At 70.0% G+C, this 55,259-nt stretch carries 55 protein-coding genes, 3 tRNA genes and 1 pseudogene (1 of these 59 running past the window's edge); 24 read left to right on the top strand and 35 right to left on the bottom strand.

Features of this window, described 5'->3' with window-relative positions; translation table 11 throughout:
- A pseudogene (locus E1294_RS06015) lies at positions 1-117 on the top strand (IS5/IS1182 family transposase); the annotation flags it as partial.
- A gap of 239 nt (positions 118-356) precedes the next feature.
- Here E1294_RS06015 and E1294_RS06025 read toward each other — a convergent pair.
- From E1294_RS06025 to E1294_RS06035, 3 genes are all read right to left on the bottom strand, one after another.
- Positions 357-1,262: an HNH endonuclease gene (locus tag E1294_RS06025; RefSeq protein ID WP_165977118.1), complete on the bottom strand. Its 906-nt coding sequence runs from the start codon at positions 1,260-1,262 to the stop codon at positions 357-359.
- Positions 1,263-1,469: 207 nt separating this feature from the next.
- Positions 1,470-2,633 (bottom strand): hypothetical protein, encoded by a 1,164-nt coding sequence (locus E1294_RS06030; protein WP_132505438.1) that lies wholly within the window; start codon positions 2,631-2,633, stop codon positions 1,470-1,472.
- On the bottom strand, positions 2,630-3,910 hold the full coding sequence (locus tag E1294_RS06035; protein ID WP_132505441.1) for a hypothetical protein: 1,281 nt from the start codon (positions 3,908-3,910) through the stop codon (positions 2,630-2,632). The genes E1294_RS06030 and E1294_RS06035 overlap by 4 nt, the downstream gene beginning before the upstream one ends.
- Before the next feature lie 902 nt (positions 3,911-4,812).
- Here E1294_RS06035 and E1294_RS06040 point away from each other — a divergent pair.
- A complete protein-coding gene (locus tag E1294_RS06040) occupies positions 4,813-5,289 on the top strand; it encodes a tyrosine-type recombinase/integrase (protein ID WP_220447593.1) in 477 nt (158 codons plus the stop codon).
- A 209-nt stretch (positions 5,290-5,498) separates the two neighbouring features.
- On the opposite strand, the gene E1294_RS06045 is transcribed toward E1294_RS06040, so the two are convergent.
- Positions 5,499-5,572: transfer RNA gene (locus E1294_RS06045), tRNA-Arg, on the bottom strand.
- Between the two features lie 53 nt (positions 5,573-5,625).
- Complete coding sequence (locus E1294_RS06050; RefSeq protein WP_132505447.1) at positions 5,626-5,835, bottom strand: hypothetical protein; 210 nt, start codon at positions 5,833-5,835, stop codon at positions 5,626-5,628.
- 234 nt (positions 5,836-6,069) lie between these two features.
- Here E1294_RS06050 and E1294_RS06055 point away from each other — a divergent pair, with 234 nt between their 5' ends.
- Positions 6,070-6,807, top strand: coding sequence for a phosphotransferase (locus tag E1294_RS06055; RefSeq protein ID WP_246082842.1), 738 nt, complete (start codon positions 6,070-6,072; stop codon positions 6,805-6,807).
- Positions 6,791-7,729 carry a cobalamin biosynthesis protein gene (locus E1294_RS06060; protein WP_132505450.1) on the top strand — a complete coding sequence of 313 codons (939 nt, stop codon included), beginning with the start codon at positions 6,791-6,793 and terminating at the stop codon, positions 7,727-7,729. The genes E1294_RS06055 and E1294_RS06060 overlap by 17 nt, the downstream gene beginning before the upstream one ends.
- 224 nt (positions 7,730-7,953) lie before the next feature.
- Here E1294_RS06060 and E1294_RS06065 read toward each other — a convergent pair whose 3' ends face one another.
- The 3 genes from E1294_RS06065 to E1294_RS06075 all read right to left on the bottom strand — a co-directional run bounded on the left by E1294_RS06065 (position 7,954) and on the right by E1294_RS06075 (position 9,983).
- Positions 7,954-8,187, bottom strand: a complete 234-nt coding sequence (locus E1294_RS06065; RefSeq protein ID WP_132505453.1) for a hypothetical protein — start codon at positions 8,185-8,187, stop codon at positions 7,954-7,956.
- Positions 8,188-8,277: 90 nt separating this feature from the next.
- Positions 8,278-9,075 (bottom strand): exodeoxyribonuclease III, encoded by a 798-nt coding sequence (locus tag E1294_RS06070; protein WP_132505456.1) that lies wholly within the window; start codon positions 9,073-9,075, stop codon positions 8,278-8,280.
- Between the two features lie 143 nt (positions 9,076-9,218).
- Positions 9,219-9,983: a hypothetical protein gene (locus E1294_RS06075; protein ID WP_132505459.1), complete on the bottom strand. Its 765-nt coding sequence runs from the start codon at positions 9,981-9,983 to the stop codon at positions 9,219-9,221.
- A 120-nt stretch (positions 9,984-10,103) separates the two neighbouring features.
- On the opposite strand from E1294_RS06075, the gene E1294_RS06080 reads away from it, so the two are divergent.
- Positions 10,104-10,832: an AfsR/SARP family transcriptional regulator gene (locus E1294_RS06080; protein WP_132505462.1), complete on the top strand. Its 729-nt coding sequence runs from the start codon at positions 10,104-10,106 to the stop codon at positions 10,830-10,832.
- A gap of 9 nt (positions 10,833-10,841) precedes the next feature.
- Here the strand turns inward: E1294_RS06080 and E1294_RS06085 are convergent, their stop codons facing one another.
- Positions 10,842-13,844 carry an AfsR/SARP family transcriptional regulator gene (locus E1294_RS06085; RefSeq protein WP_132505465.1) on the bottom strand — a complete coding sequence of 1,001 codons (3,003 nt, stop codon included), beginning with the start codon at positions 13,842-13,844 and terminating at the stop codon, positions 10,842-10,844.
- Between the two features lie 137 nt (positions 13,845-13,981).
- Positions 13,982-14,602, bottom strand: a complete 621-nt coding sequence (locus E1294_RS06090) for a hypothetical protein (protein WP_220447596.1) — start codon at positions 14,600-14,602, stop codon at positions 13,982-13,984.
- Positions 14,603-14,622: 20 nt separating this feature from the next.
- Here E1294_RS06090 and E1294_RS06095 point away from each other — a divergent pair, with 20 nt between their 5' ends.
- Positions 14,623-14,805 carry a hypothetical protein gene (locus tag E1294_RS06095; protein WP_132505471.1) on the top strand — a complete coding sequence of 61 codons (183 nt, stop codon included), beginning with the start codon at positions 14,623-14,625 and terminating at the stop codon, positions 14,803-14,805.
- Here the strand turns inward: E1294_RS06095 and E1294_RS06100 are convergent.
- Positions 14,789-16,348 (bottom strand): ABC transporter substrate-binding protein, encoded by a 1,560-nt coding sequence (locus E1294_RS06100; protein WP_132505474.1) that lies wholly within the window; start codon positions 16,346-16,348, stop codon positions 14,789-14,791. The genes E1294_RS06095 and E1294_RS06100 overlap by 17 nt on opposite strands.
- Before the next feature lie 186 nt (positions 16,349-16,534).
- Here E1294_RS06100 and E1294_RS06105 point away from each other — a divergent pair, with 186 nt between their 5' ends.
- A complete protein-coding gene (locus E1294_RS06105) occupies positions 16,535-18,397 on the top strand; it encodes a sensor histidine kinase (protein WP_132505477.1) in 1,863 nt (620 codons plus the stop codon).
- Entirely contained in the window at positions 18,390-18,755 is a 366-nt protein-coding gene (locus E1294_RS06110) for a DUF742 domain-containing protein (protein ID WP_132505480.1), read from the top strand. The genes E1294_RS06105 and E1294_RS06110 overlap by 8 nt, the downstream gene beginning before the upstream one ends.
- On the opposite strand, the gene E1294_RS06115 is transcribed toward E1294_RS06110, so the two are convergent.
- Complete coding sequence (locus tag E1294_RS06115) at positions 18,733-20,139, bottom strand: MFS transporter (RefSeq protein WP_132505483.1); 1,407 nt, start codon at positions 20,137-20,139, stop codon at positions 18,733-18,735. The two genes, E1294_RS06110 and E1294_RS06115, sit on opposite strands and share 23 nt — an antisense overlap.
- Positions 20,140-20,214: 75 nt before the next feature.
- Between E1294_RS06115 and E1294_RS06120 the strand changes: the two genes are divergently transcribed.
- A complete protein-coding gene (locus E1294_RS06120) occupies positions 20,215-20,682 on the top strand; it encodes a MarR family winged helix-turn-helix transcriptional regulator (protein WP_132505486.1) in 468 nt (155 codons plus the stop codon).
- On the opposite strand, the gene E1294_RS06125 is transcribed toward E1294_RS06120, so the two are convergent.
- The 7 genes from E1294_RS06125 to E1294_RS06155 are packed head-to-tail and all read right to left on the bottom strand — an operon-like array spanning position 20,675 to position 28,660.
- Positions 20,675-21,553, bottom strand: a complete 879-nt coding sequence (locus tag E1294_RS06125) for an ABC transporter ATP-binding protein (RefSeq protein WP_246082852.1) — start codon at positions 21,551-21,553, stop codon at positions 20,675-20,677. The genes E1294_RS06120 and E1294_RS06125 overlap by 8 nt on opposite strands.
- A gap of 2 nt (positions 21,554-21,555) precedes the next feature.
- On the bottom strand, positions 21,556-22,314 hold the full coding sequence (locus E1294_RS06130) for an ATP-binding cassette domain-containing protein (protein WP_132505492.1): 759 nt from the start codon (positions 22,312-22,314) through the stop codon (positions 21,556-21,558).
- Positions 22,311-23,168, bottom strand: a complete 858-nt coding sequence (locus tag E1294_RS06135; RefSeq protein ID WP_132505495.1) for an ABC transporter permease — start codon at positions 23,166-23,168, stop codon at positions 22,311-22,313. The genes E1294_RS06130 and E1294_RS06135 overlap by 4 nt, the downstream gene beginning before the upstream one ends.
- The gene (locus tag E1294_RS06140) at positions 23,165-24,181 is read right to left on the bottom strand and encodes an ABC transporter permease (RefSeq protein ID WP_132505498.1); all 1,017 of its coding nucleotides are present in this window, start codon (positions 24,179-24,181) and stop codon (positions 23,165-23,167) included. Before E1294_RS06140 ends, E1294_RS06135 begins: the two co-directional genes overlap by 4 nt.
- A gap of 4 nt (positions 24,182-24,185) precedes the next feature.
- Positions 24,186-25,799 (bottom strand): ABC transporter substrate-binding protein, encoded by a 1,614-nt coding sequence (locus E1294_RS06145; protein ID WP_132505501.1) that lies wholly within the window; start codon positions 25,797-25,799, stop codon positions 24,186-24,188.
- 22 nt (positions 25,800-25,821) lie between these two features.
- Positions 25,822-27,573: a hydantoinase/oxoprolinase N-terminal domain-containing protein gene (locus E1294_RS06150; protein WP_132505504.1), complete on the bottom strand. Its 1,752-nt coding sequence runs from the start codon at positions 27,571-27,573 to the stop codon at positions 25,822-25,824.
- Positions 27,566-28,660, bottom strand: coding sequence for an S-methyl thiohydantoin desulfurase family protein (locus E1294_RS06155; RefSeq protein ID WP_132505507.1), 1,095 nt, complete (start codon positions 28,658-28,660; stop codon positions 27,566-27,568). The genes E1294_RS06150 and E1294_RS06155 overlap by 8 nt, the downstream gene beginning before the upstream one ends.
- Before the next feature lie 225 nt (positions 28,661-28,885).
- Between E1294_RS06155 and E1294_RS52470 the strand changes: the two genes are divergently transcribed.
- The 7 genes from E1294_RS52470 to E1294_RS06185 all read left to right on the top strand — a co-directional run bounded on the left by E1294_RS52470 (position 28,886) and on the right by E1294_RS06185 (position 34,825).
- A tRNA-Met gene (locus tag E1294_RS52470) sits at positions 28,886-28,958 on the top strand.
- A gap of 3 nt (positions 28,959-28,961) precedes the next feature.
- Positions 28,962-29,034: transfer RNA gene (locus tag E1294_RS06160), tRNA-Arg, on the top strand.
- A gap of 70 nt (positions 29,035-29,104) precedes the next feature.
- Positions 29,105-29,539 carry an RpiB/LacA/LacB family sugar-phosphate isomerase gene (locus tag E1294_RS06165; RefSeq protein ID WP_132505510.1) on the top strand — a complete coding sequence of 145 codons (435 nt, stop codon included), beginning with the start codon at positions 29,105-29,107 and terminating at the stop codon, positions 29,537-29,539.
- A gap of 15 nt (positions 29,540-29,554) precedes the next feature.
- On the top strand, positions 29,555-29,779 hold the full coding sequence (locus E1294_RS06170) for a PF20097 family protein (RefSeq protein WP_132505513.1): 225 nt from the start codon (positions 29,555-29,557) through the stop codon (positions 29,777-29,779).
- Between the two features lie 210 nt (positions 29,780-29,989).
- Complete coding sequence (locus tag E1294_RS06175) at positions 29,990-31,153, top strand: amidohydrolase (RefSeq protein ID WP_132505516.1); 1,164 nt, start codon at positions 29,990-29,992, stop codon at positions 31,151-31,153.
- 27 nt (positions 31,154-31,180) lie between these two features.
- Positions 31,181-33,664: a Tex family protein gene (locus E1294_RS06180; RefSeq protein WP_132505519.1), complete on the top strand. Its 2,484-nt coding sequence runs from the start codon at positions 31,181-31,183 to the stop codon at positions 33,662-33,664.
- 114 nt (positions 33,665-33,778) lie between these two features.
- Positions 33,779-34,825 (top strand): hypothetical protein, encoded by a 1,047-nt coding sequence (locus tag E1294_RS06185; RefSeq protein ID WP_132505522.1) that lies wholly within the window; start codon positions 33,779-33,781, stop codon positions 34,823-34,825.
- On the opposite strand, the gene E1294_RS54360 is transcribed toward E1294_RS06185, so the two are convergent.
- Genes E1294_RS54360 through E1294_RS06200 form a run of 4 tightly spaced genes read right to left on the bottom strand, consistent with a single transcriptional unit; the run spans position 34,767 to position 37,353 of the window.
- Entirely contained in the window at positions 34,767-35,636 is an 870-nt protein-coding gene (locus E1294_RS54360) for a spore photoproduct lyase family protein (protein WP_342775014.1), read from the bottom strand. The two genes, E1294_RS06185 and E1294_RS54360, sit on opposite strands and share 59 nt — an antisense overlap.
- A gap of 24 nt (positions 35,637-35,660) precedes the next feature.
- A complete protein-coding gene (locus tag E1294_RS54365) occupies positions 35,661-35,864 on the bottom strand; it encodes a hypothetical protein (protein WP_220447595.1) in 204 nt (67 codons plus the stop codon).
- 34 nt (positions 35,865-35,898) lie between these two features.
- Positions 35,899-36,645, bottom strand: a complete 747-nt coding sequence (locus E1294_RS06195) for a DNA-formamidopyrimidine glycosylase family protein (RefSeq protein WP_132505527.1) — start codon at positions 36,643-36,645, stop codon at positions 35,899-35,901.
- A 9-nt stretch (positions 36,646-36,654) separates the two neighbouring features.
- Positions 36,655-37,353: a TetR/AcrR family transcriptional regulator gene (locus E1294_RS06200; RefSeq protein ID WP_132505530.1), complete on the bottom strand. Its 699-nt coding sequence runs from the start codon at positions 37,351-37,353 to the stop codon at positions 36,655-36,657.
- Between the two features lie 96 nt (positions 37,354-37,449).
- On the opposite strand from E1294_RS06200, the gene E1294_RS06205 reads away from it, so the two are divergent.
- The 3 genes from E1294_RS06205 to E1294_RS52475 all read left to right on the top strand — a co-directional run bounded on the left by E1294_RS06205 (position 37,450) and on the right by E1294_RS52475 (position 40,583).
- Positions 37,450-38,670, top strand: coding sequence for a saccharopine dehydrogenase family protein (locus E1294_RS06205; protein WP_132505533.1), 1,221 nt, complete (start codon positions 37,450-37,452; stop codon positions 38,668-38,670).
- Between the two features lie 76 nt (positions 38,671-38,746).
- On the top strand, positions 38,747-40,396 hold the full coding sequence (gene ilvD / locus E1294_RS06210; protein ID WP_132505536.1) for a dihydroxy-acid dehydratase: 1,650 nt from the start codon (positions 38,747-38,749) through the stop codon (positions 40,394-40,396).
- A gap of 46 nt (positions 40,397-40,442) precedes the next feature.
- Positions 40,443-40,583: a hypothetical protein gene (locus E1294_RS52475; protein ID WP_165977119.1), complete on the top strand. Its 141-nt coding sequence runs from the start codon at positions 40,443-40,445 to the stop codon at positions 40,581-40,583.
- A gap of 42 nt (positions 40,584-40,625) precedes the next feature.
- Here the strand turns inward: E1294_RS52475 and E1294_RS06215 are convergent, their stop codons facing one another.
- The 9 genes from E1294_RS06215 to E1294_RS06255 form a co-directional block, all read right to left on the bottom strand.
- Positions 40,626-41,054, bottom strand: a complete 429-nt coding sequence (locus E1294_RS06215; RefSeq protein ID WP_132505539.1) for a hypothetical protein — start codon at positions 41,052-41,054, stop codon at positions 40,626-40,628.
- Between the two features lie 194 nt (positions 41,055-41,248).
- Positions 41,249-41,635, bottom strand: coding sequence for an STAS domain-containing protein (locus E1294_RS06220; protein ID WP_281284376.1), 387 nt, complete (start codon positions 41,633-41,635; stop codon positions 41,249-41,251).
- Between the two features lie 41 nt (positions 41,636-41,676).
- Positions 41,677-42,654, bottom strand: a complete 978-nt coding sequence (locus E1294_RS06225) for a phosphotriesterase family protein (RefSeq protein WP_132505545.1) — start codon at positions 42,652-42,654, stop codon at positions 41,677-41,679.
- Between the two features lie 90 nt (positions 42,655-42,744).
- Positions 42,745-44,214 (bottom strand): methionine--tRNA ligase, encoded by a 1,470-nt coding sequence (metG, locus tag E1294_RS06230; protein WP_132505549.1) that lies wholly within the window; start codon positions 44,212-44,214, stop codon positions 42,745-42,747.
- 134 nt (positions 44,215-44,348) lie between these two features.
- On the bottom strand, positions 44,349-44,852 hold the full coding sequence (locus E1294_RS06235; protein WP_132505553.1) for a TrmH family RNA methyltransferase: 504 nt from the start codon (positions 44,850-44,852) through the stop codon (positions 44,349-44,351).
- A gap of 130 nt (positions 44,853-44,982) precedes the next feature.
- Entirely contained in the window at positions 44,983-45,453 is a 471-nt protein-coding gene (locus tag E1294_RS06240) for a universal stress protein (protein ID WP_132505556.1), read from the bottom strand.
- A gap of 67 nt (positions 45,454-45,520) precedes the next feature.
- Positions 45,521-46,144 (bottom strand): DUF998 domain-containing protein, encoded by a 624-nt coding sequence (locus tag E1294_RS06245; RefSeq protein ID WP_132505559.1) that lies wholly within the window; start codon positions 46,142-46,144, stop codon positions 45,521-45,523.
- A 247-nt stretch (positions 46,145-46,391) separates the two neighbouring features.
- On the bottom strand, positions 46,392-46,622 hold the full coding sequence (locus E1294_RS06250; protein WP_132505562.1) for a hypothetical protein: 231 nt from the start codon (positions 46,620-46,622) through the stop codon (positions 46,392-46,394).
- A gap of 71 nt (positions 46,623-46,693) precedes the next feature.
- Positions 46,694-47,623: an anti-sigma factor RsbA family regulatory protein gene (locus tag E1294_RS06255; RefSeq protein WP_132505565.1), complete on the bottom strand. Its 930-nt coding sequence runs from the start codon at positions 47,621-47,623 to the stop codon at positions 46,694-46,696.
- A 180-nt stretch (positions 47,624-47,803) separates the two neighbouring features.
- On the opposite strand from E1294_RS06255, the gene E1294_RS06260 reads away from it, so the two are divergent.
- Complete coding sequence (locus tag E1294_RS06260; RefSeq protein ID WP_246082843.1) at positions 47,804-48,358, top strand: DUF1707 SHOCT-like domain-containing protein; 555 nt, start codon at positions 47,804-47,806, stop codon at positions 48,356-48,358.
- Here E1294_RS06260 and E1294_RS06265 read toward each other — a convergent pair.
- Positions 48,328-49,422 carry an aromatic ring-hydroxylating oxygenase subunit alpha gene (locus E1294_RS06265; RefSeq protein ID WP_342775015.1) on the bottom strand — a complete coding sequence of 365 codons (1,095 nt, stop codon included), beginning with the start codon at positions 49,420-49,422 and terminating at the stop codon, positions 48,328-48,330. The two genes, E1294_RS06260 and E1294_RS06265, sit on opposite strands and share 31 nt — an antisense overlap.
- An 81-nt stretch (positions 49,423-49,503) precedes the next feature.
- Complete coding sequence (locus E1294_RS06270) at positions 49,504-50,646, bottom strand: FAD-dependent oxidoreductase (RefSeq protein ID WP_132505571.1); 1,143 nt, start codon at positions 50,644-50,646, stop codon at positions 49,504-49,506.
- A gap of 50 nt (positions 50,647-50,696) precedes the next feature.
- Between E1294_RS06270 and E1294_RS06275 the strand changes: the two genes are divergently transcribed.
- From E1294_RS06275 to E1294_RS06285, 3 genes are all read left to right on the top strand, one after another.
- Positions 50,697-51,260: a TetR/AcrR family transcriptional regulator gene (locus tag E1294_RS06275; protein WP_132505574.1), complete on the top strand. Its 564-nt coding sequence runs from the start codon at positions 50,697-50,699 to the stop codon at positions 51,258-51,260.
- Between the two features lie 89 nt (positions 51,261-51,349).
- Complete coding sequence (locus E1294_RS06280; protein ID WP_132505577.1) at positions 51,350-51,724, top strand: hypothetical protein; 375 nt, start codon at positions 51,350-51,352, stop codon at positions 51,722-51,724.
- 91 nt (positions 51,725-51,815) lie between these two features.
- Positions 51,816-53,288: a DUF2079 domain-containing protein gene (locus tag E1294_RS06285; protein ID WP_246082844.1), complete on the top strand. Its 1,473-nt coding sequence runs from the start codon at positions 51,816-51,818 to the stop codon at positions 53,286-53,288.
- A gap of 9 nt (positions 53,289-53,297) precedes the next feature.
- Here the strand turns inward: E1294_RS06285 and E1294_RS06290 are convergent, their stop codons facing one another.
- Positions 53,298-54,488, bottom strand: a complete 1,191-nt coding sequence (locus E1294_RS06290) for a glycosyltransferase family 4 protein (RefSeq protein ID WP_165977121.1) — start codon at positions 54,486-54,488, stop codon at positions 53,298-53,300.
- Between the two features lie 23 nt (positions 54,489-54,511).
- On the opposite strand from E1294_RS06290, the gene E1294_RS06295 reads away from it, so the two are divergent.
- Positions 54,512-55,259, top strand: the 5' portion of a protein-coding gene (locus tag E1294_RS06295; protein WP_246082845.1) for a PIG-L deacetylase family protein. The gene runs 71 nt beyond the window's last position; the window shows 748 of its 819 coding nt (coding positions 1-748); it begins with the start codon at positions 54,512-54,514; its stop codon lies off the right edge, out of view.

Raw genomic sequence — 55,259 nt, forward strand, 5'->3', positions numbered from 1 at the left:
ACCTTGAAGACCTGGAAGATCCTGTCCCGGCTGCGCTGCTGCCCGCACCGCGCCACCACGATCGTGCAGGCCATCCTCATCCTGCAACTCATCGAAGAAGGCCGCTACGCAGGATGAAAAGGGCTCAGAGTGTCTGGGCTCTTCTGAAGCGGTCCTTGGCCAATCTGGTCAAGAAGACCTTGAACGGACTCGTCCGGCTGATCAGGACCCGGCTGAAGAAGATGCAGTACCGGCCTGCGCTGGTCAGCGCCTTCATCGCTGAGACCGGTCGACACCAAACTCCCGTAACTTCAGCCTCGAACTTTTCTAGGCCTGCCCGACGAGACAACTACCGCCAGGGATGAGCATTGTTGCGCTTACTTAAAAAACCATCGTCGATATCTCTTGCCAGGGATGATCGCACGATCGGATTTGGCAATATTACATTTCTGGCAAAGAAGTTGAATGTTGGTTATGTCGTTGAGTCCACCATCAGCTAATGGCACAACGTGATCAAACTGCTCCGAAGGTAATACATCCAGAAGATTGGACAAGTCCCTCCCACACATGGCGCATTTTCCATGTTCTCGGAAAAATACGGCTCTCTTTACCCATGTGGGTATGCGTACGCGCTTGAGGCGACCGTTTCGGGCGAAGAAACGTGCCATTTCCGGAGCCTCAACAAGGTCGTCCGGGTCCACCTGGGCAACCTGATCCGCAACAAACGAGTTCAGCCCTGCAAGGAGAACGCGGTTGTGAAAAACTACATGAAAAACCTCGTCGGCCATGCACGACAGGAGGTCGTCGTAGGCTTGCGAAAGAAAAGCTGTCTCCCAGAAATATTCGTAGCACGCATTTGCGACTTTATTTGATTCCCTCCAGGCCCACAGCCGCGGTCGAACTTCCACCTCTTCGCCATCGGGGGGTGGGACTTTGAAGGGCTCCCAGTCTATGCCGTATGCCCTCATGGCCAAATCCATGGGAAGATATCGCTTAGTATGGACTTTGAATGGCTCCTCGAGGTATTGACGTACGACGTATGGGCCGCTGGTATCTTCGCTGAACATATCATGAGCTATTCGACTGGCAAACCGGTGCAACAATGTCACTTTTTGCCAAGGGGGTACGAATTCGGACACGCCGAAATCAATAGTGAGATCCTCTAAATCATGTATGAACGCGTATGGCTGAGCGGCGACATGAGATAATTTTTCGGCGATATCGTAGGTCCGAAAGAATCTATGCGTTATCCATTCTTTATTTCTGTCGCTATTTCCAACCATGCACTCCCTCCCTGCTTCGATGGGTCCAGTTACTGCGCGGAGGGCTGGGACTCCTCGACGAGTTGCTCTAGCGACCGTCCCACGAGCACCGGCTCCACCATCTGCCGGCGAAACTCCGCCGGCTAGGGGTAGACACAGTGAACTCCTTCTTCTGGCAACCATGGTTCCTCATAGATCAGGTGTCCACCAAACTGGGGCGAGACCACGTCACGTGGGAATCGTGGTTTGCTCAGGAGCGCTCGGCACGGGTTCACCAAAAAGAAGCGACCGTACGCGCGCTCGGAAGCCGTCGTCTAGGCCGGTGGTGCTCACCAGGAACTGGACGACGTCGGCAGCTTGTTTCGCGGCCAAGGCCTCGTGGAGTGAACCGAGATCGGCTGGCTCAACACGCTGAGCCAGCGCGGTCACCGTGGTCAGAACTTCAAGCAGGCGCAGTGCTGATAGCACTCGGTCAGGCCGATGCATGACCCTGGTGATCAGCTCGCGGAGCTTGGGGTAATACATCGGTAGCGGGTCGACTCGGACCTCGGCAGGCAGCGCTCCACCTTCGCGAAGACTCGCAAGCAGCCCGGACAGCTGTTCCTTCTCACGCAGGCCGACGATGCCGCCGAACAGGTACTCCTGCAACCCGCGGTCGGGGTCGGACACGTGGGCGGAGCGTATGGCATGGATGGCGTGACAGAGGCTGACCAGGTAGAGCCACGTCAGATCAAGTACCAATGCAAGGTGGCGGGGATTGCGCGGGTCGAGTAGATCGGTACAGGCGCGGAGATGTTCGACTAGTTGCACCAGGTTGCGGTGCTCATCGTAGAGCCAGTAACCGAACTGGCGATAGTCGAGCAGCGGTTTGAGCCTCTTGTCCAAACCGGTGAAGGCGGCGAGGACAGTCGCCGCGCTGGACACCTCGAACAGATGAGATATAGGTGCACTGTCAAGCGGGATGTCGCATGGGTAAAGTTCTTCCAGGCGACTGAGGTCCGCACTGGTCAGTGTGGTGATACCCAGCCGGGTGGCGAGTTGTCGCGCAGCGTCGGTTACAACGGAATCGCGCACCATGTAGGCGTCGTCGGCGGCGAAGAAGTCGCCCACCCCCCGCACCCAGAAAGTACGGCCCGTGGAACCGCCTGCGGTGGTCTTACAATCCACGATCGTGCTGTGTAGCCGGGCCCCGCCAGTGAGGCTGAGGCCGAGCACATCGAGGTCGGTGAACGACTCCGGTTGCGAAGTACGTCTTCCTCGCTCCTTCGATGTGTCCGACCGTGCCGCGGGACCCCATGCGCCGCGAAGCTGCACGTCGAGGCGGGTGGTATAGCCCATTCTCCAAAGCAGCCGGCGCGAGGCCACCTTGAGGCCGAGGTCTTGTTCGCTCATCGAATCCGTCCCAGTCCCAAAGCCGCGTCCACTACGGTCTGCCACTGCTGAGGCGAAACCGTCGCCCTATTGCGAAGTCGGGCTGTTGTCTGCATGGGGGCAGAGAAGGGCTGGCCGAGCAACAAGGCAGCTCGGGCCTGCTCGTCGCCGACTCGACCTGCGACGGGTTCGCCGTGGGTGATCAAGTCGCGTGCGATGCGCAACGCTTCTCGATTGTCTTCGGTGTCGATGAACTGCGGCCGCACCCAACTTCCTCCGGGCATAGAGTCCGGGGCAAAAGCGATGATGCCGGCCGAGTGCATAAGCCCATACTGCCTGGCGTGGGATGAGTGGGGTTGGAGGATGCCTCGGTGCGGGTCCAAGAGCTTGTCGATCACGTCGACCAGCGCGTCGGCGGGCAGGCTGGTCGCCCCACCGAAATGCTGTCCGCATCGCAGACACGCCAGCACCGCAAGCGCCTTCTCCAGCACTGGCTTTCGGCCGCGCAGCAACTCCCGGTTGAGGGTATAGGGCAGAGCAGCGAACGGTTGCACTGTATGGTTCGGCAGCTCTACGGCCGGGGCAAGGAGAAGGCCGCGGGCGATGGCATCCTGCAAGACGGGCTGAACTGCTGTGACCGGCATACCCTGTTCACCGCGCAAGGCAGCGAAGGCGTCGGCCAGCTGAGCTGAGCCGTGTTCTCGGACAAGATCGCCGACGACTTCCGGATTCTCAAACCCGAAGAACGGCGAGTACACCACGTCCCCGTCCAGCAACGGAATTGTCTTGATCAGGTCCGCCCTGCCACCGACTTCAAGGAGCTGGGGCACGGCGGCGGTATCCAAGCCGATATGAGCGGCAAGCTCCTCGACCGGCACAGGGGTGTCCGCGAGGTGCTCGACCAGGACCACCATCTGCTGTTCGAGTTCGGTGGGTTGGCGAGCTCGCCAGGCGCAGCCAAGTTCGGCGTACAGGTCGTCATAATATGGGACATTCTCGGTAAACCTGACGATCCTGCCGCCTGAGGTCTGAACCCCCTGGACGAACTCGACGTCGGCGAGTGTCTTGACAACAGCGTCGAAGGCGAACTGGTTGACGTCCAGCTGCTCGGCGGCCACGGCGCGGAGCGCCTGCGCATCGTCGATGACGTCTTGGCCACGGATGAGGGCAGCGAGACTGGCTGCCATGCCGATCAGCTGAGTCTCAGCCAGTGGGGTCAACGTGCCGGAATTCGGGTCAACATTGCGCAGACCGGCATGAATATCCTGACAGCGGAGTCCTTCATCAAACGGGTCCATCTCGCCCCCTTGGAATCAGTCCCGGATACTCTAATCGACGCATTTGTCATAGCGGTTGGCGTTTCGGCCAGATCTGTCCGCAGCAATCGCATCGTGAGCTCGAGCTCTTCAAGTTGCCGGTCCAACCGTCCCGCCCAATGCGAAGTGGCGCACGAGCTCAACCGGCCGACCGGCGCAGCCTGTCGGCCGGTTGTGTGGTCAAGGGTCAGACTGCCCAACGACTGTGTCTCGGCACCCGTGCTGCCTGGCCGGAGGTCCGTGTCCGCTGCCGGGGCATTGGCTGGGTCAACGTCACGCGCGTTGGTGCTTTCCGCCTGCATCACGATCGCACTTGCTGCGTCGGCAGCACGCCTGCCGTGGCTGGGAGGGCGAGCCGAATGAGGTCGCTGCCGGGGCTACCGATAGTCCCCTCGGCTTGTCCAGGGAGATACGGGGGATGATCTTGCACGCTGCGGCGCCCACGAGGCTGTATGAGCAGCTCAAGGTGCCTGACTGGGCAGAAGAACGTCCGCTCTCCTAATGCGAGCCCTCTTGTTCCAGGTCAACGGCGCTGCAAGTCGGACGCTCAACACGACGTGGACCAGGGGTGGATCGGAGGTTGTGACTCGCCTCCAGGTGTCAGCGAGTCAGACGCGTAGTCTCGCGCTGTAGCGGAGCGCATGGGCAGCAGCCTGCCCCGGAAGCAGTACACCCGGGTTGCGGAGCGCGATCTTGCCTGGTCTTTGCCTGCCTTCATGTCCGAATTCGCGCCTGGAGGCAGGTATTTAGAAGGCGACAGGGACCAGGTGGCTCGGATGATCGGGCCACATCACCATGACAGGACCCAACCACAGCACCCTTCGACGTCCGCCATCCACCACGCCCATCAGGGTCGACAGCCTCAGCGGGAAGGGGCCCTGCAGTTGGCTTGGGCAGTTCATGAGGGCACCCCGAAGACCGACGCCTCGGTGCGGACCATCGCCTTGGACAGCGACACCGCACAACTGCTGCGTGCCCATCGGCAGCAGCAACTGCAGGAACGGCTGGCCATGGGTGAGGCGTGGACGGACACCGGGTTCGTCTTCACCCAGCCCGACGGCACCCGGCTCCATCCCCAGCACATCTCCGACCAGTTCCTCTGGCTCGCCTACCTCGCCGGCCTGCCGCCCATCCGCCTTCACGACCTCCGCCACGGGGCAGCCTCGCTGATGCTGGCGGCCGGGGTAGAGATGAAGGTCGTGCAAGAGACCCTGGGCCACACCTCCAGCGCCTTCACCGCCGACACCTACACCTCCGTCTACCCGCAGGTGGCCATGGCCGCGGCCGAGAAGACCGCCGCCCTGCTCTTCGGTGAGGAAGACCAGACCGAACCGGGCAAACTCATCTCGCTGAGGAGCTGAACAGTCGGATTAAGCATCCGGCCCCGCGTTCGCCGCCTGCTCGGGGCGAGGCGGGGCCGCTGCTCTTGCCGCAGCAGCCGAAGGTAGCGGATGGATCATGGTGTGTGCGGGGTTGGTGCAAGCGAGCACGCACGGAGCACGCAAACGCTAGACGAAAATTCTAGAATACATCCGATCCCGCATCGCCGCAGGTCAGAACATGATCAAAGCGCGCCCTGCAGGATTCGAACCTGCGACCGTCGGATTAGAAGTCCGGTGCTCTATCCAGCTGAGCTAAGGGCGCTCCCGCCTTATTGTGCATGATCCGACGACATGTCACGCACACGTTTTCCCGTGTCAGTCTGTCAATCCGATCACACTCCACATGAACAGGGTCCTCGCGACCGTAGCCGCCAGGGTCCAGCCGGTGGCCTGTCTGGTCGTGTGGGCCTCAGGGAGGATATCGGACGTGGCCAGGAAGAGGAGGAAGCCGGCGGTGAGGCCGACGCCGGTTCGGGTGTGGCGGCGGGTGGCGTAGTCGCCCTCGTGGGTGTCGTCGATGCTCATCGAGCGTTCGGTAACGAGCGTCCTTGGATGAGCGCGACCCCCTCGGATGTGTACGGCGCCTCGGACGAGCGCGACCCATCAGACCCGTCAGCGTCCGGCACGGATGAGGGCGGTCCGAGACCGAGCCTGCTGCGGGAACCGGTGAAAAGATCGGGCGGAAGCGGGGCGGAAAGTCTAAGCTCTCGTGGCATGGTCGCGACGCTCCTGTATGAGATTCCCTTGCAGGGCGGGGATGTGACTGACGGAGTGGTGCGCGTCGATGACACCGTGCGCAGACCGGCCAGTACGTCCACGCCCTCCGTGCACGCCCTGCTCATGCACCTTGAGGCGGCGGGGTTCGAGGGTGCGCCACGGGTGGTGGGGATGGACGAGTTCGGACGCCAGATCCTCACCTACGTGCCGGGCACGACCGGGCTCCGGCTGGAGAGCGCGAGCGATGAGGCGCTGGCCGGCCTCGCGGGGTTGGTGCGGGAGTTCCACGATGCGACGGCGGGGTTTCCGCTGACGCTGGACGGCTGGGAGGAGGGATCGAATGACGATAAAGTGCCGGAAGTCATCGGCCATTGTGACTTAACGATGGATAACGTGATTTTTCGGGCGGGGCGGCCGTACGCGTTGATCGACTTCGATCTGGCCCGGCCGACCACGCGGCTCTTCGACATCGTCACCGCCCTCCGCCACTGGGCCCCGATCGCCGACCCCGTCGACCGCCCTCCGCTCCTCCACGCCCTCGACGTGGGCGAGCGCCTGCGCCTGTTCTGCGACGCGTACGGCGTCCTGCCCCGTGACCGGCGCCGCCTCCTCGAGCTGGCCAGGCTCCGCTTCCACCGCTCCTACACCGTCATGCGCACCCGCGCCTCGGCCGGCGGCAACTGGGCGAAGATGTGGGCGAACGGCGCCGGCGAGCGCATCCGCCGTGCCGCCGCATGGCTGGACGTGCACGAAGATGAGCTCCATGCCCACCTGGTCTGACCCTCTCGGCCTCGCTCTCGGCGTGGCGCTCGACCGGCTCGTCGCCGACCCGCGGACTCCCGCCCATCCGGTGGCCCTTTTCGGGCGCGCCGCGGCGAGGCTGGAACGTTCGCTCTACAAGGACGCGCGATCACGTGGAGTCCTGCACGTCGCCGTGTGCGTCGGCGGCGTAACCGTGCTCGGCGTGCTGGCCCAGCGCATCCCCGGCCGGCCCGCGCGTACGATCGTGACCGCCGTCGCCACCTGGGCCGTGCTGGGGGGCACCACGCTGGCCCGCGAGGGCGCCTACATGGCCGCCGCCCTGGAACACGACGACCTCCAACGCGCCAGGGCCCGCCTCCCCCACCTGTGCGGGCGCGACCCTTCCCGGCTGGAGGCCAAGGAGCTGGCGCGGGCCACGGTCGAGTCGCTGGCCGAGAACACCTCCGACGCCGTCGTGGCACCGCTGTTCTGGGGTGCGGTGGCAGGCGTGCCGGGGCTGCTGACGTACCGCGCCATCAACACGCTGGACGCCATGGTCGGCCACCGCTCGCCGCGTTACGAGCGCTTCGGCTGGGCCGCGGCGAGGCTCGACGACGTGGCGAACCACGTGCCCGCGCGGCTGACCGGACTGCTCGCGGTCCTGACCGGGCCGGACCCGCGCGGCGCGCTGGCCGCGCTCAGGAGGGACGGCCACCGGCACCCCAGCCCGAACGCCGGCCGCTGCGAGGCCGCGTTCGCCGGCGCGCTGGGCGTCACGCTGGGCGGCACGAACGTCTACCAGGGCAGGGTCGAGCACCGTCCGACGATGGGTGACGGGCCGGAGCCTGACGTCAAGGACATCCGCCGGGCCGTCCGCCTGACCCGCGCCGTCACCCTGGCCGCCGCGGGCACGGCCGTGGTCACCGCCTGGGCCCTGCGTCTCCGCCGCCACCACCGCTGAAGCGATCCCCACCGGTACCACCGTGCGCGGGCCACCCGAGGCACGCCGTACACGGCGAACCCTGCCGCCGCACACAGCCCGAGCCGCCGTACACGGCCAATTCCGCCGCCGTTCACAACCCGAGCCGCCGTGCAAGAGGCTCGGGCGCGGCAGAAGAATTCTGGTGAGCCGCGCATTATTGCTCCATCCCGTGCAATTGCGCGGTAATCACCTCCAGGCCTTTTTCACATGACGCGATTCAGGTTGAGCACCAGCCAGACGACGAGTATCGCGAGCAGGGTGATGCCGATCATCGACTTCGCGGCGTTGTTCGCGACGGCCTTCCTGGCGCTGACCTGCCTGGCGCTCTGCTTCCACACCTGACGCATGATGACCATGGTCTGGAAGCGGCGGCCGAGGGCGAACACGGCGAGGGCGATGATGATGAACAGAATGACACGGCCGTCTGCAGGTTCCACGGAGCTCCCCCTGTGGGCCTTGAAGGTTCTTGACACCCCCGAAACATTCGAGAACACAGAATACTCGGACAGCCGCGATGGGGAATTAGTTCATGGCCGCAGTTCCACCACGATCGGCGCGTGGTCGGACGGTCCCCTCCCTTTGCGGGCCTCGCGGTCGACGTACGCCGACCGCACCCGCCCCGCGACATCCTCGCTCGCGTAGACCAGGTCGATGCGCATGCCCTTGTTCTGGTGGAACATCCCGGCCCGGTAGTCCCAGTACGTGAACGGGTGCGGCCCCTTCATCGGCGTCGGCACGACGTCGTGCAGTCCCAGGGCGCGAAGGTCGGCCAGCGCCTGACGTTCTGGCGGGGTGACGTGGGTGGAACCGACGAAGAGCGCGGGATCCCACACGTCGGCGTCGGACGGCGCCACGTTGAAGTCGCCACATGCCGCCACGGGCCCGGCGGCCAGCTCGGGTTCGAGTGCGTCGCGCAGCGCCGAGAACCAGTCCAGCTTGTACGCATAGTGCGGCGAGTCGACCGTGCGCCCGTTCGGCGCGTACAGGGACCACACCCGCATGCCGCCGCAGGTGGCGCCGATGGCCCGGGCCTCGGGGCGGGCGGCGCCGACCCCGTCGAGCTCGGCGAGTCCCGGCTCGCCTGGGAAGCTCAGGGTCACCTCGTCGAGCCCGACCGCGGACAGCAGCGCGACGCCGTTCCACCGCCCGTCGCCGTGGGCCGCGGCGGCGTAGCCGAGCGCGCCCACCTCCGCCGCGGGGAACGCATCCGCGGGGCACTTGGTCTCTTGCAGGCAGACGATGTCGGGTTTGACCCCGGCCAGCCAGTCGAGCAGGCGGGGCAGCCGTGCCTTGACCGAGTTCACGTTCCAGGTAGCCAGGCGCATGCTTCCAGCCTGCCACCGGCAGGGGCGGAAGGGTGCGAGCGCCCCCGCGCACCGGGCGCGCGCGCCGTCGCCGGGCAGGTCATGCCGCGCTCATGGCGCCGCCGCGAGCCCGCCCGGTCCACGTGATGGGTGCCGCGAGCCGGTCAGCGCATCTCGCTGGTCCAGAGCGGCTTGTTGGCGGCCGAGTAGATGATGACGCGGCCGTCGTTGCTGACCGACAGCCAGGCGCCCGGGTTACCCGCGGTCTTGGTCGTCCACAGGGGCTTGTCGTTGCGGTCGACGACGACCCAGTTGCCTTCCTTCTGCATGATCGAGCGCGCGCCCGGGTGCCCCGCCGTCGGCGTGGTGAACAGGCTGCGCTTCCCGTCGTACAGGACCGCGTTGCCCTCCTTCTGCTGGATCAGCTTGTAGCGGCCGTTGTGCGACTGGATGAACTGCCCGGGGCGCAGCACCTGGCCGGAGGGCAGCTTGCTGATGTAGGCGATGGAGGACCACAGCGGCTTGTTGTCCCTTGAGTAGATCACCAGGTTGCCGCTCTGCTTGGGCAGCTTCAGGTAGGCCCCGGGGTTGCCGGCGGTCTGCGTGGACCACAGCGGCTTGTTGTCGAGGCCGTAGACGACGAGGTTGCCCTCCTTCTGCATGGTCGTCCGGGCGCCCGGCTTGCCCGCGGTGGGCGAGCTCCACAGCGCCTTGGTGCCGTCGTAGAACACCAAGTTCCCCTGCGCCTGCTGGATGAGCTTGAACCGGCCGGAGGTCAGCGACTGTCCGGGCAGCAGCCAGTCGCCGGGACCGAGGCGGTCCTTCGCGATGACGGCGGCGTTGCTCGGCTGCGCCATGGCGACGGTGGCCATCGGCCCCGCGATGAGCGAGCCCGCCATGACAGCGATCGCGGCCTTCTTCGTGATCACTTTATTCTCTTCCTGTTTAGGCGAAGATCGTGAGTGGTAGACCCTGACAGAAGCTGTTGGCGTTCTGTTGGCGCCGCAGTGTTTAGCCACCTTTTAGCGTGTCCCGCCAGGCTGTCATGAATGGATCGCTTGGAGTTTCGCCTGCTCGGGTCCATTGACGCCTGTGTTGGGGGACGCCGCCTGGATACCGGGCCGCGTAAGCGTCGTTACGTCCTGGCCGCACTGCTGCTGGACCTGAACCGTCCGGTGCCGGTGGAGCGGCTGATCGACGCCGTGTGGGAGGGTGATCCCCCGGACAGCGCGCGGATGACCGTGCAGGGACACGTGTACCGGTTGCGCAGGACGCTGGTCGGCGCCCGGGTGGAGACCGACTCGTCGGGATACGTGCTGCTCGCCGGCCCCGAGTCGGTGGACGCGCTGCGTTTCCGCCGGCTGGTCGCCGAGGCGGCGCGGCGCGACGACGGGTCCGGCGCCGACCTGCTGGACGAGGCGCTCGCCCTGTGGCGCGGTCCTGCGCTCGGAGGGTCGGGAGGCGGCAGGTCGCTGGAGGTGGCGGCGGTCGAGCTGGAGGAGGCGCGGCTGGCCGCGGTCGAGGAGCTGGCCCGCAGGAGGCTCCGGCTGGGGGAACCGGAGCGGCTGGTCGCGCCGCTGCGCGCGACCGTGACGGCCAACCCGCACAGGGAGCGGCTGGTGTCGCTGCTCATGACGGCCTTCTACCAGGTGGGGCGGCAGGCGGAGGCGCTGGAGCTGTACGAGCGCACCCGCCGCCTGCTGGCCGATCAGCTCGGCGTGGACCCGGGCCGGGAGCTCCGCAACACCTTCGAGTCGTTGCTGTCCGCCCAGACCTGAGCGGGCGGCTCAGAGCTCGTCGAGCACGGTCTGCGCGGCGGCCTCGTCGAGCCGGTGCCCCCATTCCTTGTGCACCTCGGCGGCCCGCCTGGCGTGCTCGCGCGCGGCGTCGGGGTGCCCGTCGAGCAGGTCGGCCCGGGCGAGCAGGGTGAGCGCCAGCCCTTCGAGCCGCCGCAGGCCGTGCCGGGTGGCCGCGTCGAGCGCCTGCCCTGCCGCTTCGGCGGCCTCGGCGGGCCGGCCGCCGCGCAGGCAGACCTCGGCCAGCCAGACGCGCGCGCGGGTGTCGAGATAGGGATAGGTGCGGTAGCGGTAGGAGGCGATCACCTCCTTGAGCATGGAGATGCGCACGCCGATCTCGATGGAGTCGTCCACCAGGGCGAGCGTGCTGCGGGCCTCGTCGTACTCGCTCCGCAACCCGCTGGCCCGGGCCGTCTGCACGGCCCGCCGCGCCAGGTCGGCCGCCCTGGCGTCCTCGCCCTTGAGGTGGTGCGCCATGGCCGCGCTCGACAACGTTCCGGGCAGCTGGCCCGCATGGGCCGATTTCAGGCCGTCTTCGAACGCCTCCGCGGCCGCGTCGAGGTCGCCCATCGCCAGCCGGATGTCGCCGACGATGGAGCAGGCCCTGGCCCGCCAGGCGGGCGGCTCGCCGAGCGTCTCCCGCATACGGTTGGCGCGTAGTTGTTGTTCCAGGGCCTCGCGGACGCGCCCTGACCACAGCAGCACGATGGCATGGTTCTCCAGCGTGGCGGCGAGCTTCGTCGAGGGCTCCAGCGCCTCCCACAGCCGGACGATGCGCTCGTGCCTGGCCGCGCCCTCGTGGAAGTCGCCGAGGCTGGAGGTGGCCACGACGAAGTTGGTCAGCGTCAGGAGCGTTCCCGTGCCCCATCCGATCCGCTCGTAGAGCTCGGCGGCGAGCTCGTAGTGGCGCAGCGCCGCACGGGGTTCGTTCAGGACGAAGCGGGCGTTGGCCTGCGTGTGGTGCATGCTGGCCTGCCCGGCGAGGTCGCCGTCGCGTTCGGCGGCGGCCAGCCCTTTGCGCGCCAGGACCGCGATCACGTCGGGCTGGTACGTGCCGTACATGAAGGCCCGCAGGGTCTCGATCAGCCGCCAGAGCACGCGTCCCGAGGCGTGGTCCATCACCGCCAGCAGGTTGTGCTGCTCGGCGTCCAGCCAGGCGGTGGCCGCGTCGGCGTCGGCGAACTCCTCCGCGTCGTACGGCGGGTCCTCGGGCGTGAGCGGGAGCAGGTCGATGGAGGGCGCGAGGAGCGGCGCGGCCGCCCGCGCGGTGTGCAGGTAGTAGGCGTGCAGCCGGGCGGGGTCGTCGTCGCCCGCCGTGCAGTGCTCGCGGGCGTAGAGGGCGACCAGGTCGTGCAGCCGGTAACGGCCCGGCGTGTGCTCCTCCACGAGGTGGGCGGAGGCGAGCCTGGTCAGCAGCCGGGTGGCCGTGGCCGGGTCGGTGCCTGCCAGCCGGGCGGCGGAGTGGGCGGTGAAGTCGCAGCCGGGGACCAGCCCGAATCGCCTGAACAACATCCGCGCGTCGTCGGGGAGCGCGGCGTACGAGCTGGCGAACGCCGTGGCGACCGTGGCCTGCGCGTCTCCTTCGACGGCCAGCGTGCTCCACCGGTCGGCGTGCAGCTCCTTGATGTATTCGCGCAGGTCGGCCCGGCCGATGAGGTTGGCGCCCGCGATGGCCAGGGCGAGCGGCAGGTGCCCGCAGAGCTCGGCCAGCTCGGCGACGGCCTCGGGGTCGGTGTGGACGACGTCCTTGCCCACCAGGTCGGCGAGCAGGTCGCGGGCCTCGGCGGGCGTGAGCGTGGCCAGGCGTACGCTCTGCGCGCCCTGCAGGATGAGGCCGCGCAGCGTGTCACGGCTGGTGACGATCACCCCGCAGGAGCCGCCGGGCAGCAGCGGGCGCACCTGCTCGGCGTCGGCGGCGTTGTCGAGCAGGAGCAGCACCCGCCTGGTGGCCAGCGTCGAGCGGTAGAGGTCGAGTTGCTCGGCGGTGCTGCCCGGCGCCGGCACTCCGAGCGCTCCGAGCAGCCGGGGCAGCACCCGCTCGGGCGGCAGCGGCTCACCCTGCCCGTAGCCGTTGAGGTCGACGTGGAGCTGGCCGTCGGGGAACTCGGCGGCGACCTGGTGGCCGACGCGCACGGCCAGCGCCGACTTGCCGATGCCCGCCGCGCCGGTGACCACGGCGACGCGGCCCTCGCGCAGCAGCTCGCGCACGCGCTCGGTCTCGGCCCGCCTGCCGACGAAGCCGGCGGCGTCGCGCGGGAGCTGTCGCGGCACCACCGGCCGGTGGCCCTCGACGATGCGCTGGTGCAGATCGCGCAGCCGGGGCCCGGGATCGACGCCCAGCTCCCCCGCGAGCAGCCGCTGCACCCCGTGGAACAGCTCCAGAGCCTCCGCCGTCCGCCCGTCGTGCCACAGCGCCGTCATGGCCAGCGCGTGCGGCGTCTCCCTGAGCGGCTCTTCGTCCCTGAGCTCCTGCAGCAGCGCGGGCACCTCGCGGTGGCGGCCCAGCTCGATGAGGGCGGAGGCGTACTCCTCGACGAGGTCCCACCGCTCCCCGGTCAGCGGGCCGCGTACGCGCTGGTCGACCCAGGTGGTGCCGACCCCCTGCAGGGGTTGCCCGCGCCACAGGGAAAGCGCCCGCTCCCAGGCCGCTGCGGCCTCCTGCGGCCGGGTCGCCGCCCGCCCCTCGGCGGCCAGGCGGCGGAAGCGGCACACGTCGATCTCGTCGTCGAGCACGGCGAGCGAGTAGCCGGCCGTGGTGCTGGCGATGCGCCCGGCCAGCGTCTTGCGCAGTTGTGAGACCTTGAGCTGGACGATGGTCTTGGCGGTCTTGGGCGGGTCTTCCTCCCACAGTGCCTCGATCAGCCGGTCGACCGGCACGTAGGCGCCGTGGCAGGCTGCGAGGAGCCCGAGCACGCATTGTTGCTGGGCGCCCTCGATCGGGATTTCAGCACCGCTGTCGTACACTTCGACCGGGCCGAGCACGCGGATGTCCATCGTGTCCGAGCCTAATGCGTCAAATGTTCCTCATCTTCGCCATCTGCGCCGAGAGCACGCCCAGCGGCCGGATCACGGCCGCCTTCGGCGGGCAGGGCCACCCCGGACGCCCGCGACCTTTGCCCGCTTTTTACGTTTCAGCGCTGCGCGCGCTCGACGCCCACGGTGATCTCGTTGCCGAGCCGGTATCCCATGAGCAGCCCCAGGTCGTCACCGCTCCAGAACCTGCCGGGGTCGTACCAGTTGGGCCGGCGACCGGCGGGCAGCAGCCCCATCTCCTCGTAGGTGACCGCCACGACCTCGGCGCAGTAGGCGCTCTCCAGCGTCTGCTCCCGGCGGCGGCGCGGGATCCGGCCCCTGGCCCAGCGGGCGGCCAGCCGGGTGGTGGAGGGGAACGGGGTGCCGTCGAGCCGGGCGACCGTGCGCAGGGCGGCGTCCTCCATCTCGCGCGTCGCCTCAGGGTCCAGCTGGCGCAGCCAGGGCCGCTGGTCGTAGCGGTCGGCCCAGACCGTCACGGCGTCGCGCAGGTCGTGCAGCTGCACTCCGCGGTGGTGCGTGCCCGCCCACAGGTCGGGCAGCGACCGGCCCAGCTCGGCGTGCCACATCATGGGCGGCAGGTCCTCGATCACGATCGCCATGCCCACGTGGTTGACCGGGCTGTTGGTCATCGTCTGGATGGCGCGGTCGGGCACCGAGCGCCCGCGGAAGACCCACAGGTCACCGGTGCGCGTCACCTTGACGGCCTCGTCGAGAGTCAGCACACCGTTAGCCTAGGCACATGCGCTGGTGGAAGATGCTCGGTCTGGCCGGAATCATGGGAGTGGCGGCCACGGGGGTGGTGATCGCACGGGCGGAGCGGCGCCGCCGCGCCTACACGCCCGAGGAGATCAGGGCCCGCCTGCGCGAGCGGGTCGACACCGCACGCGGCGACACCTCTGAGGAGGTCACCCCGACGGCCTGAGGCTGTGGACGAAGACCACGTCGGGATAGGCCGGGTTGTCGTCATATCCCTCGACGCCGCCCAGGTAGGCGCGCTGCGAGTAGACCACCCACGGCAGCGCCGCGGCCACCCGCTGGTCGAGCACCCTGACCGTGGCCTGCTCGTAGGCCCGCTGCGCCGCCGCCTTGTCGGTCACGGTCAGCTCGGGCACCGGGTCGAGCAGCGCGTCCAGGGTGTGGTCGCGGAGGTAGGACAGGTTGAACTCCGGCTTGTCCGCGCTGTGGAAGACGTTGCCGAAGTAGGAGTAGCCGTCGGCGTAGTCGGGCCACCAGTACATGATGAAGATGTCCTGGCCGCGTTTCTTGCCCAGCTCCCACTGCGCGTTCCAGTGCATGGGCCGGGTGTCGAGGGTGACGTTGAGCGGGCGCAGCGCCGCCCGCAGCTTCGTGACGAGCAGCTGCTGGTCGGGCTGGCCCCGCCCGTACGTCACGCGCAGCCGCAGCGGCTCGCCGCCGGGCCCGTGGCCCGCCTTCCGCAGCAGCCGGGCGGCGCCCTCCAGGTCCTGCCGGGGCTCCCTGCCCGGCACGTGGCCCAGCAGCCCTTCTGGCACGACGCCGCTTGCCGGGCCCACGGCCCCCTGGAGCGCCCGCACCACGCCCTGGTAGTCGACGGCCTTCTGGATCGCGCGGCGCACCCGGATGTCCTTCATCGGGCCGCGCGCGGTGTTGAAGAGCATCATCGCCGTGGTGAACGAGCGCCGCTCCGACGTGCGGATGCCCGGCGTCTTCGAGGCCCTGGCGAACAACTGGGGTGAGAGCCGGTCGACGAAGGTCGCCTCGCCGTCCAGCAACATCCGGTACGCCCTGCCGGGGTCGGGCACGGCACGGAACTTGACCGTGTTGTAGTGCGGCCTGCGCCAGCCACCCCAGTAGCCGTCGTACGCGGTGAGCGTGAGCTCCTCCTCCGCACCCTTCTGCCACTGGGCCACCGTGTACGGTCCAGAACCCGCGTCCCTTCCCTGCGCGAACCACTTCGTCAGGTCCGGAGCCGCCTTCGTGTCGTAGATGTAGGCGGCGTACCCGGAGGAGGCCACCAGGTCGAGCGGGACGGGATAACGCAGCGTGAAGGTCACCGTCTCGGGGTCGTCGACCCTGATGGAGGAGACGGCGTTCCAGATGTAGGAGGCGCCGGTCTTGGCGTTCATGGTGCGCTCGATCGAGGCCTTGACGGCCGCCGCGTCCACCGGCCTGCCCGTGTGGAAGGTCACGCCTGATCGGATGGTGAACGTCCAGCTGCGGCCGTCGGCCGAGGCGTGCCACGACGTGGCCAGGCGGGGGGTGGCGAGTTTGGTGACCGGGTTCCAGTGGGTGAGGGTCTCGTAGATGTTCTGGAAGGCGATGATCTCGTTGGAGTAGGAGCGGCTCGGGTCCCACTCGGTGATCACGTCGGTGTTGTAGACGTGCACGAAGGGCGCCGTGCCTTCCGGCGCCTCGCGCACTTCCGTGGGAGGCGAGCACGCCGCGAGGAGCACCAGCGCCGCGGCCGCAACGAGACGACTGCGCAACGTGTCCCCCTCCGTCACCGATGTACCCGGGAAACCTACTGCATGATCATGAAAACATGTCCAAAACTCCCGAAAAATTGGGCAATCTGGTGATCGAATTGCTATCCTCAGGGCTTGTCCCGTCCGGGGTTGCCAGCAGGGGACCGACCGGAGTGAGGTGCCATGGGTCGTAGCCGAACGATCCGCATGAAGATCATCGGACTCCTACTGGTGCCTCTGACCTCCATGGTGGTGTTGTGGGGCGTCATCACCGCCGTCACCGCCACAGAAAGCTTGGAGCTACGCGAGTACAAGACACTCTGGACGAACCTCCGCCATCCAGCGTACAAACTGATCAACGAGCTCCAGCAAGAGCGTCTCGTCTCGGCCAAGCACCTGCGCCACATGGCGGCCCAGACCGCGGTGGAGGCGCAGCGTAGCCGTACCGACGCCGCCGAGGACACCTTCAGGCGGCTCTCGGACAACTCCAAGGACAGATCGGAAGAGATCCGCACGCAGGTGAACGCGGTGTACACGCAACTGAACAGGCTCGACGTGATCAGGGGAGAGATCGACACGAGCCTGAGTGACCGCCTGCACGCCGTGGAGTCCTACGACGCGATCGTGGACGAGCTGTTCGGCCTGCACCGCCGCGTCGCGCTCATCGACGACATCCCGATCTACGAGCAGTCGCGCGTCAACATCGACATGAGCTACGCCAAGGAGCTGCTCACCCGGGAGCAGGCCATCGCGCTCGGGCCGACCACGGCCGCGGAGCGCAGGATGTTCACGCAGATCGTCGGCAACCGGCGGTTCCTCGTCGACCAGGCGCTCGGCGAGCTCGACCCGCCACTGCGCGACCCCCAGGTCGCCCTGATCACCTCCGCCGCCTACCAGCGGATGCGGATGATGGAGGACCAGATCATCTCCGGCCGCTCGCCGCGTGACTGGCTGAGCGTCACGGAGGAGCTGGCCGAGACGTTCCAGGCGGCCCAGATGCGGGCCAGCACCAACCTGAACGAGCGCGCCGACCCGGTGGCCGACCAGGTGCTCTCGCGGGCGTTCATGCTGGCGGGGACGGCCCTGGTGCTGGTGATCGTGTCGATCGTGTTCTCGCTGCGGATGGGCAACCGGCTGTCCCGGGAGCTCGGCGCGCTCCGGCTGGCCGCGCTGGAGGTGGCGCAGGAGCGCCTGCCGCACGTGGTCGGCAAGCTGCGCAGGGGCGAGCGGGTCGAGCTGCCCGAGGTGTCGGTGGCGAGCACCACCGTCGAGATCGACGACGTCGGGCAGGCCTTCTCCACGGTTCAGCAGACCGCCGTCGAGGCCGCCATCGGGCAGGCGCGGCTCAACGAGGGCGTCGGCCACGTCTTCCGCAACCTGGCCAGGCGCAGCCAGACGTTGCTGCACCGCCAGCGCATCCAGCTGGAGGACATGCAGCACCGCGCGACCGACCCGGACGCCCTCGAGGACCTGTTCAAGCTCGACCACCTCACCACCCGCATGCGCCGTCACGCCGAGGGCCTGATCATCCTGTCGGGCGCCACGCCGGGCCGCGGCTGGAGCCGCCCGGTGCCGCTGCTCGACGTCGCTCGCGGGGCGGCCGCCGAGGTGGAGGACTACCCGCGGGTCACCGTCGAGCCGATGTCCGGCCAGCGCCTTGCGGGCCCCGTCGTCGGCGACGTGATCCACCTCGTCGCGGAGCTGATCGAGAACGCCACCGTCTACTCCCCCGTTCACACCCAGGTCATCGTGCGCGGCGAGGAGGCGGCCCGAGGGTTCGTCTTCGAGGTCGAGGACCGCGGGCTCGGGATGAGCGCTGAGGTGCTGGCCGAACTCAACGAGCGGCTGGCCAGCCCACCGGAGTTCGACCTGGCCGACAGCGACAGGCTCGGCCTTTTCGTCGTCTCCCGCCTGGCCGCCAGGCATGACATCCGCGTGACACTACGCGGTTCACCATATGGAGGGACCACCGCGATCGTGTTGATCCCGGCTGAGCACGTGGCCGATCCGGACCCGGAGCCCCACGTCAAGGAACCCGCTCGACCCATGCGGGTGGTGCGCAGTGAGTGACAGGCCAGAAGAGCGCTGGCTGGACGAGGACGCCGGTCCGATCGTCCCCGCCTACCTGCTGACGAGGGGCCGTACGGTGCCCGCGAGCGAGGCCATCGACCTCATCGCGGTGATCATCACGTCCGGCGGCCTGACGACGCCGCGAGGGCTCGACCCCGAACATCTGATCATCCTGCAGAAGTGCACTCAGCCGACCCGGCTCGTGGACGTGGCGGCCGAGCTCAACCTGCCCATCGGCGTGATCAGGGTGCTGGTCGGCGACCTGCACGCGCGCCGGCTCGTGCAGGTCGAACACCCGCCTCCCGCCCCCGACGCGAAGGTGTTGCTCGAGGTGATCAGCGGGCTGAAGGCGCTGTGACCGCCCGGCGGTTGAGCCATCCGTACGTGGCCGCGAACAGCGCGGCCACCGCTCCGGCCGCCGCGGCCACGCCGAAGACCCACTGGTAGCCGCGCACGCCGGGACTGGCGGCCAGGATGGCGGCGATCGCGGCGCCGGCGGTGCTGCCGCCCACGATGCGCACGAGCGCGTTCACGCCCGCGGCGACGGCCGTCATGCCCGGGTCGACGTGCTCGACGGCCATGGTGCCGAGCGCCGCGTATCCGATGCCGAAGCCGATCCCCATCAGCGAGGCCGCCATGTACAGGTCGGCGGGGCCTTCGTGCCTGGCCACCAGCCACAACGCCGCCAGCCCTGTCACCGCCGAGCCCGTGGCCACCAGGGACGAGGCGTGGAAGTGGCGCATCAACCGGCCCGCGAACAGGGAGATCACCAGCATGAACAGCGTGCTGGGCAGCAGGTAGAGCCCGACCTGCAGGGTGGAGGCGGCCAGGCCGTAGCCGGAATCGGCGGGCGCCTGGGCGAACCCGGAGATGCCGGTCAGGAGGGTGAAAAACGCGAGGCCGAGCAACATCGAGGCCACCGTCGCGCCGACCGTGCCCCGATGGACCAGCATCGACATCTGCACCAGCGGCTCGGGCACCCGGCGCTCGACCACGACCCACACGGCCGCCAGCACCGCCGCGGCCGCGAACAGCCCGAGCACGCCGGGCGAGGTCCATCCCCACGAGCCGCCCTCGCTGATGGCCAGCAGCAGCGCGACCAGCCAGGCGGTCAGCAGCCCCGCGCCGAGCAGGTCGGGGCGGCCCTTGACGGCCGGCGCGTGGTCGCGTACGAGGAAGGCCACGAAGACGGCGGCCACCAGGGAGATGGCGGCCGTGATCCAGAAGACCAGGTGCCAGTCTCCCGAAGCGAGCCCGGCCACAATCATCCCGCCACCGGCGCCGAATCCCATCGTCGCGCTGAGCACGCCGATGCCGGTCGCGAGCTGGCGTCCGGGCAGTGTGTCGCGCACCACGCCGATCGACAGCGGCACGAGCGCGGCCACGAACCCCTGCAGCACCCGCGCCACCATCAACCAGGTCAGTGAGGTCGCCAGCGCCGCCATCACGGAGCCGGCCACCAGCAGCGCCAGGGCGCCGAGGATCATGCGGCGCCTGCCGTACATGTCGCCGAAGCGCGACAACAGCGGCGTGGAGACCGCGGCGACCAGCAGGCTCAACGTCAACGTCCAGCTCACGGCGGCGAGCGAGGCGTCCAGCTCGCGTTGCAGCACGGGAAGCAACGGCACGACCGCGGTGTTCTGCAAGGCTGCGATGGACGCGGCGAAGGCCAGTGACACTACGGCCGGCCAGGGGTTGCGCGCCAAGGTGCCACGGCGCGCGGTTGCGACGGCTGTCGCCATGTTCCGCTCCCTTTAGATAACTTGGGTAAGTAGTCGAGGAACGATGATACATACCTAAGTTAGGTAAGCAAACCGATGGACGACGATCTCAACAGGATGGTCTCGGCTTACCGCCGGCTCACGGCCACGCTCCACCGCGCCAAGACGCACGAGCGGCTGACCGAGGCCGCGGGCGTTCGGCTCGACCGGCCCGACGTGCAGATCCTCGTCCACCTGCTGGACGCGGGCGAGCCGTGCAGGATCGGCGCGATCGCCGAAGGACTGCAGGTGGAGAGCCCACACGTGACCCGGCACGTCGCCGCGCTGGAGGCACGCAAGCTGGTCGAGCGGGTACGCGACCCCGATGACGGCCGGGCCTGGCGCATCGCGCTCACCGAAGACGGAGCCGAGGCCGCGAGCAGGTGCCGCCAGGTGACGGCCGAGTGGTTCGAGGGCGCCACGGCCGGCTGGCCCCCGGAGGAGCGCGCGGAGCTGGCCAAGCTGATGGACAAACTCGCCGAAGACTTCACCGCGCACCTCAAGGAGCGCTTCCCGGCTAGGTGACCAGCACGTCCTCCGCCCGGTGGCAGGCCACCTGACGGCCCCGCACGTCCCTGAGCGCGGGCGGCCGCTCGCATCCGGGCGCAGCCAGCGGGCAGCGCAGCCTGAACGGGCAGCCCGCCTCCGCCGGCACGGCCTCCGTCGGGCCCCCGGCCTCCGCTCTGCCTGAGCTCGGGGGCCCGCCGAGCTTCGGCACGGCGTCGCGCAGGGCCCGGGTGTAGGGGTGAGCCGGGTTCGCCAGGAGGTCGCGCGTGGGGCCCGACTCGACGACCCGGCCCGCGAACAATACGTGCGAGGTGCGGCAGAGCCGCTGCACCACGGCGAGGTTGTGGGTGATCAGCAGGCGCTCGGTGTCCAGAGAGGCGATCAGGTCGAGGATCCTGGCCTGGACGGTGACGTCGAGCGCGCTCGTGGGCTCGTCCAGGATGAGCAGGCGAGGGCCGGCCGCCAGGGCCCTGGCGATCACCACCCGCTGGCGCTGGCCTCCCGAGAGCTGGTGCGGCCTGCGGGCGACCAGTCCGGGGTCGAGGCCGACCTGTTCGAGCAGCTCCGGCACCCTGGCTCTGGCGGCGCGGGGCAGGGCCTCGGCCACGGAGGCGCCGATACGCATCCTGGGGTCGAGGGCCTCGGCCTGGAAGACGGGCTGGACGTCCTTGCGGAACTTCCGCATGTCCGCTTTTTTGAGGGTTTGGTCGCCGTACCAGATATTTCCGGCCATGGGGGTGAGGAGGCCCAGGAACGCGCGCGCCAGGGTCGTCTTGCCGGAGCCGCTCTCCCCGATCAGCCCGACGCCGCCCGCGGTGATGTCCAGGCTCACGTCGTGCACGACCGCGCGCCCGGCGTACCCGAGGGTCACCCGCTCGGCCCTGAGCATGGTCACGGTAGCGCCTCCAGCAGCTCGCGCGTGTAGGGGTGCGACGGCTCGGTCAGCACCCTCGCGGCGGGACCCGACTCCACCACCTCCCCCTCCTTCATGACGAGCACCCGGTCGGCGATCGTCGAGACCAGGGCCAGGTCATGGGAGACGAGCAGGAGCGCCAGCCCTCGTTCCTCCCTGAGCCGGCGGAGCACGCCGACCACCTCGGCCTGCACGGTCACGTCGAGGGCGCTGGTGGGCTCGTCGGCGAGGATCACCTCGGCGCCCAGGGCGATGGCCAGCGCGATGGCGAAGCGCTGGGCCTGGCCGCCGGAGATCTCGTGCGGGTAGCGGCGCAGGATCGCGCGGTCGAGCATGACCGCCGCCACGGACTCCGCCATGATCTCGTCAAGGCTCCCGCCCCGGTCCGCGCCGCTCCCGACGCCGTGAAGCTTGAGCGCGCGGCGCATCAGCACGCCGAGACGGGTGGCGGGGCTGAGCGCCGACTGGGGTGACTGCATCACGAGCGCCGCCCTGGCGCCCCGGATCTCGCGCAGCCCGCGCGGCGAGGCGGCGAGCACGTCGACCCCGCACACCCTGACGTGTCCCGAGATCTCGGCGTCCTGGGTGAGGCCCAGGAGCGAGAGCAGCGTCGTGGACTTGCCCGAGCCGCTCTCCCCCACGATCGCGACGCACTCGCCCGCGCCCACGTCCAGCTCGGGGACGTCGGCCACCAACCGCCCCGCGTAGCGCACCTGGAGGTCACGCACCTCGATCACTTGACCGTCCTCGCTCTGGGGTCGAGCGCGTTGCGCAGCCCTTCCCCCAGCATGTTGAACGCGAACGCCGTCACCAGGATCGCCAGCCCGGGAAATGTGCCGATCCACCAGTTCGTAGTGAGCAGCGTCTGTCCCTGCTGCACCATCAGCCCCCACTCCGCCGTCGGCTCCTGCGCGCCCAGCCCCAGGTACGACAGCGCCGCCGCGGTGAGGATCACGCCGCCCGCGTCCAGCGAGATCTGGACCAGGACGGGGGTGAGCGAGTTCGGCAGCACGTGCCTGAGGACGATCAGCGGCGCGGGCACGCCGAGGCATCGGGCGGCGTCCACGTAGGGGCGGGTGGCGATCGAGGCGGCCACGGACGCGGCCAGCCGGGTGTACCACGGCCACCAGGTCACCGCGATGGCCAGGATGACCGTGTTCACGCTCGGCGGCAACACGACCGCCAGCGCCAGCGAGAGCAGCAGCGCGGGGAAGGCCAGGAACACGTCCGTGACCCGCATGATCACGTCCCTGACCCAGCCTCCCGCGTACCCGGCCACCACGCCCAGCGTGACGCCGCCCAGCGCCGAGACCGCCAGCACGGACACGGCGATGGACAACGAGGTGCGACCGCCGTACAGGATCCTCGTGAGCACGTCGCGGCCGAGCTGGTCGGTGCCGAACCAGTGCGCGCCGCTCGGCGGCAGCGACCCCTCCAGCGGGCGCGGCTCGTCCGGGTACGGGGCGAGCCACGGCGCCATGATCGCGGCCAGCACGATGAGCACGATGAGCACCGCTCCGAAGGCGGCGAACCGGTCGGGGACCCGCGGCAGGGAGCGCCGCAGCGGCACCTCGGGGCCCGGGCTCGTCATCGGGTCCTCGCCCGGGGGTCGAGGAAACCCTGGAGCACGTCCACGACCAGGTTGGCCAGGACGTAGACCAGGGCGACCAGGAGGGTGACGCCCGCGATGGCCGGCGTGTCGCGCGAGCGGATCGACTCGGCGGCGTAGCGGCCCAGGCCCGGCCAGTTGAAGATCGCCTCGACGAGGAAGCCGTTGACGATGGAGTAGGCGAGGACCAGGGCGATCAGCGACAACACGGGGCTCAGCGCCGGTCTCAGGGCGAACTTGGTCAGGATGGACGTCTCGCCGAAACCGAGCGCGCGTGCCAGCCTGGCGTGGTCCTGGCCGGACTCCTCGATCAGGGTCGCCCTGGTCATCTGGGCGATGACGCCCGTGGGGTAGGCGGCCACGACCAGGGCGGGCAACACCAGGTGGTGGAGGGTGCTGGTGAAGATGGGCCAGTTGCCGGTGATGAGGGCGTCGACGACGGTGATGTTCGTCCACAGGGTGAGGGGGCTGGTGGTGTCGAGCGAGGAGTCGTACTCGCCGGCCACGGGGAACCAGTCGAGTTTGCCGGCGAAGATCAGTTGCAGGGCCAGGGCCAGCCAGAAGACGGGGACGGAGACAGCCAGCATGCTGCCGAACCGCACCCCGAGGTCCGGAAATTTCGTCTTGTAGCGGGCGGCTAGCACGCCGACCGGGATCCCCACCACGACCGCGATCAGCAGAGCCGCCCCGACCAGTTCGAGCGAGGCGGGGAACGCGAGATAGAGATCCTCGCGCACGGGTTGCCGGGTGCGCAGGCTGACGCCCCAGTCACCGGTGAACAGGTCGCGCACATAGGCGAGGAGCTGCGCCGGCAGCGGATCGTCCAGCCCGAACCTCTCGCGCGCCGCGGCGAGCTCCTCCGGCGTCGCCTTCGGCCCGGCGAACGCCACCGCCGGATCCCCCGGCACCAGCCGCATGACAGCGAACGTGAGCACGACCACGCCGGCCACGACCAGGAGGGCCTGGCCGAGCCGGCGGGCCAGATAGCGCAGCATGGGCTCAGCGTGCGCGTTCGAGGTCGTAGAAGAAGACGACGTTGGGATAGGCGGGGTTGTCCACATATCCCTTGACATCGGCGGTCAGCGCGCGCTGGTAGGTCTGCACGTACGGCACCGCCACCGCCGCCTGCTCCTCGATGATCTTCTTCTGCAGCTCCTCGAACGCGTCCTCCGCCTTGAGCGCGTCGGTCGCCATGAGCCCGGGCAGCTTCTCGATCGCCGCGTCGATCTCGCGGTCCTTCAGGTACGACAGGTTGAACCGCGGCTCGTCCTCGCTCTTGAACACGTTGAGGAACCACGAGTAGGCGTCCGGATAGTCCGGATACCAGTACATGACGAAGATGTCCTGCCCCTGCTTCTTGCCCAGGTCCCACTGGGCGCTCCACGTCATGGGCTTGGCCTGCAGCGTGATGTTGAGCTTCTTCAGCGCCGAGCTGAGCAGCGTGACCAGCATCTTCTGGTCCTCGTCGCCCTGCGCGTAGGTGAGGGAGAGCCTGAGCTCGGCGTTGTCGGGGCCGTACCCGGCTTCGGCGAGCAGTTCCTGGGCCCTGGCCGGGTCGTGCTCGGGCTCCATGCCGTTCACGTGGCCGAGCAGCCCCTCCGGCACCAGGCCGCTGCCCTTCAGCCCCGCGCCCTTCAGCGCCGCCGCCAGGCCGTCGTAGTCGATCGCGAGCTGGAGCGCCTGCCGGACCCTGACGTCCTTCGTCGGGCCCGCGGCCGTGTTGAACAACACCAGCAGGTTCTGGAACGACGGTGACCGCGCGGTCTGGACGTTGTCGGTCATGCCGGCCTGCTCGTACAGCTGCGGGTTCAGCCGCTGGACGAAGTTGACCTCGCCCTTCTGCAACAATTGCCACGCGGTGGTGGTCTCGGGGGTGACCCGGAAGGCGACCTTCTTGTACTGCTCCGGCGTCCAGCCGCCCCAGTAGTCCTCGAACGCCTTCAGCGTGAGCTCGGTCTCCTTGCCCTTCTGCCAGGAGTCGATCGTGTACGGGCCGGTGCCGGCGGTCGTCTTGCCGTCGGCGTCCACCGCGTCCACGTCGTAGATGTAGGCGGCGTACCCGGAGGAGGCGACCAGGTCGAGCGGCGTGGCGAGCTTGAGCGTGAACTTCAGCGTGGACGCGTCAACGGCCTCGATCGTGTCGACCGAGTCCCAGATGTAGGCCGCGCCGCCCTTCTTCTCGATCGTCCGCTCGATCGCCTTCTTGGCAGCCTCGGCGTCGAGCGTGGCGCCCGAGTGGAACTTCACGCCCTGGCGCAGCTTGAACGTCCACTCCTTGCCGCCCTCGGCCGACGTCCACTCGGTGGCCAGGCGCGGCTCGGCCTCGCGGGACTGGAAGTTGTAACGGGTCAGGCCCTCGTAGATGTTCGACAGGGCGACGATCTCGTTGGAGTAGGAGGTGGCCGGGTCCCAGTCGGTGACCACGTCGAGGTTCGGCACGTAGACGAACGTGCTGTCGTTGGCCTTCGCGGTCTGCGTGGCGGCCGGGCCGGAGCTCTTCGCCGGCTCAGGCGTGCCTCCTGCGCCGCGCACCTGGCCGCCCGCGCACGCGGCTGCGGTCAGGGCCAGGACGCCGGTGAGCCCGGCTACGAGCAAGCGCTTGTGCCAGCGCATGGTGGGGGGATCCTTTCGGTCTTCACCGGGCGAGGGGTCCGGCTGCTTTGACGTGTACGCGTACGGCGGGCTCGGAGAGATAGCTCAGCGGCACCTCGAGGAGATCGACGATCTCGACGCCGGAGGGATCCGCCCCCGCCGCCACGGCTCGCGCCACCGCCTCTTCCTTGGCCCTTTCGATCGCTTGTGGCCGACTATCTCCCGCAGGCAAGATCGTATCGACTCTGCCGCTCGCGAGGGCGATGGCGGCTCCCACGGCGTTGGCCACCTCGGCGTGCTCGGGACGGATCACCCGGCTCACGCCCGGAATGCGGCCGGGCAGGATGAACGCCCCGCCACCCACCGCGACCAGGGGCCGGTCGGTCCTGCCGAGCGCCATGCGGTCCACGGCGTCGATGACCATCTCGTCCGCGACGGCGATCGCCCGTGCCAGGATGTCGGCGATCGTGTCCGGCCCGTCACCCGCGACCCGCGTACCGTCCCGCCCGTCACCCGCGACCGGTCCTCCGCCCGTCCTGCCACCCGCGACCGGCGTTCCGCCCGTCCCGTCGCGCGCCGCTCCCCGCGCGTGCGCGCCGTTCCGTTGTGCGGCCGCGCGGGCCAGGAGGGCCGCGGGGAGACGCCCCCGCCATGCGGCGGCCCCCGGCGGGGTGCGGCCCGCCGCCACCGCCGCGTCGGTCATCGTCGCCGTCGTCCCGCCGAAGACCAGCGCCTCGCCGGCGATCCGGTAGCCGACGGAGTCGGGGCCGACGCCGCGTCCGCGCACCACGCTCCCGCCGCCGAGGGCGATGGCAAGGATGTCCGGCATCCGGAAGTTGGTGAGCACACCGCCGATCTCGACCGCCGCCGCCGACTCGCGGGGCATGCCGCCGGCCAGCACCCCGAGATCGGTGGACGTGCCGCCGACGTCCACCACCACCGCGTCCGCCACGCCCGACAGGAACGCGGCGCCGCGCAAGGAGTTGGCCGGGCCCGAGCCGATCGTCGCGACCGGCAGCCGCGCGGCGTGCTCCACCGTCATGAGCGTGCCGTCGTTCTGCGCCAGGTACGGGCGCGCATCCAGCCCACGCTCGGCCAGGACGGCGCTCAGCGCGTCGGTCACGTGGGCGGCGACGCCGTACAGGGCGGCGTTCAACACCGTGGCGTTCTCGCGTTCGAGCAGCCCCAGCGTGCCGATCTCGTGGCTCAACGAGACCGGCAGGCCGTACTCGGAGGTGACCAGCTCGGCGATGAGCCGCTCGTGTTCGTCGCTCGCCGGGCTGAAGACGCTGGTGACGGCGACCGCGTCGGCCTCCACGCCGTCCAGGAAGCGGCGGACGGCGCCGAGGTCGGGCGCGCTGATCTCGCGGCCGTCGACGTAGTGCCCGCCGGGGACGACGGCCTCCCCCGCCGACACGGCCTCGCGCAGGTCGTCCGGCCAGCCGGAGAGCGGGGGCACGGCGGTGGTGGCGGGCGCGCCGAGCCTGAGCACGGCGACCCGGCCGAGGTTCCTGCGCTCCAGGATCGCGTTGGTCGCGTGGGTGGTGCCCAGCATGACCCGGGCCACCCGGCTTCGCACGCCGCCGTCCTGCTCGTCCCGCGGGCGGGGAGCGCCGGGCGGGTCCGTTGCCCCTTCCAGCTCCGCGAGCACCGCGTCCATGGCCGCCCGCAACCCTCCGGTCACGTCCCGGGTGGTCGGCCGCTTGGCCTTGGCCACCACCCGGCCGCCGTCACCGAGCACGACCGCGTCGGTGTTCGTGCCGCCGACGTCGATCCCTATGCGCAGGTCAGCCATGCGCCGTCAGCTCCTCGACGGGTACGTAGTCGAGGTCGTAGCCGAACGCCCTGGGCCCGGCCGTCTCCAGACCCTTGGGCGTGCGCCAGAGCGGGTCGCACGGCCAGGCGAGCACGCTGACGCGCTGGCCGTACCTCAGGCTCTCGGTCTGGACGGCGGCGGCGGTCTCGGTGTCCACGATCGTGATGAGGTCGGGCACCATGGCACGCACACCGGCCCGCACACCGGCCCGCACGGCGCCGTCCTCGACGGCGACGAGGTTCTCGTTCTGCAGTTCCACGGTGAGGCGGCGGCCGCGCTCGTCGCCGGTGCCCTCGATCGTGGCCGTCCCCCGGACGAAGCCGCCGGTGGTGCGCCGGTCCACGTCGGTCAGCTTGCCGGTGATCAGGCGTACCGCGCCGAGCCGGTCCTGGAGCGCTCCGAGAGGGTCGGCCGCTCCCTCCGTGGCCCTGCCGATCCCCAGCGCGCGGGTGACCGTGCCCTCGATGACCGCGCCGCGGGCCCGGCCGGCGGTGAGGACGTAGTCGGCCATCAGCGCGTGCGAGCCGGCGGCCACGCACACGGCCCGCGCCAGGCGCTCGGACCAGAGCCCGTCGATCGGGCGGATGGTCACGACGTTTCCCACGATGTCAGACATGATCACCAGGTCGGCCGGGAGCCCGGCCACGTACATCGACACCATCTGGACCTCGGGGAACGCCCGGCCCATGCCGTCGGCGTCGAGCAGCGGCACCCCGAGGCGCGCGGCCCAGGCGACGGGCCCGACCCCGTTCGAGCCGCCGATCTCGGAGGACATGATCGCGCTCGGCGGCCGGCCGAAGAGCCGCTCGACCTCCTCGGCGACGCGCTTGGGCTCGTCCTCGCCATGGATCATCTCGTGGCCGACCGTCGGCGCCCCGATCCCGGACAGCGGCACGACCAGCGCGTCGCCGGGCAGGTCGGCCAGCTCGACCAGCGGCACCTCGCCGTACGCACGGATGGCCCTGACCGCGGCCAGCGACCCCGTACGCACGTCTCCCCCGCCGCCGGTGCCGAGGATCGCGCACCCCCGGGCGAGCGCCGGGATGTCACTCTCGTCAATGCTCATATGGCTGCACAACCAAGCACATACCGCCTCAATGCGCCAGTCTGACACGTGCGGGATAAAAAGCGTTGCGCCGTCGCGCGTACGACCGCCATGCTCGATACCGGCACCTGATCCAGCGAAAGGACCTCCCATGACCACCCGGCGAATGCGCATGCGGCGCCGCACGGGCGTGTCCCGGGCGCGTCGGGGCTGACCTCCGGCCCCGGCCCCGCCCGGACGTTCCCCGGCGGGTGGGGGCGCTGGTGTGCCCGGCGATTTCATACGTCGCTCCAGGCGGGTTCGATTCCCGCACCCGCCACGGGCCCTCGTGGCGCACCGGAGAGCGCGCCTGTTTCCGAAACAGGAGGTCGCTGGTTCGATTCCAGCCGGGGGCACACGACTGCGAAAATCCGTGAACACGGTGAACGGCGCTGGTACACCTGAGGTGAGCAGCCGGGAGGACACATGCGGATTTCGGTGGCCGCCGACAGCAGGGACGGCGTGGCCGAGCGGGTCGTGGCGGAACTGCGCGGGCGCGGGCACGAGGTGGTCGCCCACGGCGCGCTCGGCGACGGCGAGCGCGCCGACTGGGCGTGGGCCTGCGAGCTCGCCGCGCGAGACGTCAGCGAAGGGCGGGCCGACCAGGCGGTCGTCTGCTGCTGGACGGGCACGGGCGCGTCCATCGCGGCGAACAAGGTGCCCGGCGTGCGGGCCGCGCTCTGCGTCGACGCCTACACCGCCGACGGCGCCCGCACATGGAACGACGCCAACGTGCTCGCGCTCAGCCTCCGGCTGACGTCCGACGTGGTGCTCGGCGAGATCCTCGACGCCTGGTTCGAGGGGCGGCCCAGCACCGACGCCGCCGATATGGCAAATGTCTCCCATCTCGAGGAGATCTGACTACGCTCGGGCCGCATGTCCATTGTGCGGTGTACGCATTGCGGCGAAGAGGCGCTGGAGCCCGGGTTCATCATGGACTCCGGTCAGAGCTCCCAGGGATACGTCAGATGGGTGGAGGGTGCGCTCGAACGCGGCCTGTTCGGCGGAGCCAAGCTCTTCGGCCGGGCCAAGTGGGAGATCGAGGCCTATCGATGCCGCTCCTGCCACCATCTCGAACTCTTCGCCCGCAATCCCAGCTGACGCCGCTCACCCAGGCCGCCCCCCGATCGAGCCGCCGACCCCACGCACCGGTCAACCCGGGATGACCCCGCTCACCCAGCCGGTCTCCCGATCGATCCCGCCCGCCCCCGCACCCGTCAACCCGGCTGAGCCCGCGTCGCCCGCCGGCGGTCCGCAACCGTCACAGCGGCGACACGGAAATCGTCGGTCCGGCCGTTTAGGGTGCTGGGCATGACCGACGTGCTGCTCCGTGGCGGGCTTCCCTGGAGGCTCGGCGCGCCCGCCGACGTCCTCGTCCGCGACGGCCGGATCGCCCGTGTCGGCCAGGGCATCGACGCACCCGCCGCCCAGGTCGTCGACGTCGCGGGTCAGCTGGTGCTGCCCGGCCTCGTCGAGGCCCACTGCCACCTCGACAAGACACTTTATGGCGGGCCGTGGGTGCCCCACTCGGCCGACGACACGCTCGCCGGCCGCATCGGCAACGACCTCGCCCGCCGGGCCGAGCTGGGTGTGCCGAGCGTCGAGCGGATCGGCGCGCTGCTGGATCGTATGAGCGCGGCCGGCACCACCCATGTCCGCACCCACACCGACATCGATCCCGAGATCGGGCTGCGCGGCGTCGAGGCCGTGCGCGAGGCCGCCGCGCGCTCCCCCCTCGACGTGCGCCAGGTCGCCTTCCCGCAACACGGCGTGCTGACCAACCCCGGCACCGCCGAACTGCTCGAAGAGGCGCTGAAGAGCGGCGTCGAGGCGGTCGGCGGGCTCGACCCGGCGGGCATCGACCGCGACCCGGTGCGCCACCTCGACCTGATCTTCGGCCTGGCCGAGCGCTACGGCACGCATCTCGACATCCACCTGCACGACGGCGGCTCGCTGGGCGACTGGGAGCTCGAGCTCATCACCGAGCGCACCAAGGTGCTCGGGCTGGGCGGCCGGGTCACGGTCAGCCACGCCTACGCGCTCGGCCAGCTCGACGAGGCCTCCGTCGACCGGCTGGCGCAGGGCTTCGCCGAGGCGGGCGTGGCGCTGGCGACCGGGGCCGTCTACACCTACCCCGTGCCGCCGATCAAGAAGCTGCGGGCCGCGGGCGTCACGATCGCGTGCGGTCACGACGGCATCCGCGACCTGTGGGGCCCCTACGGCAGCGGCGACATGCTGGAGCGGGCGATGCACGTCGCCTACCGCAGCACGTTCCGCAGAGACGAGGACATCGAGCTGGCGCTGGAGGCCGCCACCTACGGCGGCGCCCGCGCGCTGGGGCTGACGGGCTACGGCCTGGCCGAGGGCGACCGGGCCGACCTGGTGGTCGTGCCCTCGGGAGGCCCGGCGGAGGCCGTGGTCGTTCACCCTGCGCGCACTCTGGTCATCAAAGACGGCGTCGTCCTGCACAATTGACCGGCGGGACCATCGAAAGGCAGGCAAGTGCTCTCTATTCACCAGCGGATCGCGGCAGAGCTCGGCGTACGCGACGGGCAGGTGCAGGCGGCCGTCGATCTGCTCGACGGCGGCGCGACCGTGCCGTTCATCGCGCGATACCGCAAAGAGGCCACCGGCGCCCTCGACGACGCGCAGTTGCGCACGCTCGAGGAGCGACTGCGCTACCTGCGCGAGCTGGAGGAGCGCAGGGCGGCCATCCTGGAGTCGATCGAGTCGCAGGGCAAGCTCGACGACGAGCTGCGCGAGCAGATCATGGCGGCGGAGACCAAGGCCAGGCTCGAAGACATCTACCTGCCTTACAAACCCAAGCGGCGCACCAAGGCGCAGATCGCCCGGGAGCTGGGGCTTGAGCCGCTGGCCGACCAGCTGCTCGCCGATCCCGCGCATGACCCGGCGGCCACCGCGGAGGGCTTCGTCACCGAGGGGGTGGCCGACGCGGCCGCGGCCCTCGAAGGCGCGAGGGCGATCCTGATCGAGCGCTTCGCCGAAGACGCCGACCTCATCGGCGCCCTGCGCGAGCAGCTGTGGAACCGCGGCCGGCTGGTGTCCAAGGTGCGCGAGGGCAAGGAGGAGGCGGGGGCCAAGTTCTCCGACTACTTCGACTTCGGCGAGCCGTTCACGAAGTTGCCCTCCCACCGCATCCTGGCCATGTTCAGGGGTGAGAAGGAAGAGATCCTCTCCGTCACGCTCGAGCCCGACGACAGCCCCGACTACGAGATGCGCGTCGCCTCCCGGTTCGGCGTCTCCGACCAGGGCCGACCGGCCGACAAGTGGCTGGCCGAAACCGTGCGCTGGGCCTGGCGCACACGCATCCTGGTGCATCTGGGCATCGACCTGCGCATGCGGCTGTGGCAGGCCGCCGAGGACGAAGCGGTGCGGGTGTTCGCTGCCAACCTGCGCGATCTGCTGCTCGCCGCTCCGGCCGGCGCGCGGCCGACGATGGGGCTCGACCCCGGTCTGCGTACGGGCGTGAAGGTCGCCGTGGTCGACGCCACGGGCAAGGTCGTCGAAACGGCGACGATCTACCCCCACGAGCCCAAGCGGCAGTGGGCCGAGTCGCTCGCCGTGCTGGGCGCGCTGGCGCAGCGGCACGGCGTCGAGCTGATCGCCATCGGCAACGGCACAGCGTCGCGCGAGACCGACAAGCTGGCCGGCGAGCTGGTCCAGCACATGCCGTCGGTGACGAAGATCGTGGTCTCCGAGGCCGGGGCCTCTGTCTACTCCGCCTCTCCCTACGCCTCGCAGGAGCTGCCCGAGCTCGACGTGTCGCTGCGCGGGGCGGTCTCCATCGCCCGCAGGCTGCAAGATCCGCTGGCCGAGCTGGTCAAGATCGACCCCAAGTCGATCGGCGTGGGCCAATACCAGCACGACCTCGCCGAATCCAAGCTCTCCCGCTCACTCGACGCGGTGGTCGAAGACTGCGTCAACGCCGTGGGGGTCGACGTCAACACCGCGTCGGCGCCGCTGCTCACACGCGTGTCCGGCATCGGCTCGACGCTGGCCGAGAGCATCGTCCGCCACCGCGACGCCAACGGTCCCTTCCGCGCGCGGTCGGCGCTGAAGAGCGTGCCCAGGCTCGGGCCCAAGGCGTTCGAGCAGTGCGCCGGCTTCCTGCGCATCCGCGGCGGCAACGACCCGCTCGACGTGTCCAGCGTGCACCCGGAGGCCTATCCCGTGGTGCGGCGCATCCTCGGCGCCGTCAAGAGCGACCTCAAGACTCTGATCGGCAACACCGCGGCACTGCGCTCGCTCAGGCCCGACGACTTCACCGACGACACGTTCGGCCTGCCCACGGTCACCGACATCCTGCGCGAGCTGGAAAAGCCGGGCCGTGACCCGAGACCCGCGTTCAAGACGGCCACCTTCAAGGAAGGCGTCGAGAAACTCTCCGACCTGACGCCGGGCATGATCCTGGAGGGCGTCGTCACCAACGTGGCCGCGTTCGGCGCCTTCGTGGACGTCGGCGTGCACCAGGACGGCCTCGTCCACGTGTCAGCCATGTCCCGCAACTACGTCAAAGACCCCCGCGACGTGGTCAAGCCCGGAGACATCGTGCGCGTCAAGGTCCTCGACGTCGACATCCCCCGCAAGCGCATCTCCCTGACGTTGCGCCTGGAAGACGAGATCGGCACCCAGTCCCCGGCTGACGGCCCCCGCCGCGGCGCCGGTCGCCAGGGCACCCGCGGCGCCGACGACGGTCGCGACAGCGGCCGAGGCAGCGGCGGCCGTGGCGACGGCCAGCGCGGACGCGGCCAGGGCGCTCGTGGCGACGGCGGCCAGGGCGGGCAGGGGGCTCGTGACGACGGCGGCCAGGGCGGGCGCGACGACCGTCGCGGCGACGGTGGCAGAGGCAACGGACAACGCGGCAACGGCGACGGCCAGCGCGGGCGGGGCGGCCAGCGCCGCCCCGCACCCACGGGCGCCATGGCCGAAGCGCTGCGAAAAGCCGGCCTCACCGGCGACAACTGACCTCGTCGCGGCATCACCCCGCCGTTGCCCCGGCGATCGTGCCCGCTCGGCAAGGTCCGCCGGACGGGCAAGGGGGTCGGCGGCGGGGCCAGGCCGGGACGGTACGGTCGGAGGGTGAGCACAGAGGCGTTTTCCACGGCTGTCGTCCAGGCGCGTGACCTGCTCAGGTGGCGTTCGCCGTTGCGGACCGAGCTCTGGGCGGCCAGGATCACGGCCGCGTTGGAGCCGGCGCAGGTGCGACCGTTCCTGGGCGAGCTGGCGGCGGACGGCGGTCCGGAGGCGCGGCTCACGCTGGTCGCTCTCGCGGCGGTCGACGCGGGCCGTTCGTCGCCTCTCCGCGACGCTCCGGGTTCGCCGGACGTGGCCGCCGCGATGGTGGGTGACGTCGAGGCGGCGACGGTGGCGGGAGCGGAGGTGTACGCCGAGGCCGCCCGCGGGCTGGCCGGGACGCTTGCCGGATGGGTGCGCCGGATGGGGCGGGTGACGTGCGAGGGCGCCTGGTACGGCAAGGCCGACCCGTACGGCGAGCAGGTGCTGGCCGTGCTCTCCTTCCGCTACGAGAACGGCAGGGAGCCTCACATCCTGGTCGTCGGCATCGACCAGCCCCATGGCGGGCTGGCGGTCGACGCGCTGGTCGAGGAGGTGAAGTTCCTTGACGATCTGGGGCTGGCGGCGGCCGAGCCCGGGACGGTGGCCGGGCGCATCCTGGACGCGTTCGAGCTGGGTGATCGGATCATGGGGGTGGAGGTCGCGGACACGCTGGCGGGCGTGCGACCGCTGGCGATCACCCGCGCCCAGAGCGTCCCGGGGCTGGTGCGTGGCGCGTCCGACGACACCTTGGCCCGGTTCCGAGAGCTGCCGGAGGTGCCAGGAGCCCGGGAGGCATTCGAGAAGCTGGCCGAGTTCGTCGGGGATCGGCCGCTGTGGTGGAGCCCGCAGCGGGTCTCGGCGTTCCTGACGTCGTGGTTGCCCCGGGAGGCGATCCTTTCGCAGGCCGCGATCGCGGCGATGACGGAGGTGGTCAGGGCGTGGAGTCGTTTCAGCGGCGATCATCCCGCGGTGCTGCGCCAGATCGACGAGGACGCGCCGCGCCTGCCCGCGCTCATGGCCGACGATTCTCTGGCCGGACTGGGCAAACGCATCGCCCAGAACCGCCTCTGAGCCGACCTGGTTCTCCGGGATGCGCAGCTTTGCTCACCAGCAGTTCCTGGTTCGAATGGCGACGGATTTGCGTCTTCTTCGTGAAAGTCCGCACAGCATTGACGTGAACTCCATCGGTCTTCGGCGCCAGGCGATGTACGGGATGTCCACCCCGTTGTGCACCGGAACTCGGAAGGCGTACCGGATGTTGCAGTAAGGCAGCTTGGCGTTGATCAGGTCGGTCAGGGCGGCCACGTAGCGGCCCTTGAGGCCGGGTGCGGTAGCGGACGTTGTAGCCGCCCGCCTGCGACCGTTTGGCGTGCTGCACGTCCGGCCGCCACAGCATCTCCTCCGCCTGGGGATGCCAGCCCAGGTTGACCTCGTGGAGGCGTTCGTTGTGGGTGAGGAACACCATCTCGGCCGCGAGTTGCTGGCGGGCTTCGGCGTTGAGAGCGTCGTCGAGCTGCTCCAGAAGTTCGGCCCAGCTCTCCAGCCAGCCGTCGCGGATTACGACGGGGCTGAGGTTGACGTGCTCTTCGTATCCGGCGGCGACGAAGTCGTTGATCGCCGCGATCCTCTCGGTGACGGGCGAGGTGCGGATGTCGAGCTTGGCGTCGGCGGCGGGCATGAGGCTGAAGCGGATCCTGGTGCCCGACCGAGGTTCCCAGTCGAGCAGGTCGCGGTTGACGTACTTGGCGGCGAATCTTGTCAATGTTGGCGAAGACGGTGATCGGGTTGCTGTAGCCCTTGCGGCGCGGCACGTAGCAGTAGGCGCAGGCCATCGCGCAGCCGTTGGCCGTGGAGGGGGCGATGAAGTCGGCGGAGCGGCCATTGGGGCGGGCCGTCAGCGACTTCTTCACCCGAGCACCCGCGCCTCGGTCTTGATGCGCACCCATCGGGCGACGTTGCGCTCGTCGCCGTAGAGCTCGGGGATGCGGTGGTGGCCGGCGATCTCGACGAGGTCGGCGTGGGGATAGCGGGCGGGGGTCTCCTGGCCGCGGGGCAGCTCGGCGGCCGCGGGCTCGAAGGCAGATGCGCCGGATGTCCAGCAGGTGGCCACGTGTGGTGATGCTCATGTCACTCCTGCTGCCAGGCTACCCGGGCTGGTCCACTGGACAGGCATACGCGGTCCTGGAGGCGAGCTGCCAGGTCCGTACGGCGGCTCCGCACCGGCGGCAACGTTCACGCTTGTACACCCAGCGCTCGTCCGGGGCGTCCGGGTCGCTGACGATCTGCCCGGCGTCCCTGCCGAGCGGCATGTACGCGGTCGCCGCCTCCCACAGGCGGGCGGCGGCGTCGAGGCCGATGCCCCCCGCCCCCGGGTGCAGACCCGTCAGGAACAGCAGTTCCGCCCGCCACGCGTTGCCGATGCCCGCCCACACGCCCTGGTCGAGCACGGCGGCGCCGACGGGGCCGCGGAAGGCGGTGAGCCGTTCGACCGCTTCTGAGCGCGTGGCGTCCCCGCGCAGCGGGTCGGGGCCGAGCGAGGCACGCAGGGCGGCGAGGGCCTGCGGGCCGAGCGGCTCGCACTGGAGGGGGGCGATGAGGTCGTACGCCACCTCGTCCGTGGCCAGCCGGAGCCGGGTGCCGGGTTTCGGGACGGCCGACGGATCGGCGTGGCGCAGGAAGAGGCCGCGCATCCCCAGGTGCACGTGGATGGCGGGGGCGCCGTCGACGTGGTAGAGGAGGTGCTTGCCCACGGCCTCCACCTCCGTGACGGGCCGCCCGTCGTAGGGGCGGGCGTCGAAGCGGCCCTGGGGGCTCGTGGCGCGCACCACGCGGCCGGACAGCGCCGCATGCTGCTCGTCGGCGTGGCGATGGACGAGGTGGCCTTCGGGCATATCTCCGATCTACCCGTTGAGCTGGGCCGAAGCGCTGGACAGCAGCAGGTCCAGCGCTGTCGGGTAGGCGCTGTCGTTCATGCGGGCGACCAGGAGCGGCGCGGTGGCGGCGATGTTGGGGTGGGTGGTGGCGGGCAGCCGCGCGTACGTGTCGCGCCACACCTCCGTGTCGGCCTCCCGCGCCGCCCTGGGGAGGGCCAGGGTGGCGGCGTCGAGGATGGCGAAGGCCAGGCTCTGGTCGATGAACGCGTGGTAGATCCGGACCGCGTCGTCGTCGGGGAAGCCGGCGCCGCGCAGGACGCCGAGGATCGTCTCGTCGCCCGCCACCTCGTTCGGCCGGCCGGTGACGCGGCTGGCGGTCAGCACGGCGGCCTGCGGGTGGGCGAGGTAGGCGTGGTGGATGCGCAGGCCGAGGTCGCGCAGGTCGGCCCGCCAGTCGCCGGTGGCCGCCCAGCCGGCCATGGCGTGGCCGTACAGCTCGTCCGCGATCGCGAGGACCAGGTCGTCCATGCCGCGGAAGTAGCGGTAGACGGCACTGGCGTCCGCTCCGAGCGCGAGGCCGAGCCGGCGGGCGGTGAGCCCCGCTGCGCCGTGCTCGCGCAACATCCGCAGCGCGGTCTCGACGATGAGCCGGTGGGTCAGGACCTGCCCCTGCTTGGTGGGGCGCCGCCGCCTGCGCGACGCCTCGTCGACCATCCGTTCGGCCATGGCACGCCCCTTATGTCAACGGCATTGACGTTGATGAGCCTACCGGCTTTGGATATACGACAACCCGTCAAATCCGCCAAAAGGGGATCTATCGTCATGCGCATCCTTCTCGTGGGATCCGGCGGCGTGGGCACCGCCATCACCAGGATCGCGGCGCGCCGCCCGTTCTTCGAGCACATGGTCGTCGCCGACCACGACCTCCCCCGCGCCGAGGCGGCCGTCGCCGCGCTGGGCGAGCGGGCGGGCAGGTTCACCCCGGCCCGGGCCGACGCCGGCGACACCGCCGCCGTGACCGCGCTGCTCGCGGAGCACCGCTGCGACGTCCTGCTGAACGCCACCGACCCCCGTTTCGTGTTGCCGCTGTTCGAGGCGGCGCTCGGGGCCGGAGCGGACTATCTCGACATGGCGATGTCGATGTCGCGGCCGCACCCCGACCGCCCGTACGAGGAGGTGGGGGTGAAGCTGGGCGACGAGCAGTTCGCCCGCGCGGACGCGTGGTCCGCGTCCGGGCGGCTCGCCCTGGTCGGCATGGGCGTGGAGCCGGGCCTCGCCGACGTCTTCGCCAGGTACGCCGCCGACGAGCTCTTCGACGAGATCGAGGAGATCGGCGTCAGGGACGGCGGCGACCTGACCGTCGAGGGCTACGCGTTCGCGCCGTCGTTCTCCATCTGGACCACCATCGAGGAATGCCTCAACCCGCCCGTCGTCTACGAGAAGAGCCGCGGCTGGCACACCACGGAGCCGTTCAGCGAGCCGGAGGTCTTCGACTTCCCCGAGGGCATCGGCTCGGTCGAGTGCGTGAACGTCGAGCACGAGGAGGTCGTGCTGATCCCCCGCTGGGTGGACGTCGGCCGGGTCACCTTCAAGTACGGCCTCGGCCAGGACTTCATCGACAAGCTCAAGACCCTGCACACGCTCGGCCTGGCCGGCACCGACCCGGTCGAGGTCAGGTCCGGCCAGGGCACCGCCCTGGTGGCTCCGCGCGACGTGGTCGCCGCCGTGCTGCCCGACCCGGCCGGGCTCGGCGACCGCATGCGCGGCAAGACCTGCGCCGGCACCTGGGTGAAGGGCGTCAACGAGGGGCGGCCGCGCGAGGTGTACCTGTATCACGTGGTGGACAACGCGTGGTCGATGCGCGAGTACGGCTCCCAGGCCGTGGTCTGGCAGACCGCCGTCAATCCCGTCGTCGCCCTCGAACTGCTGGCCGGCGGGGTCTGGAAGGGCACGGGCGTGCTGGGGCCCGAGGCGTTCGAGCCGCGTCCGTTCCTGGACCTGCTGGTGGCGTACGGCTCACCGTGGGGCCTGCGCGAGCAGTGAGGGGGCCGGAGGGGGCCGCCGGGAGCGGGCACAGGATCATTGAGGTGCGACGACCCGTACACCGGAGGTTGACCCCTTGAGCATCGCCGACGATCCCGACCGCGCGCCCGCCCGCTCCCACCTGTACGCCATGGGCCTGTCGGACGAGGACATGCGCCGCCCCGTGGTGGGCATCGCCTCCACCTGGACCGGCACCATGCCGTGCAACCTGACCCACCGCGAACTGGCCACGCACGTGGCCGACGGCGTACGCGCGGCGGGCGGCCTGCCGATGGAGTTCAACACCATCGCCGTCTCCGACAACCTCACCATGCACACCCCCGGCATGCGCACCTCACTGATCAGCCGCGAAGTGATCGCCGACTCGATCGAGCTCATGGGCCGCGCCCACTCCTTCGACGCCCTGGTGGCCATCGTCGGCTGCGACAAGACCGTCCCGGCCGCCATCATGGCCCTGACCCGGCTGGACGTGCCCGCGCTCATCCTCTACAGCGGCAGCATGCTGCCCGGCCGCTGGCGCGGACACGACGTCACCATCCAGGACATGTGGGAAGCCCTCGGCGAACGCGCCGTCGGCCGCCTCGACCAGACCGAACTCGACGACCTGGCCCGCCACGCCTGCCCCGGCGCCGGCACCTGCGCCGCCCAGTACACCGCCAACACCATGGGCAGCGTCGCCGACTTCCTCGGCCTGGCCCCCTTCGGCACCGGCGACATCCCCGCCGTGGCCCCCGGCAAGAACACCGCCGCCCGCCACGCCGGCCAGATCGCCATGCACGCCCTGGCCCGCGACGCCCGCCCCTCCCGCATCCTGACCGAAGACGCCCTGCACAACGCGATCGTCTCGGTCGCCGCCATGGGCGGCTCCACCAACGCCGTCCTGCACCTGCTCGCCATCGCCCGCGAAGCCGGACTCCCCCTGGCCATCGACACCATCGGCGACATCTGCCGCCAAGTCCCGATCATCACCGGACTCAAACCGAGCGGCGGCCCCCACACCGCCGCCGACCTGTGGCGGGCCGGCGGCACCTCCCTCGTCGTCCGCCGCCTGCTCGAAGCCGGCCTGCTCCGCGACAACGTCACCCTGATCGACGGCCGCACCCTCGCCGACGTCGCCGCACAAGCCCAGGAAACACCAGGCCAGAACGTCGTGGCCAGCGCACGCCGGCCGTTCAGAGCACGCGGCGCCCTGGCCATCCTGCGCGGCTCACTCGCCCCCGACGGATGCGTGCTCAAACTCGGCGGCAAAGACGACTTCCGCCACGAAGGCCCGGCCAAGGTCTTCGACTCCGAAGACGCGTGCATCGCCGCCATCGAGGCGGACCTCATCGTGCCCGGCGACGTCATCGTGGTCCGCTACGAGGGCCCGGCGGGCGGGCCCGGCATGCGCGAGATGCTCTCGATCACCGGCCCGCTGGTCGGCCGGGGCCTGGGCACCTCGGTGGCCCTGGTGACCGACGGCCGCTTCAGCGGCGTCTCGCACGGACGGGTGATCGGGCACGTGGCCCCCGAGGCGTACCACGGCGGGCCGATCGCGCTGGTACGCGACGGCGACCCGATCCTCATCGACAGCGCCGCCGCGACCCTCGACCTGCTGGTGCCCGAAACCGAACTAGAACACCGCCGCGCCTCCTGGCAGCGGCCCGAACGCGAGGTCGAACGCGGCGTGCTGACCAAATATGTGGCCACCGTCCGCTCCGCCTCCGACGGCGCGGTCACCGCCTGAGCCCCGGCGAGAGCCTCCGGGGCCTCCGCATGGACAGCGGGCGGCTATGCTGCCAGTGACGTCAGGCCGCCGGCCGCCCTCAGAGAAGGAGACTTGCGAGATGTACAAGGAGTTCGCTGTCGAGGCCGTGATGTGGCTCGTCCCGGTCGTGGTGCTGATCGGGCTGGCGCTCCTCGTCACCGCGTAGGCCTGTGGGCCGGCCGCGACACGGCCGGCCCTTGGCGACCGCCTAGCGGTAATACCTGTAGTAGGTCGTGGTGAAGACGTGGCGGTTGAAGTCGCTCCTGCCGGCGAGATACCGGCCGTAGGCGCGGGAGAGGCTCCTGGACCGCACGGTGCACGACGCCCAGCGAGTCTTACGGGCCCTGATGGTTCCGACGTGGTCGTGGCACGTGCCCACGTGCCTGCCGTTGATCTTGAGCCGGGCCTTGAGCCTGACGTTGACGACGTTCGTGCGCGAGACGTTCCTGATCCTGACCTTGACCTGGCAGGTGTGCCCGCACCGGCCGAAGTAGATCTTGCCACGAATCAGATGGGGCTTGGCGGTGACTGCGACCGCGGCCGCGCCGGCCGAGGACGACGTCGCATCGGCGGGCGCGGCCATGAGCGAGGTGGCTGCGGCGGCGGCTAAGAACGTTCCAATCAGATTTCTGACCACGATTCCCCCAGTGATGCAGTCGCTTCCCCCTGTGGCGGCGACTGGTTCCGTCGATTACATCAAAGATCCGGAAGCACCGACATTTCACAACAGTTATTCTTTTATGTCGGGCTTATACAGGGATGCCTAGAACGCCGCGCCGCTGAGCGGCGACAGCACGGCAGACGGGCCCTCGGCGGGGAACCTTGCGGACGTCAGTCGGTGAACGGCGGCTGGTCGCCGGCTTCGTTGAGCTCGGCGATGGCCAGCTCGGCCGTGCTGCGGATGTCGAAGAACTTGTCGAGCGCGGTGATCGCGAACAGGTGCTTGCAACGACCGTTCAGCCCCGACAACAGCAGCCGGCCCCCTGAGGCGGTGACGGCCTTGTGCAGGTAGACCAGCACGGACAGACCGGAGGAGTCGCAGACGCTGACCGCCTGCATGTCGATGACGAGCAGCGGAGGCTGGGTCAGGTCGAGAGCCTTGGTGACGCGGTCGCGAACCTCCGCGGCGGAGCCGAAGTCGAAATCCCCCGTCAACCGCGCGATGACGCAGGGTCCCTGGAGTCCGAGGCTTATCGACAAGGCCTGCTCCGAAGTCACCCAGCTCCACCTACCTGCGTTGCTTGCCCGATCCAACCACTCTACGAGAAGTAGCGCTTCGGGTTGAACACCAGCATCTGCTCAATCTGGCCATCGGTCACACCCGAGTCGAGCAGTGCGGCCAACACGTCGTCGTGAATGTGATCGTAGCGCCAGTTGGGCGCGAGCGTGCCGCGGGCATCATCCCAAGCACCGCCGAAGTAGTCCATGAAACAGGCGGTGTCATGGCTGAGGACCATACGATCAGCGTATCCGCGCTGACAGAGCTCCGCGATCGTGGCCACGCGCTGCGCGGTCGGGTTGTACACATCCAGCCCGAATCGGTCCATTCCGAGCGTCGCGCCGGTGTCGGCCATGCGCATGAGGTAGTCGAGGTCGTTGCTGTCGCCCGCGTGCCCGACGATCACCTTCGCCAGGTCGGCTCCCTCCTCGGCGAACAGGTCGAGCGCGAGGAGCCCGCTCTGGGTGAACGCGTTGGTGTGGACGGTGATCGGCGCGCCGGTGCGGGCGTGCGCCCGCGCGACGGCCCGGCAGATGCGCTCGACGCCGGGCGTCAGGCCCTTGGCCTCGACCACGCACTTCAGGAACGCCGCCCTGACCCCGGTGTCGGCGATGCCGTCGGTGAGGTCGCGGACGAAGTCGTCGATCATCGGGTCGGGCTGGTCGAGGAACAGGCCCGGGCCCCGGTGCTCGTACTGGTGCGGCAGCTCCTCGAAGGCGTAGAGGCCGGTGGCGACGATGATGTTCAGGCCTGGCACCTGCTCGGCGACCCGCTGGATGCGCGGGATGTAGCGGCCCAGCCCCCACACCGTCGGGTCGACGAGCGTCCGCACGCCCTTCGCCGCCACCGCGTTGAGCTGCCGGACCGCGTCCGCCACCCGGAACTCCTCGTCCCACCACGCACCCCTGCCGTAGTTGTCCAGATGTTCCGCGGCCACGACGAAGATGTGCTCGTGCATGAGGGTCTGCCCGAGATCGTCAACGTCCACGGGGCCACACAGGGTATCGACGGTGGGCATGCGGCGCCTCCATACCGGCGGATCTGGTGCGCGCCAACCTAGGATGGCGACCGGCCACCGTCAACACCGGCTCGCAGGCCGTCACAGGGCTCAGCGGATCGATACGGCCAGCCGCCGGAACAACGGCTCCGGCCGGGGCAGCCGCTCGCCTCCCGCCCCCCTGTCCACGGCACTGCCCGCAGCACCGCCCATTGCTGCGGCCACACGCGCCGCCGCCGTGGGCAGGAACGGCTCCAGCTGTACGGCCAGCATCCGGCATGCGTGCACCAGCGTGGCCAGGGCCACCTCCTGACCGGCCCGCGACCGCGCCCACGGCCGTGTCCGCTCGACGTACCTGTTGGCCTCCTCGACGAGCGTCTGCACGGCCGTCGCGGCCCGCCGGAAGTCGAACGCCTCCAGCGCCTCGTGCACCGCCCCTGACACCTCGAACGTTGACACCTCGAACGCTCCCTCCTCGGGATCGGCCGCGGGGACCCGGCCGTCCAGGAAGCGGTGCACCATGGTGACGACCCGGTTGACCAGGTTGCCCAGCCCGTTGGCGAGGTCCTCGTCGGCGCGGGCGACCAGCCGTTCCTCGGTGAAGTCGGCGTCGCCCACGCGCGGCACCTCGCGCAGCAGCCACCACCGCACGGCGTCGACCCCGTACTCGTCCACCAGCGCCACCGGATCGGCTGCGCCACCGGACGACTTGCTGATCTTGCGGCCGCCCGCCGTGAGGTAGTCGTGCACGAAGATCCCCGTGGGCAGCGGCTTTCCCGCGGACAGGAGCATCGCGGGCCAGTAGACGGCGTGGAAGCGGATCACGCCCTTGCCCATGAGATGCACCTTGCTCGGCTCGGCCACCCACCAGCGGTCGTAGTCGCCGCCTTCGAGCGCGGTGACGTAGTTGGCCAGCGCGTCCCACCACACGTAGACGACCTGGCCGGGATCGCCGGGAACCGGGATGCCCCATCCCCTGGCGCGGGCGGCGGACCGCGAGACGCTGATGTCGTCCAGTCCCGACGCGATGAACGCCAGCACCTCGTTGCGCCGGGCCGCCGGCTCGATCCTGAGCCGCCCGCCGCGGATGAGGTCGAGCAGGGCGTCCTGATAGCGGGAGAGCCGGAAGAACCAGTTCTGCTCGGAGACGAGCTGCAGCGGCGCCTCGTGGCCCTCCGGGCAAGGCCCTTCCGGGTAGAACTGCTCGCAGCCCACGCAGTAGAGCCCCTCGTAGTGCCGCTGGTAGAGGTCGTGCCGGGTGGCCTCCCAGATCCGCTCGACGCCGGCGCGATGCCCCGGATGGCTGCTCGTCCGGATGAACGCGTCGAAGGACAGGTCCAGCGGCCCTCGCAGCGCCTCGAACGCGGCGGCGTTCCTGCCCACCAGCTCCCGCACCGGCACGCCCTCCGCCTCGGCCGCCAGCACGTTCTTCAAGGAGTTGTCGTCGGTGCCCGTCTGGAACCGCACGGGCTCGCCGCGCCGCCGGTGGTGCCGGGCCAGCACGTCGGCCTGGACGAGCTCCAGGGCGTGCCCGAGATGCGGGCGAGCGTTGACGTAGGGGATGGTCGTCGTGATGTACATCGGATGCCTCCAAGGGGCCCCGGACACGACGAGAGGCCCCGCTCGCAGGGCCTCAACAAGACGTCGCCGATGAAAGCCCCTAGGGGCTCATCATCACCAGGCACGTCGTCATGCCTTCATGCTACACGGCGGGCTCAGGAGAATCCGGCCAGTTTGTACAGCACGAGCGACCCGGCCACCGCCACGTTGAGGCTCGCCCCCGTGCCGATCATGGGGATCTCGACCACGGCGTCGAGCAGGTCGAGCGCCTCGCCGGGGATGCCGGTTGACTCGTGGCCCAGCACGACCACGGTCGGCTCCCTGGCCATCGGCAGGTCGGCCAGCCGGATGGCCTCCTCGGCCAGCTCGACGCCGAGCACCCGCTCCTCCCTGCGAGCCAGCCAGTCCAGCGGGCGCACCCAGTGCACGCAGGCCCCCTTGCGCAGGGTGTTGCCCTTGGCCAGCGCCTCGGGCACCCACGGCAGGCGGGGCACGGCCAGGCACGCGCCGACCGCGTCACATGTGCGCAGGAGGGTGCCGAGGTTGGCGTTGTGCATCGGCCAGAGCGGCGCGACGGTGAGGTGACCGAGGCAGCGGGGTGGTCGCCGCCGCCGCTGGGAGCGGAGATCTTTCCTGGTGCGCACCCGGATCCCGCTCATGCGCGCGGGAGGGTGGTCCTCTCGGTGGTGTGCATGTGTGGGGCGCTTTCAGCGGCACGCCCGAGCCATCGACGTTGCGGTGGCTCCATCGTACGCGTGCCGCGCGTGAACGCACGAGCCCGTCGCACGGTCAGTCGTTCTGCTCAGCGCCGGCCACCGGGGCGGGCACCACCAGCACCGGCCGGCCCGCGTGGTGCAGCACCCGGTCCGACGTGCTGCCGAGCAGCAGCGAGCGCACCCCGCCGAGCCCCCGCGTGCCGGTCACGATGAGCTTGGCGTCGATCTCGTCGGCGACGTCCACGATCGTCGACCAGACGGCCACGGAGTCCACATCGCACCGGGGGACGGCGTTCAGCCCGCCCTCCTTCGCCATTTCCGCGCCGCGCCCTGCCAGCTCGCGCATCGCCTTGGCGACCGCCTCGTCCTCGATGCCGGACTGGTCCATGGCCATCATCAGCCCGGCGGAGGCCCTGGCCGAGGTCATCGCCAGCCGCTCCCACACCGTCAGCACGACCGCGTCCGCGCCGCGGAACATCTCGGCCGCGAACACGATCGCGGCCTTGGCATCGTCGGAACCGTCGTACGCGATCAGAATCGTCATGCCGGCCACTCCTCAGGGTGAGTTCGGAACCCTCCCCTTTCCCGGGAGGCGGCTTTCACTCCTGGGGCTACGCCATGATCGGCGAGACGCCGGGGCGCCGGGCCGAGGGCTTGAGCATCGACAGGCCGGCCAGCGCCAGCACACCCAGCTCCGTGATGACCACGACCCGCTGGGTCAGGCCGGCCGGGATGTCCTCGTTGGCCAGCGGGATGCCGAACATGCGGACCACGTACGGGATCACGACCAGCAGCAGCGCGCCCAGCGCCACCCCGCTGAGGGCCCGGACCGCCCTGGCGAATCGCACGTTCGCCCGGGCGAGCAACAATCCTGCCGCGGGCATCACCAGGAAGGCGGCGAAGGCGGCATGACGGTGGATGCCTCCCGACAGAGAGAGCGGCACCCCCGGCCGGTCCGTGGGGAAGGCGCCGACCAGGAACATGCTCGCTCCCCACACCAGCAGCAGCGCGACGACCCAGCGGTTCGCCCCTGACCGGCGCAGAGCCTCGGCGATCAGCGCGGAGCCTGCCGCGAACAACGTCAGCGAGGCCGGCAACAGCCATCCCGCGGACTGCCACGCGTACTCGCTGATCACGCTGTGCAGCGGGTCCAGGTCGGACCCCGCGTGCAGGGTGAGCATGGCGCCGCTTCCGGTGCCGATGGCGGCGAATCCTGTGGCAAGCAATCCCTTCATGCCTCCAAGCTCGTGGAACACGGGCTTGGCGACTATCGGAGATGGGCCCGAACCGGCCCTGAAGGGTCCCCTAATACCTTGGTCGCACCAGATCCTGGCCGACCCCGGTGACCTGCCCGAACGCGACCCTGGGTAGGGCTTGCCCCCTCAGGGTGGGTGGAGCCGGCCGTACCCCTCCGCAGGAGTGCCGCCCTCCCCGCCCGGAAGCGGGGGTTTCCTCGAAAGTAGCGATGGACTAAACCGCGCATCAGTAGATGCGGTACTTCTTGCCGCAGTTGTCGAACTTGCCGGCCCAGCAGGTGAAGGTGTACACCTTCTTGATACCCCGGCCGTTCCAGGCGCCTGCGACCTTGCCGTCCCACGCCTTGTTGAACGTGTACGCCCCGCCGTCGCCGGAGAAGAACTTCCCCCAGCTCGTCGTGGAGTGCGTGCTCGCCTGGGCGGCGGCCGGGGTCAGGGCCAGACCGGTGACGGCCATCGAAGCCCGCCGCCGCGGTGCGCGGCACGCGCTGTCCCCGCATGCCGGAGGTCGAGCTCTGACGCCGCCGCTCAGCGGTGCCGGGGGGCGACGAAATAGGCCCGGATCGTGGTGCCCTCCGGCGTCGAGTGCACGCGTACGAGGTCGCTGAGCAGGTTGACGATGAGCAGCCCGCGCGAGCCCGCCTGGCGGGGATCGACCGGGCTGCGCCCGGCCAGCGGGTCGGTGATGTGGCCGGCGTCGCTGACCTCGCACACCAGCCGCCCCTCCGCGGCCCACACCTTGATCGTGCCGGAGCCGCCGCCGTGGTCGAGGCTGTTGGCGCCCAGCTCGGCCACGGCCAGCCGCACGTCGTCGAGCCGGTCGCCGTCGAAGCCCAGCGCGGCGGCCTCGCGCGCGGCCAGCGCCCGCGCCGCCGACAGGTTGCCGCTGTCGAACCGCAGCGAGGCGCACTCCGGGGGCTCGTCCAGCGGCCGGTTGTGCGCGTCGATCACCAGCTCGGGCGCGTAGGCGGGGCTGCGCCGTTCGCCGGAGGCGTCCCGCAGCACGGGATGCGTGCGAGCCGCCTCCTCGATCACTGCCGGGGCCAGGGCCGCGACGTCGTAGGGGCACAGGATCGTGACGCGCCGGCCCGCGAACGACAGGTTGATCAGCGCCTCGTGCTGGGCGCACGCGGGATATTCCGTCGTGGTGCGGCCGGGCCAGACGGGCTCGCCGATGATGCGCACGTGGTCGTCGGCATGCCGGTCGGCGAAGTCGCGCAGCACGGCCGGGATGATGTGGCCGGGGTTGCGCCCGGCCTCGCCCATGTCGAGCAGGCGGACCGCCTTGGCCTGCGGCCCCAGCGCGGCCTCGATGAGGGCCAGATTGCGGGCGGGGACGGCGACGGCGACGGGCTCGCCGGCCGCCAGGCCCTCGCGGATGAAGGTGGTCGTGGCAGCGACGTATTCCAGCTCACCTCGGTAGAGGAGAGCCGGATGCATGAACGGTTCTGCCAACATCAGCCCTCACGCTACCCAAGGATCGCGACTTCACGGCGATCCGCTGGGTACCCAATAGATGTGAAGAGAATACAGGTCAGCCACCGCCCCAGGCCTGTGCGCCCGTCGCCGCCCCTCGATTTGCGCACCCCTTCCGGCCGACGTCTCCCGTTCTGAGCGCGGCGAACCTATGCTCAAGACATGTCGGAAATGCAGATGCGGGTCTCCGACGAAGATCGGGAACGCACCACCCAGCAGCTTCAGCGTGCGTTCACCGAGGGTCGTCTCACCCAGATGGAGCTCGAAGACCGGCTCGAAATCGCCTTGAGCGCGAAGACCTACGGCGATTTGCTCAGCCTGATCGACGATCTCCCAGCCGAGCAGCCCCGTGTCGGCGACGTGGTCGAGCTGGAGTCGAAGAGCGGCAATCTCAAGCGCTCAGGCGACTGGGCCGTCCCCCGGCGGCTGCGCGTGTCCTCGAAATACGGCAGCGTCGACCTCGACCTCTCCCAGGCCGTCATCACGCACCCGGTCGTCGACGTCGAGTTCGACCTCACGTACGGCTACGCCAAGATCATCCTGCCCGAGGGCGCGGTGGCGAACGTGGACGCCTTCCAGAGCGCCTGGGGCAACACCTCGACGGGCGGCGTCCCGAGCCGGCCACGCCCCGGCGCCCTTTACGTGGTGGTCAGCGGCCGGGCGAAGTACGGAGGGCTCACCGTGCGCTATCCCCGCAAGCGCTGGTTCACCCACTGATGGAACAGGGCGATGTGGTGCTCGCTGGGCACGAGCACCCCGCCCTCCACGTACGCCCTTGACGACATGCCGGGCTGGGTCCGCTCGCAGGCGTCGAAGTCCTGCTCGTTGACCCGGTGGAACAACTCGACGGAGGTCGACAGGTCCGCCCCCGAGGCGATCACGTCGGGGTGGTAGAGCCAGTCGCACTCGACGACGGTCCTGTCGGCGGCCATCGGGTACATCCGGTGCATGATCACGTGGTCGGGCACCAGGTTGACGAACACCTGCGGCCTGACGGTGATCGCGTAGTAGCGCCGGTCCTGTTCCTGCGACAGCTCGGGCAGCCGGTCGAAGCCGGGGCCGCCGTCCACGGTGAAGCCCTCGGCCCTGGCGGCGAACTCCGCGCCGTGGCCCACGTAGTACTGAGCCGCGTACCCGCCCGCGAACTCCGGCAGCACGGCCGTCAGCTCGGGATGGATGGTGGCGCAGTGGTAGCACTCCATGAAGTTCTCGACGATGAGCTTCCAGTTGGCCTTGACGTCGTAGCGGATCCTGCGGCCGAGCGCGAGATCTTCGACGTGGTAGCGGTCGATGGCGGCCGGGTCGCCGAGCCGTTCGGTGGCCGCGTTCCGCACCGTCTCCTCGAACGAGGGCGGCTCGGCGGCCAGGCACACCCACGCGTACCCCAGCCATTCCCGCAGGTGCACGGGCACCAGCCCGTACGCCACGCGGTCGATGTCGGGCATCTTCACCAGGTTGGGCGCGGCGGCGAGCCGGCCGTCGAGGTCGTAGGACCAGGCGTGGTAGGCACACCTGATCGTCCTGCGCACCTCGCCCTGCTCCTCCACGCACAGCCGGGCGCCGCGGTGCCTGCAGACGTTGAGGAAGGCGCGCAGCCGGTCGTCCCTGCCGCGAACCACGATCACGTTCTCCCGGCCGACCTGGACCGTCCTGAACGCGCCCGGCTTGGGCAGATCCCCTGCTCTGACGGCGCAGAACCAGAGGGTCTCGAAGATCCTTGCCTGCTCGTGCGCGAACACCTCAGGGTCCGTGTAGGAGCTCCCCTGAAGGGTCGCGATCAAGCTTGACGTCGTCGTCAACCGTCACCTCTTGTTGCGCATTACGCACCGAGTTGCTCTATATGCGACATCGTCAGGTCGCGCTCAGGCGGCTGTCAAGAGGTAGGTGCTGACTCTCCGCAACCACTTGACATACAGCCAGGTCGCGAGCCGGTCGGGAAACAACCCCGCGAGGGGGCGGTGCCTGTCGGTGATCTCCGTGGCGGCCAGCCTGGCGGGCAGGCGTACGACCTTCGACCTCGCCCGCTCGTACGCGCGCAACGCGCCGCCCGGTTCGTCACGGCCGGATCCGGCCCGCGGGCCGCCGATCGCGCCATTCAGCTGCCGGGCCAGCAGCCAGGCGTCCTCCAGCGCCTGGTTGGCGCCCTGGGCCATGATGGGCGGCATGGTGTGGGCGGAGTCGCCGGCCAGCGTGGTCGGCCCCTTGCCCCAGGCCGCGGAGAACGGCTGCTTGTGATGCGGGAAGAAGTCGATCTCGGTGATCGTCTCCAGGATGTCCGGCACCGGGTCCGCCCCTCCGCGGAACCGCTCGCGCAGCCGCTCGGCCACGTCGGGGTCACCGTCCCAGAAGGGCCCGCCGGGCGTGGCCTTGACGTCGAACCACCACAACAGCCGGCCGTCGCCCGCCGGGATCAGCCCGCACAACCCCCGCGCTCCGGCGATCATCACGGCCCTGCGCTGCTCGGTGAGCGTGGTGGGCCTGGTGGTGAACCCCTGCCAGGTCACCCAGCCGCTCAGCTTCGCGCGGTCACCGCCCCACAGGGCCTCGCGCACCGCCGAGCGCCGCCCGTCGGCCCCCACGAGCACGTCGCCGCGGACCGTACGGCCGTCGGACAGGCGCACCTCGGCCCGCTCGGGCACCACGTGCTCGGCGGCCACCCCGTAGGTCACCGGCACGCCGTCGGCGAGCAGCTCGACCAGGTCGCGGCGGGCCACGTGCACGCTCGGGTGGCCGTAGCGGCGTTCGGCCTCGGTCAAATCGACGGTGACCAGCCTGCGCCCGTCGACGGCCCAGGACTCCATGGTCTCCAGGCGCCGCCCGGTCCCGGAGCAGTCGGCTTTGAGCTCGCGGAGGATGGCCGTGGCGGCCGGCCAGAGCGTGACCGAGCCGCCGGCCGTACGCAGCCCCGGAGCCTCCTCGTAGATCTCCACCTCGTGACCGGCGTTGAGCAGGCCGCGCGCCGCGGCGAGCCCCGCGACGCCCGCTCCGACCACGATTACCCTCATAGCAACCCCTGATTGTGAGACCGTCGATATCAGATACTAGGAGTATCAATATGTCTGCGCGTGGACGCAAGCCCGATCCCACGGTCGATCACCGCATCAGGCAGGCCGCGACCGGGCTGGTGCTCGCCCGCGGCCTCGACTTCACCATGGACGACGTCGCGACGGCGGCGGGCGTGGGCCGGGCCAGCGTGTTCCGCCGCTACGCCACCAAGCGCGACATGCTGCTCGAAACCCTCGCCGGCATCATGAACACGCACGTCGCCATCCCGGACACCGGCTCGCTCGAAGGCGACCTGCGCGTGGTGATCTCCGACACCCTCGCCCTCTGGCAACACCCCGACGTGTCGCGCATGGCCAGGCAGGCCTTCGGCGAGGCCGGCCGGGACCCGGCGGTCGCCGAGATCATCCGTACCGGGATGCGCGCCCGGATGGAGCGCTCGTGGGTCGTGTACGAGCGCGCGATCGAACGCGGCGAACTGCCGCCGAATGCTGACCTTTGGATGCTTACGGAGATGTTTGCCGGCTTCGTCGCCTACCGGGGGCTCCTGGATCTTCCCCTACCCGAGCCGGAGCAGATCGTGCAGGTCCTGCTGCACGGCTTTACGCCGGTTTGACGCTATTGGTGTTAGTGGGGTGCAAGTGACGGTCAAGTCGTGCCCCATAATGTTCCTTCGTTCGCAAACCTACGAAGGGCACACGGAAAATGACTCCCCCTCGTCGTCGTCTGGCCGTCGCGGCCACGACGCTTACTCTTGCCGTCCTCACCACCGCCTGTGGTGCCCTGGGCAACGCCGTAGACTGCAACACCGCGGCCAGCGAGGCCAGCAAGATCGCCAGCGAGTGGAGCAGCGCGGTCACGAAGAACGCCAGCGACACCGACGCCATCGGCACCGCCTCGCAGACCGCGGCCGACAAGACCAAGGAGCTCGCGGGCAAGTACGACGGAGAGGTCGCCGGCGCGCTGAACGACCTCGCCTCCGGATTCGAGTCCATGAAGGGCGGCGACCTGAGCTCGGTCTCCGAGTTCAGCGGCAAGGTGAACGGCTTCACCAGCAAGATCACGGCCGCCTGTTCCTAGCCGGGCGCGCGGTCGCCGCTCCGCCCGTGGGGGACGGGACGGGGCGACGGCCGTGCCCGGTTCGGGCGGATCCGTTCTAGTCTTGCTTCCCGTGACGGGACAGACGCTTGCCACGCCGGTGGGGGCCGGCGGTGCCGACGCCCCGTCATGGAAGAGCCGACTGCCGGGCCACCGCGTGCGGGTGGGCGCCGCCGCGCTCGCCGCCGCGGTGGCCTACGCCGTTCTCGGCCTGGTCAAGCTCGCCACCTTCCGGGCCACCACGTTCGACCTGGTGATCGTGGACCAGGCGGTGCGCAACTACGCGGGCCTGCGGCCTCCGTACATCCCGGTGCGCGGCATGTTCGGCGACCGGGGCATGGACTACGTCCAGCTCGCCGACCACTTCTCGCCCATCTACGCGGTGCTGGCGCCGTTCTACTGGATCCACGACGGCCCTGAGACGCTGATCGTCGCGCAGGCGGTGCTGTTCGCCGCCGCCATCCCGTTCATCTGGCTGTTCACCCGGCGCGTCCTCGGCAACTGGCCCGCCTACCTGGCCGGCCTGGCGTACGCGCTGTCGTGGCCGGTGGCGCAGGCGGTCGCGTTCGACGTGCACGAGGCCATGTTCGTCCCCGTGCTCACCGCGATCATGATCGAGCGTTACCACGCGGGGCGCATGCTGCCCGCGTTCCTGGCGATGGCCGCCCTCCTCCTCGTCAAGGAGGACATGGGGCTCATGGTGATCGGCGCGGGGGCCTGCCTGGTCGCTCTCGGCGACCGGTGGCGCGGCGTGCTCAGCGCGCTGCTCGGCCTCGGCGCCGTGCTGCTCGTACGCGGGCTGACGATCTCGGTCTTCGGCGGCGACGCCAAGGACTACTGGGCCTACGGGCATCTCGGGGACGACCTTCCCGGCGCCGTCCTGGGCATCCTGCGTGACCCCCTCGCCGCGGTGCTGCTCGCCTTCAGCGAGGAGGCCAAGGTCGACACCCTGGTCCTGATGGTGTGGCCGACGTTGCTGCTGTGCCTGCTCTCCCCGTTGTCGCTGGTCGCGCTGCCGCACGTGCTCGTCCGCATGCTGGCCGACCGGCCCCAGTGGTGGCAGGCGGACTTCCACTACAGCGCGTTCACCGTGGTTATCCTGCTCTGCGCGGGCGTCGACGGGCTGTCGAGGTTGTCACGGCTGGTCAGACGCCCCGGCGACCGCTCGCTCAAGCTGGCCTGGGCGGCGGGCGCCTGTGTGGTCGCGCTCACCCTGGTGCCGCGGTTCGCCCTCGACCAGCTCTACCATCCGGGCTTCTACACCGAGCCCAAGGCGGCTGCCGCGGCCGAGGCCGTCGCCAAGGTGCCCTCGGGGGTCGTCGTCGAGGCGGCCAACTCCGTCGGTCCCGCGCTGACCTCCAGGACCACCGTCCTGTTGTGGGGCGCCACGTCGCACGGCGCGCCGTGGGTGGTGGCCGACACCTCGCGCTGGGAGTTCCCCTTCGGCTCGCCCGAGCAGCAACTCGCCGCGGTCGGCGAGCTGGAGGCCCAGGGTTATGTGAAGGTGTTCGAGCGCGACGGCTACGTGGTGTTGCGGCGCGACTGACCCCGCCGCTCACAGGGGCGGCTCACGCACCTCGCCCTTGGTGTCGCGGCGTGACCGACCGCGCCGCTCACGGGGGCGGCTCACGGATCTCGCCTGCGCGTACGCCTGGTCGAAGCCCTCGATCACGGCCGGCCACGAGCCCGCGGCGGGCGGCGTGGCGCGGTTGTGCGCCGCGATGGACTCACGCAACCCGGGGTCGGAGCACAACCGCGCCACCGCCCGTGCCAGGTCGCCCGGCGTGCGCCCGAGCAGCCCCTCCGTGCCGTCCTTGACGAAGTCGGCGACCCCGCTCTGTGCCCTGGCCACCACGGGCAGCCCCGCCGCCCGCGCTTCGAGCGCCGCGATGCCGAACGACTCGCGCGGCGCCGGAGCCACGAAGACGTCGGCCGACTCCAGGACCTTGGCGATCTGCTCCCGGGTGTGCCGCCCCGGCAGCGAGACCCAGCCGGTCATGCCGTGTTGGGCGAGGAACCGTCCCATCCGGCCTCGTGCGGGCCCTTCGCCGACGATCGTGGCCCGCATGGGGATCTCGGCAGGGACACGCGCGCGGGCCGCCTGCAGCAGCTTCAGCAGGCGTACGGGATGCTTGCGCGGAGCCAGCCGGCCGACCGCGACGATGTGAACTTCGGGGTGAACTTCGGGGTGCGCCCCGCCGCGCCGGACGGGCGGGCCGGGCGGCGGCGCCCAGCCCGACAGGTCGAGCCCGTTGTGGACGACGCGCACCCGGAGCCCGGGCCCCGCCACGTCGCGGATGGGGACCGCGGCGGCGTTGCTGACCGTGGTCGCCACCAGCCGCCACCGCTGCCAGCCGAACACGAGCCGCAGCAGCCGGTAGAGCCCCCGCGTGACCGGATCCCACATGCTGTGCACGGTCACCACGCACGGCACTCCGGCACGCACGGCGGCCCGCGCGCCCATCCAGGCGAACGGCGAGACCGCACCCGCGTGCACGTGGACCACGTCAGGCCGGACCGAGGCGAGCCGGCGCGTGAGATGCCCCACTCCGAACGGGTGCACGGGAAGATCGAACGGCATCCTGGCGACGATCCTGTGCACACCCGGCAGCGGCTCGCCCCTGGTCGCCGTGGCCACGGAGACGTCGTGGCCGGCCTCGCGCTGCATGCGCACGAGATCGGCGACCTGGACCTCGATCCCCCCGAGTCGCGGCAGGTAACAGTCGCTCACGTGAAAGATCCGCACCCCTCCCAGACTAATCTGGGCGTGTGCCTCCACGTACCGCTGTGTTCTTTCATGCCCACCCCGATGACGAGGCCCTGCTGACGGCGGGCACCATGGCGATGCTCGCGGCCGAGGGGCACCGCGTGGTGCTCGTGGTGGCCACGGCCGGCGAGCGCGGCCTGGCCGAGATGGAGCCGGGAGAGGCGCTCGGCGAGACCAGGCTCAAGGAGCTCTACACGTCGGCCGCGCTGCTCGGCTGCGCCCGCGTGGAATGCCTGGGCTACGGTGACTCGGGGCTGAGCCCTCAGGGCGGCAGCGCCGACGAGCGGCCCGACAACGCCTTCATCGACGCCGACACCGAGGAGGCGGCCAAGGCGCTGACCGCGATCCTGCAGGAGGAGGAGGCCGAGCTGCTGGCGATCTACGACCCGGCGGGCGGCTACGGCCACCCCGACCACGTGCAGGTGCACCGGGTGGGCAAGCGGGCGTCGGAGATCGCGGGCACGCCGATCGTCCTGGAGGCGACGGTCAACCGCGATCCGCTCGTCAGGCTGCTGCGGCTGGCGAGCCGGTTCTACCGGTTCCCGCCGGAGTTCGACGTGCGGACGTTCGAGAGCGCGTACTCGGCGAGCGAGACGATCACCCACCGCGTCAGTGTCCGGAAATATGCGAAGCAGAAGCGGGCGTCCATGGCCGCGCACGCCTCGCAGGCCAGCGGCGGCGACAGCGACCGCACCCTCGCCGTCATGCTGAAGGTCCCCCGCCCTCTCTACCGCCTCGTCTTCGGCACGG

This window comes from Nonomuraea diastatica (genome assembly GCF_004349015.1).
GTDB classification, from domain to species: Bacteria; Actinomycetota; Actinomycetes; order Streptosporangiales; family Streptosporangiaceae; genus Nonomuraea; species Nonomuraea diastatica.

Coding starts and splice junctions, on each gene's coding strand:
- E1294_RS06115 (WP_132505483.1), bottom strand. CDS start 20,139: ATGGCGACAGCCGTCGCAACCGCGCGCCGTGGCACCTTGGCGCGCAAC.
- E1294_RS06165 (WP_132505510.1), top strand. CDS start 29,105: ATGCGGATTTCGGTGGCCGCCGACAGCAGGGACGGCGTGGCCGAGCGG.
- E1294_RS06280 (WP_132505577.1), top strand. CDS start 51,350: ATGACTCCCCCTCGTCGTCGTCTGGCCGTCGCGGCCACGACGCTTACT.
- E1294_RS06035 (WP_132505441.1), bottom strand. CDS start 3,910: ATGGACCCGTTTGATGAAGGACTCCGCTGTCAGGATATTCATGCCGGT.
- E1294_RS06140 (WP_132505498.1), bottom strand. CDS start 24,181: ATGCTGCGCTATCTGGCCCGCCGGCTCGGCCAGGCCCTCCTGGTCGTG.
- E1294_RS06060 (WP_132505450.1), top strand. CDS start 6,791: ATGCCCACCTGGTCTGACCCTCTCGGCCTCGCTCTCGGCGTGGCGCTC.
- E1294_RS06250 (WP_132505562.1), bottom strand. CDS start 46,622: ATGGCCGTCACCGGTCTGGCCCTGACCCCGGCCGCCGCCCAGGCGAGC.
- E1294_RS06195 (WP_132505527.1), bottom strand. CDS start 36,645: ATGCCCGAAGGCCACCTCGTCCATCGCCACGCCGACGAGCAGCATGCG.
- E1294_RS06085 (WP_132505465.1), bottom strand. CDS start 13,844: ATGGACATCCGCGTGCTCGGCCCGGTCGAAGTGTACGACAGCGGTGCT.
- E1294_RS06200 (WP_132505530.1), bottom strand. CDS start 37,353: ATGGCCGAACGGATGGTCGACGAGGCGTCGCGCAGGCGGCGGCGCCCC.
- E1294_RS06240 (WP_132505556.1), bottom strand. CDS start 45,453: ATGACGATTCTGATCGCGTACGACGGTTCCGACGATGCCAAGGCCGCG.
- E1294_RS06260 (WP_246082843.1), top strand. CDS start 47,804: ATGTCGGAAATGCAGATGCGGGTCTCCGACGAAGATCGGGAACGCACC.
- E1294_RS06095 (WP_132505471.1), top strand. CDS start 14,623: ATGCGCTGGTGGAAGATGCTCGGTCTGGCCGGAATCATGGGAGTGGCG.
- E1294_RS06080 (WP_132505462.1), top strand. CDS start 10,104: ATGGATCGCTTGGAGTTTCGCCTGCTCGGGTCCATTGACGCCTGTGTT.
- metG (WP_132505549.1), bottom strand. CDS start 44,214: ATGTACATCACGACGACCATCCCCTACGTCAACGCTCGCCCGCATCTC.
- E1294_RS06105 (WP_132505477.1), top strand. CDS start 16,535: ATGAAGATCATCGGACTCCTACTGGTGCCTCTGACCTCCATGGTGGTG.
- E1294_RS06270 (WP_132505571.1), bottom strand. CDS start 50,646: ATGAGGGTAATCGTGGTCGGAGCGGGCGTCGCGGGGCTCGCCGCGGCG.
- E1294_RS06070 (WP_132505456.1), bottom strand. CDS start 9,075: ATGCGCCTGGCTACCTGGAACGTGAACTCGGTCAAGGCACGGCTGCCC.
- E1294_RS06150 (WP_132505504.1), bottom strand. CDS start 27,573: ATGGCTGACCTGCGCATAGGGATCGACGTCGGCGGCACGAACACCGAC.
- E1294_RS06135 (WP_132505495.1), bottom strand. CDS start 23,168: ATGACGAGCCCGGGCCCCGAGGTGCCGCTGCGGCGCTCCCTGCCGCGG.
- E1294_RS06235 (WP_132505553.1), bottom strand. CDS start 44,852: ATGAGCGGGATCCGGGTGCGCACCAGGAAAGATCTCCGCTCCCAGCGG.
- E1294_RS54360 (WP_342775014.1), bottom strand. CDS start 35,636: ATGGCCGCTCCGCCGACTTCATCGCCCCCTCCACGGCCAACGGCTGCG.
- E1294_RS06275 (WP_132505574.1), top strand. CDS start 50,697: ATGTCTGCGCGTGGACGCAAGCCCGATCCCACGGTCGATCACCGCATC.
- E1294_RS06155 (WP_132505507.1), bottom strand. CDS start 28,660: ATGAGCATTGACGAGAGTGACATCCCGGCGCTCGCCCGGGGGTGCGCG.
- E1294_RS06170 (WP_132505513.1), top strand. CDS start 29,555: ATGTCCATTGTGCGGTGTACGCATTGCGGCGAAGAGGCGCTGGAGCCC.
- E1294_RS06145 (WP_132505501.1), bottom strand. CDS start 25,799: ATGCGCTGGCACAAGCGCTTGCTCGTAGCCGGGCTCACCGGCGTCCTG.
- E1294_RS06125 (WP_246082852.1), bottom strand. CDS start 21,553: ATGCTCAGGGCCGAGCGGGTGACCCTCGGGTACGCCGGGCGCGCGGTC.
- E1294_RS52475 (WP_165977119.1), top strand. CDS start 40,443: ATGCTGCCAGTGACGTCAGGCCGCCGGCCGCCCTCAGAGAAGGAGACT.
- E1294_RS06245 (WP_132505559.1), bottom strand. CDS start 46,144: ATGAAGGGATTGCTTGCCACAGGATTCGCCGCCATCGGCACCGGAAGC.
- E1294_RS06030 (WP_132505438.1), bottom strand. CDS start 2,633: ATGAGCGAACAAGACCTCGGCCTCAAGGTGGCCTCGCGCCGGCTGCTT.
- E1294_RS06225 (WP_132505545.1), bottom strand. CDS start 42,654: ATGCCCACCGTCGATACCCTGTGTGGCCCCGTGGACGTTGACGATCTC.
- E1294_RS06255 (WP_132505565.1), bottom strand. CDS start 47,623: ATGTTGGCAGAACCGTTCATGCATCCGGCTCTCCTCTACCGAGGTGAG.
- E1294_RS06025 (WP_165977118.1), bottom strand. CDS start 1,262: ATGGTTGGAAATAGCGACAGAAATAAAGAATGGATAACGCATAGATTC.
- E1294_RS06050 (WP_132505447.1), bottom strand. CDS start 5,835: ATGAGCATCGACGACACCCACGAGGGCGACTACGCCACCCGCCGCCAC.
- E1294_RS06120 (WP_132505486.1), top strand. CDS start 20,215: ATGGACGACGATCTCAACAGGATGGTCTCGGCTTACCGCCGGCTCACG.
- E1294_RS06205 (WP_132505533.1), top strand. CDS start 37,450: ATGCGCATCCTTCTCGTGGGATCCGGCGGCGTGGGCACCGCCATCACC.
- E1294_RS06175 (WP_132505516.1), top strand. CDS start 29,990: ATGACCGACGTGCTGCTCCGTGGCGGGCTTCCCTGGAGGCTCGGCGCG.